The sequence below is a fragment of the Collimonas arenae genome (genome assembly GCF_001584165.1).
In the GTDB taxonomy this organism is placed as follows: Bacteria; Pseudomonadota; Gammaproteobacteria; order Burkholderiales; family Burkholderiaceae_D; genus Collimonas; species Collimonas arenae.
In genome coordinates, this window is record NZ_CP013233.1 from 1721561 (window position 1) to 1777921 (window position 56361).

Annotated in this window: 49 protein-coding genes, 1 tRNA gene and 10 pseudogenes (1 of these 60 running past the window's edge); 42 read left to right on the top strand and 18 right to left on the bottom strand. The window is 57.8% G+C overall.

Annotated features, from left to right (window positions below; translation table 11 throughout):
- The first annotated feature begins 483 nt into the window (after window positions 1–483).
- From CAter10_RS22760 to CAter10_RS08245, 18 genes and pseudogenes are all read left to right on the top strand, one after another.
- Window positions 484–639, top strand: a complete 156-nt coding sequence (locus tag CAter10_RS22760; RefSeq protein ID WP_156477086.1) for a hypothetical protein — start codon at window positions 484–486, stop codon at window positions 637–639.
- Window positions 636–1942, top strand: a pseudogene (locus CAter10_RS08165) (MFS transporter). Before CAter10_RS22760 ends, CAter10_RS08165 begins: the two are co-directional and overlap by 4 nt.
- Window positions 1943–2280: 338 nt before the next feature.
- A complete protein-coding gene (locus CAter10_RS08170; protein WP_061533036.1) occupies window positions 2281–3045 on the top strand; it encodes an SDR family oxidoreductase in 765 nt (254 codons plus the stop codon).
- Window positions 3046–3079: 34 nt separating this feature from the next.
- Window positions 3080–3619, top strand: coding sequence for a cupin domain-containing protein (locus tag CAter10_RS08175; RefSeq protein ID WP_061533037.1), 540 nt, complete (start codon window positions 3080–3082; stop codon window positions 3617–3619).
- 7 nt (window positions 3620–3626) lie between these two features.
- A complete protein-coding gene (locus tag CAter10_RS08180; RefSeq protein WP_335339744.1) occupies window positions 3627–4514 on the top strand; it encodes an alpha/beta fold hydrolase in 888 nt (295 codons plus the stop codon).
- Window positions 4515–4523: 9 nt separating this feature from the next.
- Window positions 4524–5360, top strand: coding sequence for an IclR family transcriptional regulator (locus CAter10_RS08185; protein ID WP_061533039.1), 837 nt, complete (start codon window positions 4524–4526; stop codon window positions 5358–5360).
- A 5-nt stretch (window positions 5361–5365) separates the two neighbouring features.
- Window positions 5366–6175 carry an SDR family oxidoreductase gene (locus CAter10_RS08190; protein WP_061533040.1) on the top strand — a complete coding sequence of 270 codons (810 nt, stop codon included), beginning with the start codon at window positions 5366–5368 and terminating at the stop codon, window positions 6173–6175.
- Entirely contained in the window at window positions 6168–7877 is a 1710-nt protein-coding gene (locus CAter10_RS08195) for a thiamine pyrophosphate-binding protein (RefSeq protein WP_061533041.1), read from the top strand. The genes CAter10_RS08190 and CAter10_RS08195 overlap by 8 nt, the downstream gene beginning before the upstream one ends.
- Window positions 7878–7887: 10 nt before the next feature.
- On the top strand, window positions 7888–8694 hold the full coding sequence (locus CAter10_RS08200) for an aspartate dehydrogenase (RefSeq protein WP_061533042.1): 807 nt from the start codon (window positions 7888–7890) through the stop codon (window positions 8692–8694).
- Window positions 8695–8706: 12 nt separating this feature from the next.
- Window positions 8707–10182: an aldehyde dehydrogenase gene (locus tag CAter10_RS08205; RefSeq protein WP_061535235.1), complete on the top strand. Its 1476-nt coding sequence runs from the start codon at window positions 8707–8709 to the stop codon at window positions 10180–10182.
- Window positions 10183–10241: 59 nt separating this feature from the next.
- On the top strand, window positions 10242–11207 hold the full coding sequence (locus CAter10_RS08210) for a VOC family protein (protein ID WP_061533043.1): 966 nt from the start codon (window positions 10242–10244) through the stop codon (window positions 11205–11207).
- Between the two features lie 14 nt (window positions 11208–11221).
- Window positions 11222–12378 (top strand): annotated as a pseudogene (locus tag CAter10_RS08215) (FAD-dependent monooxygenase).
- A gap of 3 nt (window positions 12379–12381) precedes the next feature.
- Window positions 12382–12708, top strand: a complete 327-nt coding sequence (locus CAter10_RS08220) for a hypothetical protein (protein ID WP_061533044.1) — start codon at window positions 12382–12384, stop codon at window positions 12706–12708.
- Complete coding sequence (locus CAter10_RS08225; RefSeq protein ID WP_061533045.1) at window positions 12708–12941, top strand: recombinase-like helix-turn-helix domain-containing protein; 234 nt, start codon at window positions 12708–12710, stop codon at window positions 12939–12941. The genes CAter10_RS08220 and CAter10_RS08225 overlap by 1 nt, the downstream gene beginning before the upstream one ends.
- A gap of 27 nt (window positions 12942–12968) precedes the next feature.
- Window positions 12969–14005, top strand: a pseudogene (locus CAter10_RS08230) (Rieske 2Fe-2S domain-containing protein).
- A 4-nt stretch (window positions 14006–14009) separates the two neighbouring features.
- Window positions 14010–14420, top strand: a complete 411-nt coding sequence (locus tag CAter10_RS08235) for a RidA family protein (protein ID WP_061533046.1) — start codon at window positions 14010–14012, stop codon at window positions 14418–14420.
- Between the two features lie 12 nt (window positions 14421–14432).
- On the top strand, window positions 14433–15383 hold the full coding sequence (locus CAter10_RS08240) for a PDR/VanB family oxidoreductase (RefSeq protein WP_061533047.1): 951 nt from the start codon (window positions 14433–14435) through the stop codon (window positions 15381–15383).
- Between the two features lie 218 nt (window positions 15384–15601).
- Window positions 15602–16687 carry a porin gene (locus CAter10_RS08245; protein WP_061533048.1) on the top strand — a complete coding sequence of 362 codons (1086 nt, stop codon included), beginning with the start codon at window positions 15602–15604 and terminating at the stop codon, window positions 16685–16687.
- A 65-nt stretch (window positions 16688–16752) separates the two neighbouring features.
- Here CAter10_RS08245 and CAter10_RS08250 read toward each other — a convergent pair whose 3' ends face one another.
- From CAter10_RS08250 to CAter10_RS08265, 5 genes and pseudogenes are all read right to left on the bottom strand, one after another.
- Complete coding sequence (locus CAter10_RS08250; protein ID WP_061533049.1) at window positions 16753–17988, bottom strand: VirK/YbjX family protein; 1236 nt, start codon at window positions 17986–17988, stop codon at window positions 16753–16755.
- Window positions 17989–18137: 149 nt separating this feature from the next.
- Window positions 18138–19454, bottom strand: coding sequence for a TonB-dependent siderophore receptor (locus tag CAter10_RS23445; protein ID WP_236905508.1), 1317 nt, complete (start codon window positions 19452–19454; stop codon window positions 18138–18140).
- Between the two features lie 407 nt (window positions 19455–19861).
- Window positions 19862–20674, bottom strand: a pseudogene (locus CAter10_RS24200) (STN domain-containing protein); the annotation flags it as partial.
- A 66-nt stretch (window positions 20675–20740) separates the two neighbouring features.
- Window positions 20741–21688: a FecR family protein gene (locus tag CAter10_RS08260; RefSeq protein ID WP_061533050.1), complete on the bottom strand. Its 948-nt coding sequence runs from the start codon at window positions 21686–21688 to the stop codon at window positions 20741–20743.
- 9 nt (window positions 21689–21697) lie between these two features.
- Complete coding sequence (locus CAter10_RS08265) at window positions 21698–22219, bottom strand: sigma-70 family RNA polymerase sigma factor (protein ID WP_061533051.1); 522 nt, start codon at window positions 22217–22219, stop codon at window positions 21698–21700.
- 862 nt (window positions 22220–23081) lie between these two features.
- On the opposite strand from CAter10_RS08265, the pseudogene CAter10_RS24505 reads away from it, so the two are divergent.
- From CAter10_RS24505 to CAter10_RS08300, 7 genes and pseudogenes are all read left to right on the top strand, one after another.
- Window positions 23082–25646: pseudogene (locus CAter10_RS24505) on the top strand (TonB-dependent receptor).
- A gap of 107 nt (window positions 25647–25753) precedes the next feature.
- Window positions 25754–26973 (top strand): annotated as a pseudogene (locus CAter10_RS08275) (helix-turn-helix domain-containing protein).
- A gap of 46 nt (window positions 26974–27019) precedes the next feature.
- Window positions 27020–27705 (top strand): annotated as a pseudogene (locus CAter10_RS08280) (Vgb family protein).
- A gap of 63 nt (window positions 27706–27768) precedes the next feature.
- A complete protein-coding gene (locus CAter10_RS08285; protein WP_061533052.1) occupies window positions 27769–28545 on the top strand; it encodes a DUF899 domain-containing protein in 777 nt (258 codons plus the stop codon).
- A 31-nt stretch (window positions 28546–28576) separates the two neighbouring features.
- Window positions 28577–28849: a hypothetical protein gene (locus tag CAter10_RS24225; protein ID WP_335340208.1), complete on the top strand. Its 273-nt coding sequence runs from the start codon at window positions 28577–28579 to the stop codon at window positions 28847–28849.
- A 62-nt stretch (window positions 28850–28911) separates the two neighbouring features.
- Window positions 28912–29127: a hypothetical protein gene (locus CAter10_RS24230; RefSeq protein ID WP_335340209.1), complete on the top strand. Its 216-nt coding sequence runs from the start codon at window positions 28912–28914 to the stop codon at window positions 29125–29127.
- A gap of 301 nt (window positions 29128–29428) precedes the next feature.
- Window positions 29429–30070: a LysE family translocator gene (locus tag CAter10_RS08300; RefSeq protein WP_061533054.1), complete on the top strand. Its 642-nt coding sequence runs from the start codon at window positions 29429–29431 to the stop codon at window positions 30068–30070.
- 115 nt (window positions 30071–30185) lie between these two features.
- Here the strand turns inward: CAter10_RS08300 and CAter10_RS08305 are convergent.
- Window positions 30186–30261: transfer RNA gene (locus CAter10_RS08305), tRNA-Ala, on the bottom strand.
- Window positions 30262–30361: 100 nt separating this feature from the next.
- Window positions 30362–31030: a phosphoribosyltransferase gene (locus tag CAter10_RS08310; RefSeq protein WP_061533055.1), complete on the bottom strand. Its 669-nt coding sequence runs from the start codon at window positions 31028–31030 to the stop codon at window positions 30362–30364.
- Window positions 31031–31179: 149 nt separating this feature from the next.
- Between CAter10_RS08310 and CAter10_RS08315 the strand changes: the two genes are divergently transcribed.
- Window positions 31180–31515 (top strand): DUF5335 family protein, encoded by a 336-nt coding sequence (locus tag CAter10_RS08315; protein ID WP_061533056.1) that lies wholly within the window; start codon window positions 31180–31182, stop codon window positions 31513–31515.
- Window positions 31516–31559: 44 nt separating this feature from the next.
- Here the strand turns inward: CAter10_RS08315 and CAter10_RS08320 are convergent, their stop codons facing one another.
- Entirely contained in the window at window positions 31560–31997 is a 438-nt protein-coding gene (locus CAter10_RS08320) for a universal stress protein (RefSeq protein ID WP_061533057.1), read from the bottom strand.
- A gap of 217 nt (window positions 31998–32214) precedes the next feature.
- Between CAter10_RS08320 and CAter10_RS08325 the strand changes: the two genes are divergently transcribed.
- The 10 genes and pseudogenes from CAter10_RS08325 (at window position 32215) to rarD (ending at window position 41231) form a co-directional block, all read left to right on the top strand.
- Window positions 32215–32871, top strand: coding sequence for a GntR family transcriptional regulator (locus CAter10_RS08325; RefSeq protein WP_061533058.1), 657 nt, complete (start codon window positions 32215–32217; stop codon window positions 32869–32871).
- Between the two features lie 11 nt (window positions 32872–32882).
- Window positions 32883–33359 (top strand): OsmC family protein, encoded by a 477-nt coding sequence (locus tag CAter10_RS08330; protein ID WP_061533059.1) that lies wholly within the window; start codon window positions 32883–32885, stop codon window positions 33357–33359.
- Window positions 33360–33454: 95 nt separating this feature from the next.
- The gene (locus CAter10_RS08335; protein ID WP_061537104.1) at window positions 33455–33754 is read left to right on the top strand and encodes a Dabb family protein; all 300 of its coding nucleotides are present in this window, start codon (window positions 33455–33457) and stop codon (window positions 33752–33754) included.
- A 138-nt stretch (window positions 33755–33892) separates the two neighbouring features.
- Window positions 33893–34285: a nuclear transport factor 2 family protein gene (locus CAter10_RS08340; protein WP_061533061.1), complete on the top strand. Its 393-nt coding sequence runs from the start codon at window positions 33893–33895 to the stop codon at window positions 34283–34285.
- Between the two features lie 279 nt (window positions 34286–34564).
- Window positions 34565–34873, top strand: a complete 309-nt coding sequence (locus CAter10_RS21870; protein WP_082797839.1) for a DUF1272 domain-containing protein — start codon at window positions 34565–34567, stop codon at window positions 34871–34873.
- A 327-nt stretch (window positions 34874–35200) separates the two neighbouring features.
- On the top strand, window positions 35201–35974 hold the full coding sequence (locus tag CAter10_RS08345) for an SDR family oxidoreductase (RefSeq protein ID WP_061533062.1): 774 nt from the start codon (window positions 35201–35203) through the stop codon (window positions 35972–35974).
- A 182-nt stretch (window positions 35975–36156) separates the two neighbouring features.
- Window positions 36157–37533: pseudogene (locus CAter10_RS23110) on the top strand (aldehyde dehydrogenase family protein).
- Window positions 37534–37722: 189 nt separating this feature from the next.
- Window positions 37723–38627 (top strand): annotated as a pseudogene (locus CAter10_RS08355) (LysR family transcriptional regulator).
- A gap of 278 nt (window positions 38628–38905) precedes the next feature.
- Window positions 38906–39876: pseudogene (locus CAter10_RS08360) on the top strand (bifunctional helix-turn-helix transcriptional regulator/GNAT family N-acetyltransferase); the annotation flags it as partial.
- A 422-nt stretch (window positions 39877–40298) separates the two neighbouring features.
- On the top strand, window positions 40299–41231 hold the full coding sequence (gene rarD, locus CAter10_RS08370; protein WP_061533063.1) for an EamA family transporter RarD: 933 nt from the start codon (window positions 40299–40301) through the stop codon (window positions 41229–41231).
- Window positions 41232–41246: 15 nt separating this feature from the next.
- Here rarD and CAter10_RS08375 read toward each other — a convergent pair whose 3' ends face one another.
- Entirely contained in the window at window positions 41247–41705 is a 459-nt protein-coding gene (locus tag CAter10_RS08375) for an ACT domain-containing protein (protein WP_231879236.1), read from the bottom strand.
- A 622-nt stretch (window positions 41706–42327) separates the two neighbouring features.
- Here CAter10_RS08375 and CAter10_RS24235 point away from each other — a divergent pair.
- The 3 genes from CAter10_RS24235 to CAter10_RS08390 all read left to right on the top strand — a co-directional run bounded on the left by CAter10_RS24235 (window position 42328) and on the right by CAter10_RS08390 (window position 44715).
- Window positions 42328–42513 carry an HAD family hydrolase gene (locus tag CAter10_RS24235; RefSeq protein ID WP_335340216.1) on the top strand — a complete coding sequence of 62 codons (186 nt, stop codon included), beginning with the start codon at window positions 42328–42330 and terminating at the stop codon, window positions 42511–42513.
- A 65-nt stretch (window positions 42514–42578) separates the two neighbouring features.
- The gene (locus CAter10_RS21875) at window positions 42579–43304 is read left to right on the top strand and encodes a glutathione S-transferase family protein (RefSeq protein WP_205630298.1); all 726 of its coding nucleotides are present in this window, start codon (window positions 42579–42581) and stop codon (window positions 43302–43304) included.
- Window positions 43264–44715, top strand: a complete 1452-nt coding sequence (locus CAter10_RS08390; RefSeq protein ID WP_061533066.1) for an MFS transporter — start codon at window positions 43264–43266, stop codon at window positions 44713–44715. Before CAter10_RS21875 ends, CAter10_RS08390 begins: the two co-directional genes overlap by 41 nt.
- Here CAter10_RS08390 and CAter10_RS08395 read toward each other — a convergent pair.
- Genes CAter10_RS08395 through imuA form a run of 3 tightly spaced genes read right to left on the bottom strand, consistent with a single transcriptional unit; the run spans window position 44712 to window position 50102 of the window.
- Window positions 44712–47885, bottom strand: coding sequence for an error-prone DNA polymerase (locus tag CAter10_RS08395; protein WP_061533067.1), 3174 nt, complete (start codon window positions 47883–47885; stop codon window positions 44712–44714). The genes CAter10_RS08390 and CAter10_RS08395 overlap by 4 nt on opposite strands.
- A gap of 17 nt (window positions 47886–47902) precedes the next feature.
- Window positions 47903–49378 (bottom strand): Y-family DNA polymerase, encoded by a 1476-nt coding sequence (locus tag CAter10_RS08400; RefSeq protein WP_061533068.1) that lies wholly within the window; start codon window positions 49376–49378, stop codon window positions 47903–47905.
- A complete protein-coding gene (gene imuA / locus CAter10_RS08405) occupies window positions 49311–50102 on the bottom strand; it encodes a translesion DNA synthesis-associated protein ImuA (protein WP_061533069.1) in 792 nt (263 codons plus the stop codon). The genes CAter10_RS08400 and imuA overlap by 68 nt, the downstream gene beginning before the upstream one ends.
- 195 nt (window positions 50103–50297) lie before the next feature.
- Here imuA and CAter10_RS08410 point away from each other — a divergent pair, with 195 nt between their 5' ends.
- Window positions 50298–50639: a hypothetical protein gene (locus CAter10_RS08410; protein WP_061533070.1), complete on the top strand. Its 342-nt coding sequence runs from the start codon at window positions 50298–50300 to the stop codon at window positions 50637–50639.
- 11 nt (window positions 50640–50650) lie between these two features.
- On the opposite strand, the gene CAter10_RS08415 is transcribed toward CAter10_RS08410, so the two are convergent.
- The 3 genes from CAter10_RS08415 to CAter10_RS08425 all read right to left on the bottom strand — a co-directional run bounded on the left by CAter10_RS08415 (window position 50651) and on the right by CAter10_RS08425 (window position 53023).
- The gene (locus CAter10_RS08415) at window positions 50651–51358 is read right to left on the bottom strand and encodes an amino acid ABC transporter permease (RefSeq protein ID WP_061535237.1); all 708 of its coding nucleotides are present in this window, start codon (window positions 51356–51358) and stop codon (window positions 50651–50653) included.
- Window positions 51359–51360: 2 nt separating this feature from the next.
- Window positions 51361–52113: an amino acid ABC transporter permease gene (locus tag CAter10_RS08420; RefSeq protein ID WP_061535238.1), complete on the bottom strand. Its 753-nt coding sequence runs from the start codon at window positions 52111–52113 to the stop codon at window positions 51361–51363.
- A gap of 94 nt (window positions 52114–52207) precedes the next feature.
- A complete protein-coding gene (locus CAter10_RS08425) occupies window positions 52208–53023 on the bottom strand; it encodes an ABC transporter substrate-binding protein (RefSeq protein WP_061533071.1) in 816 nt (271 codons plus the stop codon).
- A gap of 219 nt (window positions 53024–53242) precedes the next feature.
- Here CAter10_RS08425 and CAter10_RS08430 point away from each other — a divergent pair, with 219 nt between their 5' ends.
- Window positions 53243–54001: an SDR family oxidoreductase gene (locus CAter10_RS08430; protein ID WP_061533072.1), complete on the top strand. Its 759-nt coding sequence runs from the start codon at window positions 53243–53245 to the stop codon at window positions 53999–54001.
- Between the two features lie 36 nt (window positions 54002–54037).
- On the opposite strand, the gene CAter10_RS08435 is transcribed toward CAter10_RS08430, so the two are convergent.
- Entirely contained in the window at window positions 54038–54607 is a 570-nt protein-coding gene (locus CAter10_RS08435; protein WP_061535239.1) for a flavin reductase family protein, read from the bottom strand.
- On the opposite strand from CAter10_RS08435, the gene CAter10_RS24025 reads away from it, so the two are divergent.
- Window positions 54606–54731: a hypothetical protein gene (locus CAter10_RS24025; RefSeq protein ID WP_257722350.1), complete on the top strand. Its 126-nt coding sequence runs from the start codon at window positions 54606–54608 to the stop codon at window positions 54729–54731. The genes CAter10_RS08435 and CAter10_RS24025 overlap by 2 nt on opposite strands.
- A 369-nt stretch (window positions 54732–55100) precedes the next feature.
- Here CAter10_RS24025 and CAter10_RS08440 read toward each other — a convergent pair whose 3' ends face one another.
- Window positions 55101–56111 carry an SIS domain-containing protein gene (locus CAter10_RS08440; RefSeq protein WP_197467238.1) on the bottom strand — a complete coding sequence of 337 codons (1011 nt, stop codon included), beginning with the start codon at window positions 56109–56111 and terminating at the stop codon, window positions 55101–55103.
- Window positions 56104–56361, bottom strand: the 3' end of a protein-coding gene (gene nagA / locus CAter10_RS08445) for an N-acetylglucosamine-6-phosphate deacetylase (protein WP_061533073.1). 858 nt of this gene lie beyond the right edge of the window; only the last 258 of its 1116 coding nucleotides appear in the window; its start codon lies off the right edge, out of view; the stop codon is at window positions 56104–56106. Before nagA ends, CAter10_RS08440 begins: the two co-directional genes overlap by 8 nt.

The window sequence follows — 56361 nt, forward strand, 5'->3', positions numbered from 1 at the left end:
CATGGACTGGGACAAGTCCGTTAGCGCTTTTTGATTCAAGTCGGTCGTCTTTTATCCGCACGAGTGTCCCAGTTGTGTAGCGCAACGCAACGAACTTTCCTTCGCATCCCCTTCAATTTGCTCAATACCTACTGCAGTGCTGCTGCGCTTGCGACGGTGCAAGCTGCCTCCTAGAGGTGCGTGAACGAGTCTCTTTGGTGATACAGCGATCAAAATATGAGACAAAGCTGCCATTTCTTGTGGCATGAAATTCGCTTAAGTTAAATTTATCTCTTATATAAACCTGTAAACCATATATGAAACAAAAAGACGCTTTCTTTTTGTGGAATATCTGATATATTTAATTCGCGTTGACCATATTTGGTTCAATGTTTTATATATGAGACAAACGGTGGCTGTTCTGCATTGCCGAGCCGGCGATGCGTTCAAGGGCAGTCGCTGCGATGGGTACGGAGCTACCTACACCAACTAGCCAGAGGCATCATGAACGAAACCGCATTTCGTAATGTCGGCAATAGCCTTGCCGATCCGCAGGCGTCCCGAGCGGGCGTCGCTGTTATTCATTGGGCTGGCACGCCAGGCCGCCGTCAACCGGACGTTATTGAAGGAAATCGTTCAATCAGCTGGAGGATTTCATGAAGTCCAATAACGGCCGCTGGTATGGCGTCATTACCCTGTTCGTGATTGTTGCCATCTCATATATAGACCGCATCAATATCTCGGTGCTGATCACCGATCCCGCATTCCTGGAGCACATCGGCATTGCCAAGGCAGATCGTGCCAGTCAGGGTTTCCTGGCCACTGCGTTCATGCTCGGCTACGGTATCTCTGCATTTATCTTTACGCCGTTTTGCGCTGCGCTGTTCGGTGTGCGCCGGAGCCTGATCTATGGGTTGGTCATGTGGGGTCTGGTGACATTTCTGACGCCGCATTTTCATGGCTACGGCGTTCTGGTGGCTTCGCGCATCTTGCTTGGTGTTGCGGAGGGGCCGCTGTTTTCCCTGGCGTCGTCTTATATCAAGGCGCATTTCGAAAGCCATGAGAATGGCAAGCCCAACTCCTTTGTCAACATGGGGACAGGTCTGGGCTTGGCGCTCGGCTATCCGCTCATCGGTTACATGCTGGTCAGCTTTCATTGGGAAATATCGTTCTACCTGCTGGCACTGCTGAATGTCGCGTTGGGCATTCCACTGGTAGTGGCTTTCGTGCGCATGCCAAAAGTGGCGGCCTACATGAACCGGCCGGCCTCGGTTGGTGATGCAGTGACACGTGCCGGCGACATCATTCGAGGTGCCCTGAAAACCCGCAATCTGCTGTTGATCACTGTGCTGACCTCTGCTGCGCTGGCTTACCTGTGGGGCAGCAGCAACTGGTTGCCGGCGTATCTGAAAGATGCGCGCGGCTTCTCGATCAGGGAAATGGGCTGGCTGGCGTCCTTGCCGCAATATGCGCTGGTGCTGGCGGTACTACTTGGCGGAATCATTATCGACAGGGTTGAGCGGAAGCGGGTTCCATTCATCTTCATGGCGGCCAGTGTCGGCGTAGCTTTATCGGTACTGCTGGCAATCAATGTGGAAAATCCCTACATGGCCGCCTACAGCTTGATCGCGGCAAATTTCTTCTGGGGTTTGCTGAGCCCGGCGATTCCTAGCACGGTGCAATATTATTCGCGCCCCGAACATACGGCCAGCGCCTTCGGTGTCGTGAACGGTACGGGCAGTCTGGTCGCGGGCTTCATGCCGGCTGCGATGGGCTGGGTAATCAGTGCGGTGGCTGTTGGTTCGGGTGCTGGGGCAGGGCGGGCTCGGGATTCTTCGCTGGATTCACTTTATTGATCGGGACGCAAGTGGTGGTTTTCGTCTGCGGATTGATCCTTTGGCTGCGCGAGCGGGCCGGTACCCAGCAGACTCTGCCCGAATCGTCTCGCGTCACGGCGCAATGACAGATGCGGTTGGTGTTGGAGCGGCAAGCGTGATCCGGCACTGGCCGCCGTCAGCAGCAAATGCGTTGCCCTCCCAGGGCCGTGTGAGGCGACACAACTGGACTGTGCGCGGCAGTTTATTTTCTGCAAGTTTCATATATAAATCATCGACTTACATGAAAAGCAGAAAACAACAAAAAGCGGTAAAAAGCCCTATCTTTTTGCGAAATATCTGATATATTTCAACCCATAGGTTTCATATATAGATCATTGGTTTATATATGAAACAAATAAATTTCTTACCCGGTACAGCGTTTCCTTCGGCGAATGACAGAGCGCTGTGACAACAAGAGAGAGACATGACGCAAAGCACACAATTACTGGCGGGACGACGGATCTTGATTACTGGCGCCGCGCGCGGCCTGGGGCTTGCATTTGTCACTGCCGTCGCTGACGCGGGCGCTACTGTGGCAATGGCTGACATCCTGGAAGATAGTTTGCAGCAGGCAGTGGCCGATCTCCAGCGACGCGGTCTGAAAGTTGCGGGTTTTGCGCTCGACCTGGCCGATCCGAAATCGATCGAACAATGTGCGGCGCAGGCTATCGGCTGGCTCGGCGGGTTGGACGGGTTGGTTAACAACGCCGCCGTCACCAATTCCGGCGGCCGGACTTCAGAGCAACTGGAAATCGACATGTGGGACAAGGTGATGAACGTCAACGTGCGCGGCACCTGGCTGATGACCAATGCTTGCCTGGCGGCGTTGCGTCAATCCGGCCGCGGCAGCATCGTCAACCTCTCGTCCGACACCCCGCTGTGGGGCGCGCCCAATCTGTTGGCGTATGTCGCCAGCAAAAGCGCGGTGATTGGCATGACGCGCTCATTGGCGCGCGAACTGGGTGGCGACAACATCACTGTCAACGCGATAGCGCCTGGCTTGACGTTGGTTGAAGCGACCGAATACGTGCCGCAGACACGTCATCAGGTGTATCACGACCGGCGTGCGATCCAGCGCGACCAGTTGCCGGAAGACGTGTGTGGCGCTGTCATTTTTGCCTTATCCGACCTGTCCCGCTTTTTTACCGGACAAGTCATGGCCGTCAACGGCGGCTTTGTCATGAACTAACCCCCCATTTCTGGACGATAGCAAGGAGAGAACGATGACCGATTTATCCGAACAACAGAATATCAAGCGCAGCTGGGATCAGGCCGACGGCAGTAGTTTCAGTCAGTGGATGGAAACCCGCGTCGCGCGCTTTTCGACACGTAAATACGATTGGAATGCGCTGAAGTTCCAGGCCGACCACGATCCCAAGTATCGCCGCGCGCAAATGCGCTACATCGGCACCGGTGGCACCGGCGTAGCGGCTGACAGCAGCGTGATCCCATCCGAGCACTTCACTTTCTCAACGATGATCATCCCGGCCGGTCACGAAGGTCCGCCGCATCTGCATGTCGATGTCGAAGAGGTGTTCTTCGTGTTGCGCGGCAAGCTCAAGCTGGTGCTGGAAAAGGACGGCGAACGTTATGAAACGATCCTCACCGAGCGCGATGTGGTGTCGATCCCACCCGGCGTGTACCGCGAGGAAATCAATATCGGTGATGAAGACGCGTTGATGTGCGTGATGCTGGGCGCGAAAACGCCGATCACGCCAACCTATCCGGCCGATCATCCGCTGGCAAAAATCAAGCGCGGCTGAGATGAACATGACAGCGCCCGTGGCTGCCGTTACTACAGAACTGCAGGAAGCGCTCGAATTGCTCGACCGGCGCTTCGAGGAGCGCAGTGCCGACGTCGACGGCGCGACGGTGTCCTATCGCAGTTGCGGCAACGCTGCCGATAGCGGTCGCTGCGTGGTGCTGTTACACGGCATTGGTTCGGGCGCGGCATCGTGGCTGCAGTGCGCATTGGCGTTGCAACAGGACGCGCAAGTGATTGCCTGGAATGCACCGGGCTACGGTGGTTCGACACCGTTGCCGATGACGCATCCGGCTGCGGCGGACTACGCATTGCGCCTGCAGCAGTTGTTGCAGGCGCTGGATGTCAGTGATTGTCTGCTGGTCGGACATTCGCTTGGCGCCATGATGGCGACGTCTTACGTGGCTGCTGGTTACGGGCATGTCAAGCAGCTGTTGCTGTTTAGTCCGGCGCAGGGCTACGGCAGCGACGACAAGCGCCAGCGCGGACTTGAGATGACGCGGCAACGCCTGGACGCGTTGGCGACATTGGGCGTGACAGGCATGGCGCAGAAGAGCCCCGAGCGGATGCTGTCGGCGCAAGCCGACACGGCGGACCGCGCCTGGGTAAGCTGGAATACGCAACAGTTGAATCTGGCCGGTTATGCGCAAGCGGTGCAGATGCTGTGTGGTGGCGATATCCATCGGGATCTGCCGGCAGCGATATCGTCAGAGGTATCGGTTGCGGTATATTGCGGCGACGTCGATATCGTCACGACGCCGCAGGACAGCAGGGCGTTGGCTGACAGTTTTCAGCTTCCGTTCCAGCTGATCGATGATGCAGGCCATGCCTGTTATGTCGAGCAACCGGAAGCAGTCGCGGCAGTGATACGTCGTCACCTTTATCAACTTTCTTGAGACAAGATCATGAATAAACCAGAGTTGCCAGAAGAAGAGACGCAAGAAAAATACCTCGTGCCGGGACTGGAGCGCGGGTTGCGCCTGCTATGCGAATTCAGCCGGCAGGACAAGAGTCTGTCGGCGCCGGAGCTGGCGCGTCGCCTGAGCGTGCCGCGCTCGACGGTGTTCCGCCTATTGACTACGCTGGAACGAATGGGGTTTGTGGAGCGCAACGAAGGTGGGCGCGATTATCGCCTTGGCATGGCAGTGCTGCGCCTGGGTTTCGAATACCTGGCATCACTGGAGCTGACAGAAATCGGGCGGCCGTTGCTGGATCGCCTGCGCGACCAGATTTCCTATCCTTGCAACCTGGTGGTGCGCGATGGTCGTTCGATCGTGTATGTCGCCAAGTCGGTGACGCCGACCGCATTTGTCAGTTCGGTCAATGTCGGTACCCGGTTGCCAGCACACGCCACTGTGCTCGGCCGCGTGCTGCTGGAGGATTTGTCGCTGGCGGAGTTGCGCGAACTGTATCCGGAAGAACATCTGGAGAGCTTCTCCAGTAACACGCCGAAGACTGTGGTCGAGCTGTTCGACATGGTGCAGCACGATCGCGAACGCGGTTATGTGTTACAGGAAGGCTTTTTTGAGACCGGCATTTCGACCATTGCGGCGCCAGTCCGTGACCATTCCGGCAAGGTAGTGGCGGCGATGGGAGCGACCATTCCTTTACCGCACATCGATCCTGACCAGTTGGGCGACATCGTGCGCTGCGTGCGTGATACCGCAGGTGAATTGTCCGGTTTGCTTGACCATGCTCCCGAGAAGTCGAGCAGCAAGGTCGTCAACATGTGGCGGGAGTGAGTAGCATGAGCATGATTCGACTTGACGGCAAGGTTGCCGTCGTTACCGGCGGTTCTTCCGGCATCGGCTTGGCCACCGTAGAACTGCTGTTGGAAGCGGGCGCGGCAGTGGCGCTGTGCGGCCGTAGCCAGGAACGCCTGACGCAGGTCGAAGCCATGTTGCGCTTGCGTTTTCCGCAAGCCAAATTGTATTGCGCGATATGCGATGTGTTGTCGCAGGAGCAGGTGCTGCAATTCGCCGCCGCGGTTGAGCAACAACTCGGCCCGGTGTCGATGCTGGTCAACAATGCAGGGCAGGGCCGGGTATCGACATTCGCCGATACCGAGGACGACGCCTGGATGGAAGAGCTGCGCCTCAAATTTTTCTCGGTGATCTACCCGACCCGGGCTTTCCAGCCGCAATTGCAGCGCATGAGCAACGCCGATGGCCATGCCGCCATTGTATGCGTCAATTCTCTGCTGGCAATCCAGCCGGAACCGCACATGGTGGCGACTTCCGCCGCCCGCGCCGGCGTGCACAACCTGGTGCGTTCGCTGGCCACAGAATTCAGCCCGCTGGGCATCCGCGTCAACGGCATCCTGATCGGCCTGGTGGAATCCGGTCAATGGCGCCGTCGCTATGAAGCGCGCGCGGAGCGCGAATTGTCCTGGGAACAATGGACCCAGGCGTTGGCGCAAAAAAAGAATATTCAACTCGGCCGTTTAGGCCATCCACAGGAAGCCGCACGCGCCATCGTATTTCTGGCGACGCCGCTTTCTTCGTACACAACAGGCAGTCATATCGACGTTTCAGGAGGACTTTCACGCCATGCCTAATAAATCCCAAGCTATTAACCAGGTTACTGTCGGCTGCGCCATCGCAGCCTTTCTCGAACAGTGCAATGTCAAGGCCGCATTTGGCGTGATTTCGATTCACAACATGCCGATCCTCGACGCCTTCGGCGAGCGTGGCAAGATCCGTTTCGTGATGTCGCGCGGCGAAGCCGGCGGCGCCAACATGGCCGATGCTTATGCGCGCACTACCGGCGGCCTCGGCGTTTGCCTGACTAGCACCGGTACTGCCGCCGGCAATGCCGCCGGCGCCATGGTCGAAGCACTGACCGCCGGCACACCGCTGCTGCACCTGACCGGCCAGATCGAGACACCTTACCTGGACCAGAGTCTGTCCTACATCCACGAAGCGCCGGACCAGCTGACCATGCTCAAGGCGATTTCGAAGGCTGCATTCCGCGTGCGTAGCGTCGATACTGCAATCAGTACCATCAAACTGGCAGTGCAAACTGCACTGACGCCGCCGATGGGTCCGGTCAGTGTCGAAATCCCGATCGATATTCAGGCGGCGCTGATCCCGATGCCGTCTGACCTGCGGCCGCTGCCGATTCCTGCCAATACGCCATCGGCGCATGCTTTGGATGAACTCGCTGCGCGCCTGGTCAAGGCCAAGCGTCCGATGCTGTGGGTTGGCGGTGGCGCACGCCATGCCAGCAAACAGGTCAAGCGCCTGCTCGATCTCGGCTTCGGTTTGGTGACCACCACGCAAGGTCGCGGCATTGTGCCGGAAGACGACCCGCGTTCACTGGGCGCTTTCAACCTGCACAAGCCAGTTGAGAATTTCTACCAGACCTGCGACGCAGTGGTTGTAGTCGGTTCACGGTTGCGCGGCAACGAGACCTTGAAGTATGAACTGAAGCTGCCGCAAGCGCGCTATCGCATTGATGCCGATCCGGCTGCCGAGGGCCGTTGCTATAACAGCGACTATTTTGTCTGTGGCGACGCCGCACTGGCACTCGATGGCCTGGCCGATCGACTGCAAGCGCTGAAATCGCTGCAAGTCGACCCGGCGTTCATCGGTGATCTGCAAAAGGCGCGCGAAAGCGCAGTACACGGCCTGGTCGACGGACTCGGTCCTTATAGCGCGCTGGTCGAACAATTGCAAAAAGCTGCCGGACGCAATTTCAACTGGGTGCGTGACGTGACCGTCTCCAACAGCACCTGGGGCAATCGCTATCTGCGCATTTTCGATCCATTGGCCGGTGTGCACGCACTCGGCGGCGGCATTGGACAAGGCTTGGCGATGGGCATCGGCGCGGCAGTCGGCGCAGCGGTGACGGCGTCCGGGAAAAAGACTTTCTGTCTGGCCGGTGACGGCGGTTTCATCCTGAACCTGGGCGAACTGGCAACGGCCGTGCAGGAGCGTGCCGATATGGTCATCGTTCTGATGAACGACCAGAGCTACGGCGTCATCAAGAACATCCAGGACGCGCAATACGGCGGCCGTCGTCATTACGTCGAGTTGCATACGCCGGACTATGCGCAACTGTCGCAGTCGCTGAAGCTGCGTCACACCCGCATCAGCAACCTGGCCGATGTTGAGAATGGCTTGCGCATGGCGTTGGCCGAGCCGGGACCGTTCATGCTGGAAATCGACATGCTGTCGATCGGCAAGTTCAAGACCGCCTTCGCCGGCCCTCCGGTGAACGAAGAAAAAGCCGAAACATCCATCGCTACAGTCGCTTGAGGAGATTGACATGCTGCATGTTTCAATGATCGGTTGTGGTGCCATCGGTATCGGCGTGATGGAGTTGCTGAAAAGCGATCCGGAAGTCACGTTCGATGTCGTCATCGTGCCGGAGGCGCATATGGAAGCGGCACGCCCGGTCGTGTTCTCCCTGGCGCCGCATGCGCGGGTTGCGAATCGTCTGGAGGAGTTGGGACAGCGTCCCGATCTGCTGATTGAATGCGCCGGCCACAAGGCTATCGAGGAACACATCATTCCTGCATTGAAACGCGGTATTCCGTGCATGGTGGTCTCCATTGGTGCGCTGTCTGAGCGGGGTTTGGTGGAGCGGCTGGAAGAGGCAGCCCGCGAAGGTAAAACTCAGGTGCAGCTGCTGTCCGGCGCAATCGGTGCGATTGACGCACTGTCGGCGGCGCGCATCGGCGGACTCGACTCGGTCGTCTATACCGGCCGCAAACCTCCTGCCGCATGGAAAGATACACCGGCCGACGGCTTGTTCGATCTCGATAACCTGAAAACCGCCACTGTGATTTTTGAAGGTACGGCACGTGAGGCAGCGCGCCTGTATCCGAAGAACGCCAATGTGGCCGCCACGCTGTCGTTGGCTGGTCTGGGGCTGGATCACACGCAGGTGCGCCTGCTGGCCGATCCAGCTGTCACAGAAAATGTACATCACGTCGAAGCCAAGGGTGAGTTCGGCGGGTTTGAATTGACGATGCGCGGCAAGCCGCTCGCGGCTAATCCAAAAACTTCTGCCCTGACCGTATTCAGTGTCGTGCGTGCCCTTGGCAATCGCGCCCACGCCCTATCCATTTGAGTGAAGATTGATATGAATCCAAACGAGACACTGCCGATCTGCGTCGCCGGAAATTGGCGCCTGGGACAGGGCGATCGCTATGCCAGCCTGTATCCCGCGACCGGCGAAGCGGTTGCCTGGTTGAACGCTGCCAGCATCGCTGACGTGGAGGAAGCCATTGCCGGCGCCGATCACGCATTCCGCACCAGCGGCTGGGCCCAGCGCAAGCCGCACGAACGGGCTGCCGTGTTGTACCGCGTGGCGCAGCTGATCCGTGAGCGTTCGGAGTACCTGGCGCAGCGTCAACGCCTGGACAACGGCAAGCCGATCACGGAAACCCGTGCACTGGTGGCGAGCGCCGCCGGTACCTTCCAGTTCTTTGCGGCAGCCTGCGAAACGATGGAAGACACGATCACGCCGATGCGTGGCGACAACCTGACCATGAGCGTGTACGAACCGATGGGCGTGGTTGCAGCCATCACGCCGTGGAATTCGCCTATCGCCAGCGAAGCACAGAAGATGGCGCCTGCGCTCGCCGCCGGCAACGCCGTAGTTGTCAAGCCGGCTGAAGTGACGCCGCTGATGGCGCTGGAGCTGGCCAGGATTTGCGAAGAGGCTGGCGTTCCCAAGGGATTGATCAGCGTATTGCCGGGCAAGGGTTCGGTGATCGGCGACGCCATCACCCTACATCCGCTGGTGCGCCGCGTATCGTTTACCGGCGGCACCACCACCGGTAAGCATATTGCACACATTGCCGCTGACAAGATGATGCCGGTGTCGCTGGAACTGGGCGGAAAATCGCCGACCATGGTGTTCGAAGACGCCGACCTGGACCATGCCGTAGCTGGCGTGCTGTACGGTATTTTCAGTTCATCGGGCGAATCCTGTATCGCCGGCTCGCGCCTGTTTGTCGCGCATGGCATTTACGAGGCCTTCATCGAACGTCTGGCTGCAGGCGCTGCGGCGTTGCGCGTCGGCGATCCGGCCGATGAACGCACTCAACTGGGGCCACTGATCACTCCGCGCCATCGCGATTCGATTGAGTCTTATGTGGCTATGGGGGTGGCCGACGGCGGCCAGATTCGTACCGGTGGTACACGCCCTACGGGAGCGTTGTTCGAACGCGGAAACTACTATCTGCCGACCATCATCGAAGGATTGACCAACGAACAACGTATCTGCCAGGAAGAAATTTTCGGGCCGGTGCTGGTGGCGATGCCTTTCGAGAACGAAGAAGACTTGATCGCCCAAGCTAACGACAGCGTCTACGCGCTGGCGGCCGGAATCTGGACCCGCGACTACAAGAAAGCCTGGCGCTTCGGGCGCGCGGTGCAGGCCGGCAATGTCTGGATCAACACCTACAAGCAATTGTCGATTTCGACACCTTTCGGCGGCTGGCGCGATAGCGGTCTCGGACGGGAAAAGGGGCGCCTGGGGATTTTGCAGTACATGGAACAAAAGAGCATGTACTGGGGCTTGAATGAGCAGCCGTTGCCGTGGGCAGGCTGAAAACAAGGTAGCTGAGAAGTAACTCAGAAGTCACTGAGGGTAATGCGAGGAGACGCAGAATGGATGTATTGGGCATAGATGAAATTACCTACGGCGCGGACGATTTGCCGTTGTGTAAACGTTTCTTTTCCGATTGGGGCATGACCCTGGCGGAAGAGAGCGAGCAAGCCTTGGTATTTGAAACGCAAAACGGTTGCCGTGTAGTGGTCAAGCGCAGCGATGCCGCCGATTTGCCGCCAGCGATCGAAGCCGGCCCGACCTTGCGCGAAGTGGTCTGGGGCGTCTCTGCGCCCGAGGTGCTGGAACGCTTTGCCGCGCGCATTGCCGGCATGCCTGGCTACATCAACCACGGAACGCGCATCGGTTGCACAGATCCGAATGGCTTGGCGGTGCGCTTCCAGGTGACGAAAAAGCGCGAGATCGAAGTCGAATGCGCGGAAATGAATACCTGGTCGCACAAGCATCGCATCAACCAGCGCAGCCCGGCATACGAGCGCGCGGCGCCGATCGAAGTCGGCCACGTGGTGTTTTTCGTCAAAGACGTGCAAGCCTGCGAAAGCTTTTATTGCGATAACTTCGGCTTCGTGCCGTCAGATCATTATCCGGGCCGTGGCGCTTTCTTGCGTTGCGCCGCCGATGGCGGGCATCACGACATCTTTCTGCTGCAACCGCCTGAGGCCCGCGCCGGTTTGAACCACGTAGCATTTACAGTACGCGATATCCATGAAGTGTTCGGCGGCGGCATGCATATGTCGCGCCAGGGTTGGGATACACAACTCGGACCCGGCCGGCATCCGATTTCATCAGCCTATTTCTGGTATTTCCGCAATCCGGCTGGTGGCCTGATCGAATACTACGCCGATGAGGATCAGCTCAATGAAGCTTGGGAGCCGCGCGATTTCGAACCCGGTCCGACCATGTTTGCCGAATGGGCGATCGACGGCGGCATCGACGGCAACACCCGTCGCCAAAAAAATGCCGAAGGGCCAAGCGGGAAGTTCCTGACCGATCGCACCAAATCCTGATACGAGGTAATTCCATGTCTTCATTGAAAATTGGCATTCTCGGCGCCGGCATCGGCGGCCTGACTGCAGCAATCGCATTGCATCGCGCCGGTCATGAGGTTGTCGTGTACGAACAATCCAAGCAGTTCCTGCGTGTCGGCGCGGATATTAATCTGACGCCCAATGCTGTACGCGCGCTGGACGGCTTGGGCATAGGCGAGGCGGTGCGCAGCACAGCGGCGCGGCCGACACATAGAATCAGCCGCAGCTGGGATAGCGGCGAAGAGACTTCTCGACTGGAAATGGGGGACACCGCCGAAAAGAAATACGGTGCACCGCAACTGACGATTCATCGTGCCGATCTGCTGGCAGCACTGGCTGAAGTCTTCCCGACTGAAAGAGTCAGGTTTGCCAAACGTGCCGAGGCGATTACGCAAGACGGACAAGGCATCACGCTCAAGTTTACCGACGGCAGCAATGACCGGGTCGACGTGCTGATCGGCGGTGACGGCATTCACTCGGCAGTACGGACCGCGATGTTCGGCGCCGAAAGCCCGCGCTTTACCGGCGTCGTCGCGTTCCGTGCCGTGGTTCCGGCTACCAGCGTTGCCGCTGTGCCGAATCTGCAGGCGTTCACCAAATGGTGGGGCCTAACCCGGAAAGCCAGATCGTCACTTTCCCGTTGAACCGCGGTAAGGACATTTTCATATTCGCGACAACTGCACAGGAAAGCTGGCATCTGGAATCCTGGACCACACCAGGTAGTGTGCAGGAGTTGCGCGATAGTTACGCCGATTTTCACGGCGATGCACGCGCGCTGCTCGACGCCTGCGATGAAGTATTGAAGACTGCGTTGTACGAGCGCGATCCGTTGCCGCACTGGTCCAAAGGCAATATGACGCTGTTGGGCGACGCCTGCCACCCGATGATGCCGTTCATGGCGCAGGGCGCCGGTATGGCAATCGAGGATGCCGTGGTTCTGGCACGTTGCCTGGAACAGGTCGAAACATTGGACGCTGTCGCCGATGCACTGCAGTGCTATGAGCAGTTGCGTCTGGAGCGGACCAGCAAGATTCAACTCGGGTCGCGTGGCAATAATTGGTTACGAGATGGCGGTAACGCTGATTGGGTCTACGGCTACGATGCCTGGGTAGTGCCGCTGGATGCTAAGCAAGAAACGGCGGCGGCATAGATCATGGCCGCTAAAACAGAAACCATGTTGCTGACCGTGCTGCTCAAGCACGATCAGTCGAAGAACCTGGAACAAATCCAGGCGCATATGAAAGAGGTCGATTGGTGGGAACGTTTTCCGGTCGAAGGTTCGCGCGTGGTGTCGTGGACGGTGGCGATGGGGCTGGGGCAGATCGTTACCCTGGAACTGCCGCCGGCGCTGCTGCCGCTGGTCAATGTCGAACTCGAGCGCAGCGCCTGGGGCGTGTTTCGTACCGAATGTTATCCCACTTACGATTTTGTACCTGTGCGTGAGCGTATCCGCGAACGCGTAAAAAATGGAGGCCAGTAATGAGTGAATCAAAGCAAGACGTCTATCTCAACCCGCACCAGGCGCGGCGGCGCCCGCCAACCCAGTATGAGGATTTGCTCGGCGACGCCATCGAGCGTGCGTTTGCAGCAGGTGTCCATGATCTGGCAGGGCTGGTGGCGCACCTGAACCGGACCGGACCGGGCTGCCCCTCCAACGACGGCGTCTGGACCGAAGCCTTGTATCAAGAAGAAATCGCAAGACTGGCTGCGTAAGCAGGCCAGGCATTCAGGAGAACAGTGATGAGAACAATAGCCAATGATCCGGTAGAAGCGGTACTCGCCGTTGGATTGAAAGATTTGTGGTATCCGATTTGCCCATCCGAATTCGTCGCCGAGCGTCCGGTCTCGCTGCGCCGTCTGGGACGAAAATTCGTCATCTGGCGCGAAGCTTCCGGTAAATTGCATGCGCTGGAAGACCATTGCCCGCATCGCGGCGCGCCGTTGTCGATGGAATCGCCCTGGGTGATCGTATCGCTTGCGGCTACCACGGCGTGCAGGTGCGCTTCGACGGTGTGGTCACCAGCGTGCCCGGCAGTCCCGGCTGCAAGCTGGAAGGCGCGAAAGCGACGCGTTCCTTTCATGTGCAGGAAGCCTGCGGGGCGATCTTCCTCTACAACTCCAGCGTTGATGTCGACCAGCCGCCGCCATTGCAGCTGCCGGAAGAATTGACTAGCGACGAGTACTCTAACTTCCTGTGCTACACCGAATGGAAGGGCGGCTACCGCTACGTGACCGACAACGTCATGGATCCGATGCACGGTACTTTCCTGCATAAACAATCGCACTCGATGGCCGAAGGCGATAACACGGCGACGTTCCGCGTACGTGAAACCGATATTGGTTTCGTGTTTGAAAAGGAAGGCCAGCGCGGCGTCAATTTCGACTGGACCGAATGGGCCGACACGGGTCTGCAATGGATGCGTCTGGCGATTCCCTATCCGAAAACCGGCGGCCCTGGCGGCAATTTCTTCATCATCGGCAGCTATACCCCGATCAGCGATAACGTCGCTGCGGTGTTCCACTGGCGTTGCCGCAAGCTGAGCGGCTGGCAGCGCGATACCTGGCGTTTCCTGTATCGCAATCGCCTGGAGGCCCGCCATTGGGCCGTGCTGGAGCAGGATCGGGTGGTGCTGGAAATGATGGAACCGGACGCTAACCAGCGCGAGATGTTGTATCAGCACGATATGGGCATCGTCCGTTGGCGCCGTCACATGCGCAACCTGGCCAAGGAACAGCTGGCCAGGGAAGAGGCGGCGACGCCAGTGAAGGCGGGGTAAACCCATGCCCGCCGTGCGTCATGTGCAAACCGACAAGGTGGCCGAATCGGCCGCCGCTACCTGGTCCAATTGCCTGGTGATCGGCAATGAAGTCGCGATGTCCGGCATGACCGCGCATCCGGCTTCGCGCCAGGCCTCGCTCGATACTTATGCGCAGACGCTGGTGGTGCTGGGCAAGATACGTGATCTGGTGGAAGCCGCAGGCGGCACGCTGGGCAGCATCTACAAGCTGGTGATTTATGTGAAGGATATCGACGACAAGGATGAAGTCGGGCGAGCACGCCGTGCCTTCTTCAAGGCGCCGTATCCATGTTCGACATTGGTGGAAGTAAGTGGCTTGGTGTTTCCTGAATTGACGGTCGAGATCGACGCTTTCGCGCGGCTCGACATCGATCTGCAACAGGCCGTCGTCTAGTTTGAGGTTTCTATGAGCAATTCTCTGATTTCGGTTCGCGTCCAAGCCATGCGCTATGAGGCAAAAGGTATTGTCAGCGTGGAGATGGTGGCGCCTGACGCTGCCGAACTGCCACCGTTCGAGGCTGGCGCGCACATCGATCTGCATCTGGGCAACGGCATCGTGCGTAGCTATTCATTGTTGAATGCGCCGACCGAACGTCATCGCTACGTGGTCGGTGTGCTGAACGATCGCAACAGCCGCGGCGGTTCGCGCTATGTGCATGAGCAGTTGCGGGTCGGTTCGGAGATGACGATTTCTGCGCCGCGCAATAACTTCCAGCTCGACGAAGCGGCCAGTCATTCGGTGCTGATCGCCGGCGGCATCGGCATCACGCCGATCTCCTGCATGCTGAATCACTTGCGCAGCCAGGGAAAATCGGCGGAATTGCTGTATTGCGCCAGGTCGCGTGCCGAGGCTGCGTTCAGTGCCGCGTTGCTGCAGCAAAGTGGGGTAGCCGGACATTTCGACGACGAACAAGGAGCGCCGCCCGACCTGCGCGCCTATTTGGCAAGCAAGCCGAAGGACGCGCATTTCTATTGCTGTGGTCCGACGCCCATGCTCAATGCATTCGAGACCCTATGCGCCGAACTGGATTTACCGAACGTGCATATCGAGCGTTTTGCCGCTACCGAAAACGTCGAAGCAGTGCAGAGCGACGAATACGTGGCGGAACTTGCGCGCAGCAAAAAAACCATTTCAGTGCCGGCCGGGAAGTCACTACTGGATGCGCTGCTGGATGCCGGTTTGGATGTAGAGCACAGTTGTCGTGAAGGTGTCTGCGGCGCGTGCGAGACCAGAGTGCTGGAAGGCGAACCGGAACATCGCGATGGCGTACTCAGCAAGAGCGAGCGCGCCTCGAACAAGATGATGATGGTTTGCGTCTCGGGCTGCAAAGGCAAGCGCTTGGTACTAGACCTGTAGTACGCAAAAAAATGAAGACCCGTGATTACTCCGGGTATTTTTTTGGCGCAATGAATTTTATGGAACGTTGATTCGTATATAAAACAAATCAGACTCAATCAACGAGCCACAGGCGGCAGCTTGATGTCGCCATATCAGACACATCTCGTAAGCGCGGGGCATATGAGGACGGTGGACACGGTCAAGGCCGTGGTTATTCGAAGGAGGGGAGAAAAGTCATGAAGAAAATAGTGATTGCGATGGCAGTAAGCGGATTGTGCGCAGGTGCGTTTGCTCAAAGCAACGTAACGATTTACGGTAGCCTGGATGCCGGTGTTGCTTATGTTAACAACTTGGGCGGTAATTCCGTGGTGCGGCTGGATCAGGGCACGATGCAACCAGACCGCATCGGTTTTCGCGGTAGTGAAGACCTGGGTGGCAATATGAAGGCTAACTTCCAGCTGGAAAGCGGTTTCTACACGGATACCGGTGCGCAGCCGTCAGCCGGCAAGTTGTTCAATCGCATGAGCACGGTCGGACTGTCAGGCGATTTCGGCGCGGTGTCCATGGGACACATGCCGGACATCGTGTTCGATTACGCCGGAAAATTCAGCAACGGCTATCAACTGACCAACTGGTACCTGTTCCATCCCGGGAACCTGGACAGCCTGGCCAATACCTTCCAGTTCGACAACGCGGTGCGTTACACCACGCCGACTTTCTCTGGCCTGCAATTGAGCGGCATGTATGGTTTCGGTGAAGTGGCAGGCAACAATAGCAAGGGTCGCAACTTGAGCGCTGGCGCCAACTACTCGAACGGCCCGCTGCGTGCGGTGCTGGCGTATTCGAAATTGAACGACAGGCCGGCAGGTTATGCCGGCGCTTTCCTGGGCAGCGTGGGTCTGGGCAGCGCCGCCACCGTGTTCAATAGCCTGACCACAATCGCTGCAGGGGTTGGCTACACAATTGGCGACGTGCGTCTGAATACTCTGTACACGCAGACCAAGATCGCGTTGCCGACCGCGATGTCGCCGAAACAGAAGAATGTCGATCTGGGGGCAGCTTGGCATTATGCAGTAGCGGATACGCTGAATCTTGGCTATAGCCTGTCCAAGCTAGAGGGCGCGCGCTGGAATACGGTCAGTTTGAGTAATGTGCATGCATTGTCGAAACGCACAGAACTGTATGTGCAGGCCGCTTATCAGCGCGCCGGCGGCGATGCGAAATACGCAGTGATGAATGGTACCGGCGCGGGAGGCAGCACCGGTGTCTCCGGCGGTTCCAGCCAGCTGGTGACTACGGTCGGAATGCATCACTCATTCTAACGACAGCCGGTTCGCATGCGATGGGGCATGCGAACCGAACATCAGGGTGATTTCGCCGATAAAAATCAAACTCGACCGCCGGAAAAGCCATTCATTGCGGCTCGAATGGCACACTCCGTCAGTTCAATCCGTCTTCTGGCTTCCGAGCGCTTATGCGAAGCAATACTGGCAAGGTCAGGGGGCGGAATTTTGTCGCAGCAGATCTGGTAATCGCCATCAGGACGGACGGTGGCGCCGATTTCCTGCCAAAAATCGTCATAGTTGGCGAGAACCTTTCCCGTGCGGACTTGATGGAACAGAACTCGATTTTGATTCCCCACCAGAATCAGGTTTTTACATCCATAGGCATGCCCGATTTCCCTTACCAGGCGCACCATCAGGCTTTTCGGTCGCAAGCCGAACATGTCGCGCGTGGCGCTGCGCACCCGTTCCTGTTTATCGACACCGCGCGGTCCTTGCAGGCAGCCGATTCCGATACTTGGCGTCAAATTGTCCTGGTGGAAAGTAAACGCGATCGAGAACAGATGCTGCCGATCGCCGCAGAGCATTAGGGTCAGCTCACCCTCTCGGTCAAGCGTGGCAACTGATGCGAGCTGAATATCGTAGACAGTTCCGGATTTCCCAATGAAGCTGCCGAGCGATACTGGCGCGGTGCTTGCGCACAGGACCAGCGCGTCGAGACCTTGTTGAAAAATGAAATCGTAATGATTCACCAGCAAATTCAGCCGGTCTTGACGATCTGACAGCCGTAGCGATTGGTACGGGCGATATATTTTTTGCAACAGTCGAGGAGTGGCTTTGGCCAGTTGGATGCGCGCTGGCGTTGCGCTCCAATAGCCTAGCCAACTCTGGGTGACCTGGCGTTGCGTCATGCCCCGGAAGGTGAGTTTGATGCGCTTTGCCAATCGTGAGAGGCCCGGGCGCGAATGGGCTAGGCAGGTGTATAACGTCACGCGCGTTGAATTGCCCGCTTGTGCACCCGCATGCGAAGCCCATGGCAGTGCGAGGAAATATCGCAGTTTGAGAAAGACTTTCAGACTTTGCGCGTGCAGGTAGGAGAGCGCGGTTTCTCTATGGCCGCTGCCAACGCTCGTGGATGAAGCATTGTGTGGCTTCGACGCAGAGGCGGCGAGCGTCGGCATCCACATCTGGATACGAGTCGGGATATTGGAGAGCGCGGATAGAATCAGGAAAAAAGTCGGGACTGCACAGCCCAACCACACGGATTCCACGTCCGCAAACAGCAAAGGGAACAGCGCAATCGAGGGCAGCGCCCGCCTGTAATCAGATTTGAAATTCATAGCCATATCAGAGCAAAGAGATATTTATCGGACCTATCTGCTCTGTATGTGCAACGGCAAAGAGAAAATGACGCTCTGTTACAAATTATTTTTTCATTCGGTGCCGGCAGTCATGGAATTTGCAGGCCGCCAGGAGATATCGACGTCGGTCAGAACTCGAAAGTATTGGTCAGCAGCAGGGTGCGGGTTGGTTCTACGCCGACCGTAGATGTGGCGAAGTCGCTGTAGAGGCGGCGATTGAAGAGGTTCTTGATGCCAAGCGTAGTCGACCAGTGTCTTGATTTGTAATAGATACTGGCATCGGTGCGCGTTTGTCCGGCGATGTGACCAAGCACGCCGGTGTCCGGCACTGCCGTATATCCGCTACGCGCCGTGAGTCCCAGACCCAGCCCCCAGCCGCGCCAGGCCTCCGACTGAAAATCATAGGTGGTCCACAAATTGGCGCGATGCCGCGGAAACTGCGAGATTTCCGGGTCCTGGCCTGGTGGTTTGGCGTATTGAAAGGCGATGTAGCTGTAACTTGCCGTCAAATTCCAGCCGGGCATCAACCGTCCCGCTATGTTCAGCTCGAGGCCGCGGCTGATCGTTGACGGCAGCAGTACGTAATCGATATAGGTTGACGCAGTAGTTTGTGTCCCCACGGCTTGCAGGACGTTGGTGTGGGTTGCCCGGAAAACTGCGGCGGAGAATGTCATGCGCTTGTTGAGCAGATCAAGTTTGATGCCTATTTCAGCCGATCTACCGGTCGTCGGAGGAGCCACAATCACGCCTGGCGGACCGCCATTCAGGGTTGCATCCAGGACGGTATTGCCCGGCGTGAAGCTACGGAAGGTGTTTGCATACAACGCAGTATTCTCGTTCAGCCGATAGGCAACGCCAAGGTTATAGACCGGAGCGTTCTTGGGCGGAGAGGTGTCATGTTCTACGCCGTTACTGTCGGTATCGGTAGAGAAGTTATTTCGTTCCTGCTCATAACCGACGTTGGCCAGCACATGCCAGCGACCCCAGGTAACCTGGTCTTGCAGGAAAAAATTGGTGTAGTAGAACGTGTCGTCGGTGGTGATCAGGTTTTGCGGGCCGGCTACTGGCGGCAGCTGCAAGTCGGATGGCGGCCAGGGGACAATGACGCTGCCTGACGCACTCACATCGTTATATGATCCCAGCCGTGTCTGGCCATAACTCATGCCGGCCAACAGCGTGTGGTGCAACGGCCCGGTTTGAAATGTGCCGCGCACGCTGTTTTCGATGTTGCGGGTGTAGCTTGTGATATTGGCGAGATCAACAGAGCAAATGCCGCTGGTTGCGCCAATATCAAACTGGAAGCAACTGTCATATCCCGCCGCGTCATAGCGCAGCTTGGTATATTGTGCCTTGCTGAGGAACGTCCAGTTTGGCGACAGGCGTTGTTCAAGATCGTAAAAAAGCTCCGTTTTTGCGGCAAAGCTGTGGTCGTCAGGCCGCCCCAAGGCGAGGTGTGCTGATCCGCTCCGGCGCCTTGTGCCGTCAGTTCAGTACTCTGGTAGCCGCCAAACGGCAGACGGCTGATCTGGTGACTGAAGCCGGTAACGATGCTGGTTCCGTCATGCTTGTAACCTATCGACGGCGCCAGGTAGAGTTCGCGCGCACCATCGTAGCCATCGAATGTACGCTTGTCGTCGGTGGCGGAGACAACGGTACGGTAGGTCCAGCGTCGATCTGCCGATAGGCTCCCGGCCAGATCGAACGATGCGCGCCGATGGCCGTCGTTGCCGACATCCAGCGTCGCCTCCCGGATCGCGTTTGCCTGCGGCCGCTTGGTGAGGATGTTGACGGCGCCGCCTGGCTCCATCGGCCCACCGGCAATGATGGAGTCGGCGCCACCAAGCACTTCCACGCGCTCAACCGCCGCGATTGGCACATCTAATGAGGTGATTGACCATGAGCCTGATGCCCGGCCATTGGTCACATTGGCGAGTGAAACCAGGTCGGCCACGCCGTTCTTCATGATCGGCGCGACAAAACCTCTGACGTAGAGGGTGCTGGCCTGGTCAACGCCGTTGCCGCGCGCGAACGAGACCGCGCTGACATTGCGCAAGGAGTCGACAACCGATTGCGTCTGTTGGCTCTCCATCAGATCCGTTGTCACCCCTTGGATTGATTGGGGAATGTCGGCCAACGGCGTATTGGTGCGCGTGGCGGATCGGGTGTCGCGAATGATGAAGCCGGTGTCATGGTAGCCGTGGTAGGTCTCCGTAGAATTGGTGACGACGACGGGTGGCAGTACTGACGGCTCTGGTTCAGGCTCAGGTAAGACGCTTGGCGCCGACAAAATTTCTGGCGCCGTTGGCAATGTCGTTTTGACTGCGGCGCGGCGTACGCCAAATGAGCCGTCGGGATTGGCAATGGCCTCCAGGCCGGTTCCCTGCATGGCCTCGCGCAGTGCATCTTGCACAGTGAAGCTGCCGTTGACCCCGGCAGACTTCAACGATCCTACCAAGGTCGGATCGAACAGGATGATGCCTCTGACGGATTTGGCAATCGCCACGAGTACCTGCTCCAGCTGACCAGCAGGGATATTGAAGCTGCTTTTGGCCGGCTGGGCCGCTGCGGCGAATGCGGGAATCGACCAAACAGACGTAGCAGCAACTACCAGCACAGAGGCGGCAAGGGGAGACATCATGACACTGGCGGTACAGCGATATCGCATGGTGATCGGGAAGGAAAACTGGGTTGGGCAATCTGCCGACTGTCGCGGTCAACGGCGCCGGAGTGGCTATGCCTGCGCGGAAATCGTGACCCAGTAAGGTGTAAAGCGGGCCACCGCAACGGGCAGGGTGGCAGCCAGCGCATTGAGCGCATGATCGCTATCGTCTAACGGAAACGCACCGCTGACCCTGAGTTGCGCTACCGCCGGGTCCACTCGGATCACGCCGCGTCGATAGGGGCGCAAGGCGCCAACCACATCGATCAACGGTTCGTTAAATGCCGTGTAATAGCCGTCGACCCATGAATTTTCGCTGCCACGATTGCTCTGCACGGAGGCAATTGCATTGCGGCTGAACCAGGTATGCTGGCCCGGCTGCAGCTGTCCGCTCTGGCCATTCTGCGTCGCCAAGTTGGCCAGCGACTGCAGGGAAACGACCTCTGTGCGTTCTGCCAGTGAACGGACCAATAACGTGCCGCTCAAGGTACTTGCACTGCCAAACGCCGTTTCTATTACGAACGGACGTTGTGCCAAAGAGGCCACCCGGACTTGCAATTCGCCTTCCGTCAACCTCAACAAGCGGCGGCTCTGGTCTATCCATCGATCGGCAGAACTGCGCGCATTCAATGTCACGACACTGCCGTCTTCCAGGGTGAAAATCTGGCGCTCGCCGGTGCCTGTGCGCAAGTCGGCATTCATGCCCAGGATCGGCGTCACCTGATTCACAAGGACTGCCGCGCCGACGCTCAAGCCAGCGAGGGCTGCAATCCGTTGCAAGGCCTTGCGACGATCTTTGCGCTGCTGCAATGTGAGGCGCAATACTTCGGTTGTCGCTCCCAATTGGCGTGGCACATCAAATTGATGCACCGACTTTGTCAAATTGGTAAAGGCTATTTCGTGGCGTGCATCTGCCGCACGCCAATGCTCAAAGGCCGCGCGATCGGCGCTGGTGAAATCCGGGAGCTCCAGCCGGAGCATCCAATCAATTGCTTGCTCGACGATTTTTTCTTCGTTCATGGTCAAGGCTCAGGCAAGAGGCGCAAAAGAGCCGGCCTTGTAGCATTGCAGGAGTCCCTTCGCCACGTATCTTCTGGCGACACTCGCCGATATGTCCAACTGCAGTGCGATTTCCGGATAGGTCAGGCCATCGAGCTTATATAGCAGAAACGCGGCGCATTCTCGGCGAGACAGCCCGGCCAATGCGCGGTCCATGGCACGCAAGGCTTCCAGCAACTGCATTTGATCCTCGGGTGAGCTTGCATATTGCTCGTTGCTGAGGTGTTCGAGAGCTTGCAGGCAGGCTTGTTCAAGATCGCGCCGGCGCCATATTTCGTAGACGATGCGCTGCGAGATGGTTGTCAACAACGCTTTAGGTTCACGGATGTGTTGCGCAATCGGCGCCGCCAGCAATTGCGCGAAGGTTTCGGCCGCCACGTCATCGGCAGCAAACGTGTCGCCGACGCTACGGCGCAGGCGAGCCCGCAGCCAGTTGTGATGGGCAACGAAGATGGCCTCGATATTATTCGCGTCAATTGATGAACTGGTCACAATGGCATTCCTGTCATATCTGAACTAGCAGCCCATTACTTCATGGGATAAAACCTGCAAAAAACAGCGGCCACGCAATGTATCAACGCCAATGCCCATCCAAGCGTAGTAAAAGCCTCACGCGCCTGCACAACCCATGTTGAGGCGATCGATCATGTGAATGTTATTTATTGTACGTAGTTGCTTATTTGGCAATTGTCGTGCTTCCCGCAAAGCGACATAGCAACCGCGCCATATTCTATCCCTATATTTCTGGTGGTGTCGCCTAATGTAACTTATTGTACAAATAAAAACAGATCAAAATATTAACTATCCCGATGTGAAAATTTCCATTTTTTTCGCTCGGATATCTCGCGCACGACACTAAGGCAGGTTGCATAAAACGAGGATGTTGTTTTGTCGGGGGGCTTCAGAGTCGTAGGGCGGCCCGATTTCTGTCCACGCTGAATTCACTCATCGAGCGTTCGACGTTCCGCTTGGGCACAGCTGCCCATCCCACCAGTTCTCGCAAATAAATTTGCGCTTCAGGAATTTGTCAGGGTTTTCTCAGGATGCCTTCAGGATTGGCGCATATGCTCGGCACCGATGTTCATTGGTGCCAGTTGCTGATCTCGTGATTCCCATGATTCGCCAAATCCCGGTTCCGTGCTGCCTGCACCACCGGTTGTTGCCGACGCGATGAGACATCACCGTTCAGGCTCATAACAGACCCCATAAACATCCAATAGAACTCACTCACGTTTTTATATCCCGTATCAGCAAATAATTTGAAAAGAAAAACATGACTCGCATCAAAAAAATCTCCTGTAAAGCAGCGGCACCGCTCACCAACGCTGTATCCGATATCACCAAATCGGCCAATATGGCCATGGCTTTAAAAGGAATCGCCTGGACCGAGTTGGCAGTGTTGGCAGCGTTTTCAACTCCTGCATTCGCGCAGAGTCAGCCTGCCGGACCCGTGGACTCGGCATACGTCAGCGCTGACGCGGAGTCGTCGGGTAGCGATGCGGTTCCAACAAACCGGGTCGAAGTGACGGGCTCTATGATCCGCAGCGCAGACAAGACCGCATACAACCAGGTCCAGGTGGTGAAGGCGAGTGAGATTCAGGATAGCGGCGTTGCGACAGTGGCCGATTACCTGCGTCAGATGAGCGTCAATTCAGGAAGTAGTTACAACGAGAGCACCGTCCTCAATCAGTCGCCCGGGGCAACGGGCATTGCGCTGCGCGGGCTGAGCGTGAAATACACGTTGATGCTGGTGGATGGCCAGCGCGTTGCGCCTTACGCCTTTCCATCAGGTGGCACCGACACCTTCTCCGATCTCAATACTTTGCCGCTGAACATGATCGACCGCATCGAGATCGTCAAGACCGGCGCGGTGTCGCAGTATGGTTCGGATGCCATCGCCGGCGTCGTCAATGTCATCACCAAGAAGCGTTACGAGGGCCTGCAGATTGATGGGAACCTCGGCGGCGCGCAGCGGGGCGGCCAGGGAACGACCAACTTCAGCGTGCTGGGTGGCTTCGGCGATCTGCATGAGGATCGATTCAATGTCACAAGCGCGCTGAGCTACCTTCGCGAAAGTGGTGTGTCGTTGGCGCAGCGAGACATCACAAAAAACCAAAATTACCTTGGCTTGAGCGGCGGCTTCTTCGCGCAACCAAGTTCTTCTGAATGACGCCGGATGGTCCGCAGGCGCTGGCTACCTGCGGACCCGGAGCGCAGCTTACGTCGGCAGAAAACAATCTGCAGACCAAATCCCCCGGCACGGTCTGCTCGCAGAATGGCGCCAGTGCACAGTCACTCGCGGCGCAGGTCGAGCGCACCAGTTTAAAAGTGCACGCCGATTTCCGAATCAGCGCTGACACGCAGGCTTTTGCAGACGTATGGGGGAGTCACAATACCACCAGGCTTGCTTCGGGGCAGGCTGGCTTTGGTCCCAATGCGCTGGTGCCGTCGCTTTACTCTTCCCCGGGAACAGGCTTCGCTCCGTTCGCACCGACTGTCGGTGGAAATGCATTGTCCTATTATTTCCCGACCGCCCAGGCCGTGGATACGACTTCCAATTTTTATCGTATTTCGGGCGGACTAAAAGGCTCGTTTGACAGCGCGTATCTCGGCGATTGGGATTGGCGGCTTCCTACGGGCACTCCCAAAGCGACGTGACCAATGCCTATACCAATCAGATCAACGCCTCGGTGGTCCAGAATTATCTCAATGGCGTGACGATGAACACGTTTAGTCCTACGACATTCAATGCCTTGCCGGGCCTGTTTGGCACATCCAGCCCCACCGCCAAGTCAGCGCTCGATACGCTGGACGCAACGGTGTCGACAGCGAACCTGTTTAAGATGCCCGCCGGGGACGTGGGGTTTGGACTGGGGCGCAATTCCAGCATCAGAGCGAATACGTCGGTTCCGGTTCCACCGATTTTGTGAATCCGATTACCCTGGCGGTCAATGGCCAGCGCAATATCGCCGCGGCGTACTACCAGCTTGACATTCCACTGTTGCACAGCCTGTCGTTTAGCCAGTCGGGCCGGTATGACCATTACAACGACTTCGGCAGCGTATTCTCCCCGCGCTTTGCGCTGCGCTTTCAGCCAACACGGTCACTGACCATGTACGCTTCGTATGACCGTGGTTTCCGCGCACCGACGCTGCTTGAACTCGACGCCAAAGGAAGCGTGACCTACCAGGTCGTCAACAACCAGAACGTCAATGAGTATTTTGTCGGCAATCCAAACCTGCAACCCGAGCGTACCAAGAATTACAACCTCGGGTTCCAGTGGTCGCCGAGCCATAATACGGACTTCGGTCTTGACTGGTACCGGATCGACGTCAACAACGTGATCAGCCAGGTAGACATTCAGTCGCTGGTTAACGCCAACCCGGGACAGCCGGTCTATTCGCTACCCTATGCGAACATCTCATCCCTGAATACCGAAGGGTTTGAAGCGACCTTCAGGCAGGCGCTGCCGACCCGGATCGGAACGGTTGCGTTGTCGGGCGATTGGGCCTACGTGTGGCACTTCAGAATACCCGGCATCGCTCCGTCCGATTTTGCCGGCAACAACGGTGCCAACAACACGGTGTTTGGCGGCGCACTTCCACGCTGGAAGGGGAATACCAATCTGAGCTGGGCAAATAATCAATGGACCACAACGCTGATCTGGCAATACACCGGCCCCTATCAGCAAGTGATTAACGTTCCGGGCGCCAGCGCATCGTCATACAGTCAGTTCAATCTGTCCGCCAGCTATGCCAGATCCAAGCATTGGAAACTTTATGCAAGCATCAACAACCTTTTCAACCGTGTGCCGCCGTATGACCCGGTATGGACCTCCACTTACCGTGGGTATTATGATCCATCGCTGTACACATACATCGGCCGTTACGCGCAAATCGGCGCGACGTATACGTTCTGACGATTGATCCGATTGGCTAGGGTGCCACGGCGGAACCACTTCCCCGACCGCATAGATCGAATCCGATCACATGGCCGGACATCAGTTCGGCGGTGTATCCTGTCGCCATGGATTCCCTGATCGCAGCCTCCGCGCGTGCGCTCGCCGCCGGCGACGTGCTCGGCGCCCTCAAACGGGTTGCCCTGCGCGACGACCCGCCGGCGCTGGCCTTGCGCGGCATCGCCATGGCCCAGCTCGGCGAGCATACGCGCGCCCGCGAACTCCTGCGGCGCGCCGCCCGTGGCTTCGGCGCCCATGAGGAACTGGCACGCGCGCGTTGCGTTGTCGCCGAGGCCGAGGTGGCACTAGCGGTACGCGATCTCAGCGGTTCGCCGCGTTCGCTGACGGCGGCCTTGAGCACGCTGGAGGCGCACGCCGATCACGCCAATGCGCTGCAAGCGCAGCTCATCGCAGCGCGTAGATTATTGCTGCTTGGTCGTCTCGACGAAACCGAAGAAGTATTGTCCCGGCTTGATGCGCGCGGCCTGCCGCCATCACTGACGGCAGTCGCCGAGTTGACTGCGGCGGAGCTGGCGCTACGCTCGTTGCGCGTCGATGCCGTACGGGCGGCGCTCGCCCATGCCCACGATGCGGCCATGCGTTCAGGCGTGCCTGCGCTCCTGGCTGAGGTGGCGGAGGCGCGTACCGCGCTCGATCGTCCCGCGGCTCGGCACATTTTTGCCGGTGGTGAGCGGGCGCTGCGCCTTGATGAAGTCGCGGAGCTACTAGCTTCGGGCGCGCTGGTTGTCGATGCCTGTCGTCGCGCGATGGGTAGCGGTTCTGTGTGGCGCTCGCTGGCACGGCGGCCGGTACTTTTCGCGTTGGCGCGTGCGCTCGCCGAGGCGTGGCCTGGCGATGTTGACCGGGAGGCGTTGATCGCCTGCGCATTCCATACGCATTATCCCAATGAATCACATCGAGCCCGCTTGCGAGTGGAGATTGGCCGTCTGCGTGCACTCGTCACGACGCTGGCTGGCATCAAGGCTAGCGCGCGCGGTTTCGTTCTCAAACCATTCGATGGCGGTAGCGTGGTGTTGCTGGCGCCGCCGATTGACGGCGACCAGGCAGCGCTGGAGGCACTGCTTGCCGACGGTGCGGCCTGGTCGACCTCGGCCCTGGCACAGGCACTGGGGCCAGCCAGCGCACTGTCCAACGGGCGCTGGCAGAACTTGAATCCGCCGGACGGGTGCGCTCAATCGGGCAGGCCCGGGCGCGTCGCTGGCTGGCGCCGCCGCTGGCAGGATTCACGACAATCTTGTTACTCCCTACCGCGTTGCAGATGGAATAAAGTTGTCTTGCAGCGCCGATACGAGGCGCATCACAAGGAGCCAGCGATGACCAGAAATCTCAGCAAGATCGGCAAAGACACCTCCACAGCAACGGCGCAAGCGGCCGAGATCGTGCGCGAATATGGGCCTTTCGTCGGCGCCGATAGCGTGCACGGCGTGACCTACGACGGCAAGCGTGTCTGGGCTGCCACCGGGGCGAGGCTGATCGCCTTCGATCCCGAAAGCGGCGCGCCCGCGCGCACGCTAGATCGTCCTTGCGATGCCGGTACCGCCTTTGATGGTACCTATCTCTATCAGATCGCCGAGGAGCGCATCGACAAGATCGATCCCGCTAACGGCAACGTTTTGGCGTCGATCCCGGCGCCTGGCCACGGCTTCGATTCGGGCTGACCTGGGCTGAGGGAAGTTTGTGGGTGGGGCAGTACCGTGATCGCAAGATACACCAGATCGACCCAACGACCGGCGCCATCATCCGCACCATCGAATCCAATCGCTTCGTCACCGGCGTGACCTGGGTCGATGGCGAACTATGGCACGGGACGTGGGAAGGCGAGGAGAGCGACATCCGGCGCATCGACCCGGGCAGCGGTGCTGTACTTGAACGGCTGGAGATGCCGCGCGGCGCCGGCGTCAGCGGGCTTGAGTCCGACGGAGCAGGGCTCTTTTACTGCGGCGGTGGCGGCAGCGGCAAAGTACGCGCAGTGCGTCGTCCGAAAAGGGCGAACTCGTGAGGGTATGTCGTCGATCCATTCATTGAATAACCTCGAACGGCTGTATAAGCCAAGGAGTACATCATGAACACCACTATTGCAGAAACACATGCCCGGAATCATCCCATCGTCTCCAGCGATCACTGGCTGAGCGAACGCAAGACGCTGCTGGCGCGCGAAAAGGAACTGATGCGCCTGCACGACCAGATTGCCCGCGAACGCCGCGCGCTGCCCTGGGAGCATGTCGAGAAGAATTACATCTTTGACACAGCCGAGGGGCAACGCACGCTGTCCGAGTTGTTTGGCGGCCACCGTCAGTTGCTGGTGCAGCATTTCATGTTCGGTCCTGGGTGGGAGCAAGGCTGTCCGAGCTGCTCTTTCATGGCGGACCATGCCGACGGCATGAACGTGCACTTGGCGCAGCGCGATATCGCGTTGGTCGCCGTCTCGCGCGCATCGCTGGCCGAGATCGAACGCTTTCGCGAGCGCATGGGCTGGCAGTTCAGGTGGGTGTCGTCGCATGACAGTGATTTCAACTACGACTTCGGTGTCAGCTTCAGGGCGCAAGAACTGGCCAAAAGCGAGGTCTATTACAACTACGTCGTGCAAAGTTTCCCGGCCGAGGAAGCGCCCGGTATCAGTGTCTTCTATAAGGATGATGCGGGGCGGATTTTTCATACCTACTCAACTTACGGCCGTGGCGTCGAGGTCATGATGGGCGCCTACAACCTGATCGATCTTACACCCAAGGGACGCAACGAGAACGACGTGCCGAATAAAATGGAGTGGGTGCGCCACCATGATCGCTACTTGCCGGAGCAGGGCAGCGCGACCGCTTCATGTTGTCACGTGCACCCCTGAAGTGTGAGCGGCGCGGGCGCGTGAGTACATCATGTCGAGTCTTTGGCCTTGGTTGGCGGTAGCGGGGCTGGGTGCCTTTCACGGACTCAATCCTGCTTCTGGCTGGCTGTTTGCCGCCGCCTGGGGCGTGCGGTCGCGTGATCGGCAGAAGGCGCTGCGGGCCTTGATTCCTATCGCGGTTGGGCATTCGGCATCAGTTGGGTTGCTGGCCGCTGCGGTGGCGCTCGGGCTGGTGGAGGGCGGGGCGTGCTGCAAGTTCTGGCGGGGCCGTTGCTTGTCATTGTCTTGCTGCATTATCTATTGAGCCGCCAAGCCAGGCGAGTTTCGACGGCAGGTCACGTCGGCTTGGCGCTCTGGTCGTTCATGATGTCCACCGCACACGGGGCCGGATTGATGCTGGTGCCGGTGCTCATCCCGCTTTGCATGGCAGATACGCCGGCTCGCGAGATCACTGCATCCGGCTCACTATTCCTGGCGCTGGTCGCCGTGGGTGTGCATACCGTAGCGATGCTGGCGGTCACCGGCGTGATCGCCTCGCTGGTTTGCCGCGGGTTCGATGTCCGCGGCCGTTTGTTTCATTGACACGTTACGCAGTGGAATGCTGTCCAGGCAATTTTTCCGGCATGGCTCCATGTCGGTCAGGAGTTGATGTTGAAAATGCATCGGACTTGTGTCTGTGCCAGGCTTGCCAAGGCCTGAGCGAAAATACAGCCAGTACGAAACAGGCGGCTGTCCGAGAGAATCCTTGCCGTTACGCTATAATCCAAGCGCCATGCGACCTGCTTTTTTGCATCGATCTCGGCTGCGGCCGAATAATCGTTTCTTGCGAGGTCGATGCTTACAAATTTCAACTTGCCCCGTCGTTTGTGACAATTTTCTATCCATGAATCCTCATACCTGGTTTACCTTTTTTGCCGCCTGCTGGCTGATTGCCATTTCTCCAGGGTCCGGCGCAGTGTTGTCCATGTCGCATGGTCTGTCATATGGCGTAAAGAAAACGTCGGCTACCATCGCTGGCCTGCAAATAGGATTGTTGCTGATCTTGTTTGTTGCCGGTGCCGGAGTCGGCTCCATTTTGTTGGCGTCGGAAACCATGTTCACCGTGGTCAAGACGGTTGGTGCCCTGTACCTGATCTATCTGGGATTGAGCCAGTGGCGTGCAAAGGTTGACACGTGTGCTTTGCAGCGTCCGGAGCCAACGGTGCGCGCAACGCCGCCCAGCGTGCGCAAGCGCATGCTGTTGGGATTCATGACCAATGCAACCAACCCGAAAGGGATCATCTTCATGGTGGCGGTGCTGCCGCAGTTCATCAGCGCCGATGGCCCCTTGCTGCCGCAGTTAATGATACTGGCGATGACCATGTGCACGGTGGATCTGATGGTGATGCACGGCTACGCCTTTGCCGCGTCGACGATGCAAGGCTATTTTCGCGATGCGCGCGCAGTGAAGAAGCAGAATCGGTTTTTCGGCGGCGTATTGATGGCGGTCGGCACTGCATTGTTTTTTGTTAAGCGTGGCGCGTAGGTCTGGCATTGCATTATTGGTGAAAATATATTCCTTTGTGGAAATGGCGGCTCCGATATCGTCGTCAGCGGGAAGTGGCCGGGAGTCTAATTCCTGAGATGGAGATAGGAGTGAATGGTGGAGCGGATGAGGATCGAACTCACGACCTCTGCATTGCGAACGCAGCGCTCTCCCAGCTGAGCTACCGCCCCGAACGTTCATCATAGTCCGGAGTGCCGGACCATGCTGGCAGACCTTCAAGCCTTGCTTTCGTCTACGGTCGCTGCCGTCGATGCGATTGATCTGTAGGATTCATGCCTGCGTCCCCGCGTTCCCGCCGTTGTGGCGACGGGAAAATATCCTGATCACTTCCTCATCTTCGACCTGTCTGAAGTCCCGATAGAATTGCCCAACTGCGAAAAAGCCGCTGGGAGCGTACAGGCACAGCACTTTGTCAGCCAGTGGCTTTACCTGTTTCAAGCTTTCCGGCGCTGCGACTGGCACCGCACAGACCAACTCGGCCGGTCGCCTGGCGCGGACAGTATGCAATGCGGCGATCATGGTGGCGCCGGTTGCCAGTCCATCGTCGACAATGATGGCGATCCGGCCGCCGGGGGCGATGGTGTGCTTGTGCGGCGTATACAGTTTGCGGCGTTGCCTCAGTACGTTGAGTTGCCGCGACTTTTCTTGTTCCAGGAAGGCGTCTGTTCCGGCGAGTTCGTCCGAAAAGGGATCAAGATAAACCCAGCCCGTCTCGTCGATGGCGCCGATCGCGCATTCAGGATTGAAAGGCGCACTAAGCTTGCGCACCAGCACGATATCCAGCTCACCGTCGAGCAGCTCGGCGATCACTTTTCCCATGGGCACGCCACCTCTGGGGATGGCCAATATGAGCGGATTGCGGCCTTTGTATTCAAGCAAATGAAAAGCCAGTATTTCAGCGGCTTCTATGCGATTTGCGAAAGTGCGTAATGTATCCACGATCTAGCGGATAGGAAAGGTCGATGCCATTGGATTGATACAGAATCTCTGATAAAGCGGATACTCATCTATGTTCTGACTATCGTTTCGAGGCATCATCAACTTACTTCACGTTAGCAGATAACTGGATAAATTGAAGGAGAGCGGCCATGGTTTTCACCCATCTTGAGAAAACGGCCTGGCATGACTATTTTCACAACATGTCGGCAGTGCTGGAAGGAAAAAGCGCCGAAATCGAAGTCGGCTTGCTGTCCATCGGCAACCAGGTCGAGGTGGAGTGGTTGCCCTTGCTCGGTATTGTTTATGACGGCGCGAACGACACGATTGAAATCATGCTGGAAGGAATCGGCCATCTGATCCACAAGCCGAAGGAGGTGCTGGTTGAGCAGCATTTGGATCGGCTGGTCCGGCTGGAGGTGATCGACAGTGACGATTTTCATCATCTGGTTAATTTGCGGGATCCGCTCATGCTGCCGGCGGCTTGAGACTGATGTTTAAGCTGTCCGGTGTCAGGGCAGTTGCATGCCGTTTAACGAAATATCAGGACCGGTTTCTTGCTATGGGTCAGCACCTTCTGTGTTTCCCCGGCGGCAAAGATGCCTCTTACCCCTTTCCTGCCATGTGAAGCCATGGTGATCATGTCACAATCGTTTTCCTCCGCCACCTGGATGATCGCTTCGTATGGATGATTGCTGACGACATACCGGGTGTCACATTCGACGCCTGCCGCTTGCGCCGCCGTTTTGATCTCGTCGAGGAGTTTGACGGCCTGCGCGACCCCTTGCTGGTCGAACTGTTCCTTGGTCTCCGCCAAGGTGAGTAGTTGACGGCTGAATACATGATATTCCGGAATGACATGCACGCCAGTGATCCTGGCGCTGGTTGCCTTGGCAAACTGGATGCTTTGCCGAATCGCCGATTCGGAGGCTGCGGAACCATCTGTCGGCAGTAGAAGATGCTTGAACATTTTCTTCTCCTCGAATTGTGTTTTCAATGCGACAAGATTGTCTTGCGAAGGCTTTGTTGTCTTTTGCGAAAAGAGTTGGTTCTGTCTAAAGCATATGAGGTATATGGGAAAAAGCCAGTGAGTGAATTTCACGCTCGTGGTCTGTTGCTGGTGACTTGCTGGTTAAGCGGCGAAGAGTTATTTGACACTGCTATTATAGATTGGATACAATTATCCAATGTCAAATATTACAGCTTCAGCCTCTACCTCTGCTGGCATCATCGCGGCTCGCCTGCGCGACGATATCAATGACGGCCGCTGGCCGGATGGCGCCGCGCTGCGCCAGGACGAGTTGGCGACGCTGTATGGCGTCAGCCGTATTCCGGTGCGCGAAGCCCTCAACCTGTTGCGTGACGATGGCTTGGTGGTGATCGAGCCGAATCGTGGCGCTTACGTCACCAGGTTGCGCGTCGCTGATGTTGAGGAGATATTCGATTTGCGTATCCTGCTGGAGGCCGATGCGCTGGTCCGCGCGATTCCCGCCCATAGCCGCAAGACGCTGGTGCTGATCGAGGCCATACAGGCGCAGCTTGAGCTGGAAGACGCCAAGGCGGCCTGGATCCAGAGCGACCGCGCCTTTCACGAAGCACTGTACGCGCCGTCCGGCCGTCCTCAAACACTGGCATTGATCAGCAAGTTGCGTACAAGGGTGGAGCGCTACGGCTTGTCCAAGCTGCGTCCAGGCTCGCGGCGCGAAGGATGGGCGAGTGAGCATCGACAATTGCTTGCCGCGGTGACTGCTGGCGATGCCGAGGAAGCGGTCAAGGTACTGACCATGCATTTGCAGGAAACTTGTAGTGCCGTGTGTGCGGCGCTAACGCTAACGCAAACCTGAGGGAGGAGAGCATGTCCAGTCATATCGCCACTGTCGAGTGGCAGCGGTCGGGGGCAGTATTCATCGATAATCGCTACAGTCGCGCTCATCAATGGCAATTCGATGGCGGTGCGGTAGTGCCGGCGTCGAGTTCGCCGCACGTGGTCAAGGTGCCATTCTCCGAGCCTGCCAATGTCGATCCCGAGGAGGCTTTCGTGGCCTCGTTGTCGAGCTGCCATATGTTGTGGTTCCTGGGGCTGGCGGCGAATGCCGGTTATGTGGTCGACAGCTATGTCGACCAGGCGCGCGGACACATGCAGCGCGCGGCAGATGGCAAGAGCTGGATCGCGCTGGTCGAATTGCTGCCGCAGGTGGTGTTTTCCGGCGCCAAGATACCGGACGATGCGGCAGTGGCAAGCTTGCACCATAAGGCGCACGAGGAATGCTTCCTGGCGCGTTCCGTCAAAAGCGAAATCCGGACTGAGGGCAACTGGCGCTATCAGGCCTGATGCATCGAAGACAATTACGATACTGCTGACGATCTTCGCCAACCGCGGCTTTTGAAGACATATCGGAAAAGATGCTACGCACAGTCACACATCCAATGAAAATACGGCACCTGGTTCTTCTGCGTTTCAAACAAGATACCCCGGCAAGTGAGCAAGCTCACTGCATGCGCGACTTTGCCGGGCTTGCCGATTTGATCGAAGGCATTGTCGGTTTCGAACACGGCGCCAACATAAGCCCGGAAGGATTGGATAAAGGCTATACGCATGCTGTGACCATCACGTTTGCCAGCCAGGCATTCCGGGACGCGTATCTTGATCACGTCGCGCACCTGGCTTTTGTGGCCCGGCTGAAGCCCTGGCTCGATGAGGTTTTGGTGTTCGATTATGGCATTTGATGGATAGCGATGCGCCGATCCTGTCACCCCTCTGCGGGTACGCTGGGTTGTAGCCTTAACAGGATCAGTTCGCAGATCGCCGTTATTAAACGAGTACTGAATCGATAAAGCACGTTATTCAGCGTCAGCGGAAATCATATGGAACCCACTCGAATCACAGAAATGCGGCTGATGACCGTGCAAGACGAGCTGTCGGCCCGAGAACCCATTTTCCATCGGCCTGAGCATGGAACAACGCGTGCCGACTTCGAGAGGATGATGGACGCAGAGTTTTGGGAGGTAGGTGCATCTGGACGCCGTTACAGTCGAGCTCACGTCCTTGCCATCCTCGAAGAGCGATATGCCACGTCAATCGACGAGCATTGGGAAACGCGAGACTTCTTCTGCCAGGAAATCGCGCCTGATACCTATCTGTTGACCTACACACTATTGCAGGAGTCCAGAACCACCCGCCGCGCTACGCTTTGGCGACGCGTCGCTGGAGGATGGCGCATTGTCTACCACCAAGGAACAATCGTTGAGCCGTCGTAGGAATTGGACGCATTGCATTGACAAGAGGCGGTGAAGCCGTCGATGCGTTGAGATGATGAGTATCGTTTTTCTGAGAAACATTGAAAGCAATCGGCTGATAATCCCGTGCCGAAACCTGGCTTGACGAATGGCTCAGTTCTGCCAAGAGGAGGCATCTGAGTGCTGGGTAAAATTGATATTTCTTTGCAAATATTTGTGCGTAACACAATGAATGTTTTTCCATAATCAGGCTATACGACTATTGTTTCCCAAGTAAATTAGCTGTCATAAGAGGACACCATGCTTGAACTCAGACCCACCTGTGAACACTGCAACAAATCATTACCTCCCGATTCGCTTGAAGCACGCATTTGCAGCTACGAGTGCACGTTTTGCGTAACGTGTGTCGATAACATTTTGGAAAATGTTTGTCCTAACTGTGGTGGTGGTTTCGTCTCTAGGCCGGTCAGACCATCGAAAAATTTAAAAAACAACAATTTCCTTGGCAGGAATCCTGCGAGCACCCTGCCCACGCATAGACCGGTTGACCTTGAAACTCATGCTCTATTCGCGGCTGAAATCAAAACAATACCGGCCGAAAAGCGATAGCTGGCCAGAATTGATGACGGGCCGTCGGAAGTGCCGCTTCTTCGGTGAATGACCGAACGGAGGTGGATTGTGCCGTCGCTACCTGTTCAAAACGACCGCAAACGGTCAGTCGCGCACCCGATCAATTCGTCGGCAGGTGTGCGAGGAACAGTTCCATCGACCGCCCCTTGAAGAGGTAGATTTCGCGGCCGGCATCAACGCAGTGAGGATTTTAAATCCGCACCATTAGACAGTTTTTTTGGATAGTCCATCCAGGTAGACCGGGCTGATCTTTGCGATGCTGCCGCGTAGACTCGAATCTCCCGTACACTATTCAAGGAGATTTCCATGGCAGATCATTCTATTAAAGGTAAGACGGTTCTCATCGCGGGTGGAGCAAAGAACCTTGGTGGTTTGATTGCCCGTGATCTTGCGCAGCAAGGCGCCAAAGCCGTAATCGTGCATTACAACAGTGAGAGCAGTAAAGCAGAAGCAGAGGCAACCGTTGCCGCAGTCAAGACGGCGGGAGCTCGGGCAGTGGCCATCCAAGCCGACTTGACGACGGCTGCTGCCGTAGAAAAACTATTTAATGATGCCATTGCTGCGGTTGGCAAGCCCGATATTGCTATCAACACCGTCGGCAAGGTGCTCAAGAAGCCGATGGCCGAAATCAGCGAAGCTGAATACGACGAAATGACGGCGGTCAATTCCAAGACGGCTTTCTTCTTCCTCAAGGAAGCCGGCAAGAATCTCAATGACAACGGCAAGATCTGCACGGTGGTGACGTCGCTGCTTGGCGCATTCACACCGTTCTATGCGGCCTATGCCGGCACCAAGGCTCCAGTTGAACACTATACCCGCGCGGCATCCAAGGAGTTCGGTGCACGCGGTATCTCGGTGACAGCAGTTGGCCCGGGGCCTATGGATACACCATTCTTTTACCCCGCCGAAGGCGCCGATGCGGTGGCTTACCATAAGACGGCCGCAGCACTCTCGCCATTCAGCAAGACCGGCCTGACCGACATTCAAGACGTGGTGCCTTTCATTCGTCACTTAGTAAGCGACGGTTGGTGGATCACCGGTCAGACGATCCTGATCAACGGTGGCTACACGACGAAGTAGTTGGGTATCACTAGCTTCATCGATGACGGCATCGTTTTGTCGATCAACTGACGAGTTGAGGGTGTCGGTAACCGAGTTGGAATCCTGTCTCTCTAAAAGGAATGTGCGGCAAGAGGCTAGGGGGATTGAAGATCAACGATCATCGTCCAATGCAGATGACGGTTTCATCACGGAAGAATGGCATGCCTAACAAATTTCAAGTAGTGCTTGATGTGCAGAAGGCACATTTCCTGAGTGACAAAACGAAATGCTATGAATGGCGCATTGACCAGCTCGACCGCATGGAGCAGATGCTGCGCAATCACCAGGAAGAATTCTGCGCCGCGCTCTATCAGGACTTCGGCAAGCCGTCCTTTGAGCAGCTTTTCGAAATCACGGTGCCTCTAGGGAACGTTAAGTACTACCGCGAAAACCTCAGGGAGTTGATGGCGCCGCAGCCAGTAGCGATTCCGAAGGGGCTGGAAGCGACAGGCAACAGCGGCTTGATCTTGAAGGAGCCCTACGGCGCAACGCTGGTGATCGGCCCGTTCAACGCTCCCATCCTGTTGTTGCTGGATCCGGCCATTGCCGCACTGGCGGCGGGCAACACGGTGGTGCTGAAGCCGGCCAATACCACGCCGGCCACGGCGGCACTGTTCCAAAAGTTCGTGCCACAGTAGTTCGAGCCGGAAAACGTGGCCATCGTCACCGGTGGGCGCGAGGAAATCTCGGCGTTGCTGGAGCTGCCTTTTGATTTCATCTTCTTTACCGGTAGCTCTGCTGTTGGCAAGGTGGTGATGCGCGCGGCGGCTGAAAACCTGACACCAGTGATCCTCGAGCTTGGTGGACAGAACCCCACCATCGTGGATGAAACCGCCAACCTCGACATCGCGGCGGACCGCATCGCTTGGGGGCACAATGCCATCTCCGGTCAGTGGTGCATTGCGCCAGGCTACGTCTACGTGCACGAGAGTGTCGCGGACGAGTTCATCGCCAAGCTAAAGGCATCGATCGTCAAAATGTACGGCATTGATCCGATGCAAAGCCCTGACTTTGCCCGCATGATCAGCGAGCACGACGCGCAACGCGTGGCCTCCTACATCTTGCCCGACAAGGTGGTGCATGGCGGTCGCAGTGATATTCTCGGCCGCTACGTGGAGCCGACGGTGCTCTATCCATCGACCTGGGACGACCCGGCATTGCAGCAAGAAGTCTTTGGCCCGGTATTGCCAGTGATGCCTTACACCGACCTGAGGGAGATCGTCGGTATCATGAAGCGTAAGCCAAAGTCGTTAGCCGCCTACATTTTCAGCAAGAACCAGGTTGCCGTTGACTATGTGCTGGGCAGCCTCTCCTTCGGTGGCGGCTGCGTGAACCAGACCAATCTGCACTGCTGGATCGACAGTTTGCCTTTCGGTGGCGTCGGTTATGCCGGCATGGGCAAGTACTACGGCAAGGCCGGCTTCGACGCGCTCAGTAATACCAAGGCGCTATTGATAGGTAATCCGGACCTCGAACTCGATGTCTTTCCACCTTATGCTGGCAAGGACATCGAAAAGAATCTGAGTGTTTTCTCGTGAACGGTTCAGGAACGTCCGGGCAATTTTCAAATTGCTCTTCTCGATAGAGAAAGAAGACCCATTGCTGATCGGAATGCTCTTTTAGGACATGTTATCTCGCTTGTGAAGCAAAATTTCCTCGATCAAGGCGGATTTACAGGCTGAAGGCATTAACTCGTTGGAGTGATTCATGATTTATAAAACGATCTTATGGACAAACTAGATCAGTATCGTGTCTTTATTCAAGTTGCCGAAATGGGCAGTTTCATCAAGGCTGCCTATGCATTGCAACTGCCGCGTGCTTCAGTCTCGGCCGCCATTCAACAGCTCGAATCGGATATGGGAGCGCGGTTGCTACATCGTACAACGCGACAAGTGCGTCTGACTGTCGATGGCGTTCAGTTACTGGAAAGGGTGCGCCAGCTCCTTGCCGACGCAGAGGATATCGACAAATTATTTCATACCAGTCAACGTAAAGTCTCGGGTCGACTCAACGTGGATGTGCCAAGTCGCATTGCTCGCCGTCTCATTGCCCCCGCACTGCCTAGCCTATTGCGCCGTCATCCCCATCTGCAATTGTCGTTGGGCTCGACTGATCGCGCCATCGATCTAGTGCAAGAGGGGATAGATTGTGCGGTGCGAGTCGGCACATTGCTCAATAGCACGCTAGTAGTTCGCCCCTTAGGCCAGATCGCAATGATTAACTGCGCCAGCCCCGGCTATTTGCAAGATCATGGGGTACCCATGGGGCCAGAGGATCTGACCAAAGGCCATTGGTCTGTGGGGTATACCTTAGCCTCTACGGGAAGAGAACTACCTTGGGAATATCTTGTATCGGACAGCAAACATACGGTGGATGTGCCTAGCCGCGTAGTTGTCAACAATGCTGAGAACTACATTGCTTGCTGTTCTTCGGGCATGGACTGATCCAGATTCCACGTTTCGATGTACAGCATTTGCTCGATAGAGGATTGCTGGTGGAGGTGATGCCCGAATTTCGTGCGGCCCCAATGCAAGTGTCGCTCATCTATCCGCATCGCCGCCAGCGCTCGCACCGACTCAATGCGTTTAGCGAGTGGTTCGAAGTCTTGATGCGACCTTATCTTGAGCCGTAGGGCGCTAGACCTGATAGAGGTAAGGGAATTCAGTAATTTGCAAAAATATGCCCGATAAATTCTACAGTCGCATGCGCGCCAAGATATGGCGTCACGCCAGTGCCGAACAAGTTTTAATACAGGAATTGCGTACTGACCTGCAATGGCCGCGGCCTTGTGCGCATGTGAGTTGGACGAGCAGTAGCGGCCGCAGCACAACATTCCAATAAAGCCTGACTTGCATAAGTTGCGTTATGCAACTATATTGGTTGCGATACGCAACTTGTGTGAGCCCATTCATGGACCTTGCCGATCTTCAAGCCCAACCCGGAGAAACGACGATTCTGGAACTCCGGGACTTTTCCCGAAAGCTGGTTCGCGAACTCGGTTTCATGCGAACGACCTTGGCCGATAGCGATCTTGCGCCGTCGGCTGTCCACGCGATCATCGAAATCGGGGCGGCGCCGGGGATAAGTGCAAAGGACCTGGGCAACATCCTGCGATTAGACAAATCGAACACGAGCAGACAGCTCGCCCGGATGGAGACCAGCGGCCTTGTGAGGCGCACGGTCGCACAGGCAGACGCCCGCACGTCTGAACTGTATTTGACAGACATTGGGCAGAAACTCCGGAAAAAAATTGACCGATTCGCGACGGATCAGGTCTCCAACGCGCTTCGGCGCATGGTCCCGGCTGATCAGCAAGCCCTGGTTCGTTCTCTCGCACTGTACGCTGATGCGCTCGCGCAAGACAGTTCACTCAATGCAGCTTCCCAAGGTGGCGCAACCGGCGGAATTATGGAGGGATATCAATCGGGTTGTATTGGTGACGTTGCGAGCTTGCACGCCCGGTTTTACTCGGAGCATTGGGTTTCGATGCGTTCTTCGAGAAGAAGGTGGCAACTGAGCTTGCCGAGTTTGCCAGCGCGCTGCCAGCCGATGGCAAGGCGCTATGGCTTTACGCCGAAAATGGTCGCTCTCTCGCCTCTCTGGCAATTGACGGCAATGATGAAACGGGTACCGCCCATTTACGCTGGTTCATTGTGGACGATACATTGCGTGGTTCTGGTGTCGGGCGGCAATTGATGTCGCATGCGATGGACTTTGTCGATAGGCGCTTCAGAGAGACCTACCTCTGGACCTTCAAGGGGCTGGATGCGGCGCGCAATCTGTACGAAAAATTCGGCTTTCAATTGACGGATGAATCGGAGGGCGCGCAGTGGGGAACCCGGGTCATCGAGCAACGCTTCAGTCGCCGCTCTGCCGCCCGTGGGCCAAGTAGGCGCGATTCCGGTTTGTCACGTGATGGGCCAAAGATGGGTTTGCTCTGCCTGCTGCAGCGCTGCGATGCCAGCCGATTTCCAGCGATGGGCAAGTGCGCGAGCAACCCTGCAGGCCGGCTTCCTGATAAGCTTCGTGACGGCCGTATCGGCAATACATGTAAAACAGGAAATAAAATGGCAAAGAAGAAAAATGATGATCTGGATCCGGAAACCCTGGCCCTGATCAACTGGTGCATCGAAGTCGAGGGCTTCCTGGTGGCTGGCGGCGCAACGCTGGAGCAGGCGCAGGAACACATTGAGGAGCAGGTCGAATGGTTTACCGACCAGTTTTACGATGGCTTGACGCCCGAGCAAGCCGCCAAAGCTGCGCTCAGCGATTGAGGTTGGCGGCATCTATGAATTCCAATTGAATGAACCAGCATGAGATAGGGCGCGGCATCAGTTTGTCGGTCGGCGCTTCGATGGTGTTCGCTTTGCTGTCCGGCTATACCAAGTGGCTGGCGCCGCTCGACGGGCTGGATATCTTTGCCTGGCGCGTGGTGTGGACGTTGCCGGGAGCACTCGCGTTGGTGGTTCTGCGCCAGCGCATGCCGCAAGCGCGTGAGCTGCTGCGGCGCCTGCGGCGCGAACCGATGACTTGCGCCATGCTGTTGCTCGTGGCGGCTTTGCTTGGGGTGCAGCTCTGGATATTTCTGTGGGCACCGCTGCATGGCCGCGCACTGGAAGTGTCGCTGGGCTATTTCCTGTTGCCATTGACGATGGTGCTGGTCGGCCGTTTTCATTATCACGAACGGCTGGATGTGTTTCAGTGGCTGGCGGTGGCGTTTGCGCTGGTCGGCGTGCTGCATGAGTTATGGATGACGCGCAGCTTTGCCTGGCCGACGCTGGTGGTGGCGCTCGGCTATCCGCCGTATTTCATCCTGCGTCGCAAGATCAATGCTGATCCAGCGGTGGCGTTCGCTGTCGAAATGGCTTTGCTGTTGCCGTTTGCGGTGGCGATGCTTTACGCACGGGATTCGTGGGCGCTGGTTGCGCATCGGCCTGCCATGCTGTTCGTGTTGTTGCCGGGGCTGGGCCTGCTGAGCACCATCGCGCTGGCTTCTTATCTTGGCGCCAGCCGCTTGCTGCCGATGGCGCTGTTCGGCATCCTTGGCTATGTCGAACCGGTGTTGCTGGTAGGTGTTGCGCTGGTTTTTCTGGGCGAAGCGCTGGCGCCGGGACAGCTGGCGACCTACATTCCGATCTGGTGTGCGGTTGGCCTGACGGCGGTACATAGTGTGCGCCTGCTGCGCAGGGAAAGAGCAATGCGTCGCGATGGCGCGGCCAATCGCTTGCCGCGCTGAAAATTACCGGTCCGCTTACGAGGGCTGTGCCTTGCTGGCATGGCGCAGCGCAAGTTTGGTCAATACCGCCAGCGCTTCGCCGGCGCGCGCGGCCGGTACAAATACATGATCGTGAAAATAGGCTGCGACCACATTGGCGCTGATACCGGATTGCGCCAGCTCGGTTGCCACGCATGCGGTCAGTCCGACCGCTGCCAGGCTGGAATGCACGCTGAGGGTAATCATGGAGAACAGACCGTCGTATTTCAGGCCGGCGTTGTCGGCTGCCTGCCGTTCCAGGATCAGCGTCAATCCTTCCGCTTCCTGGAAGGAGGCGATTGGCGCCAGGGCCGCAAAGCTGCCGTAGGCTTGTCCGGGGATCGTGCAGAACACAAACAATTCCTTGCGCGCTATCGGGTGCATCGAAGCGAGCAGGGTGTCAAGATCGGTGATGGCGCTCATCGTCGTATAGGAAGAGTGTTGGTTAATCGTCATGCATGTGCATGATACACCGTGGCGGCTGCGTCGAAGTCATCGTCCTGTCATGAGACTGCTATATGTTCCGATCAACGGTTGCGGACAACCATTGCCGGCAGCACCTGTTTCCTGATGGATGACTCATGTACAAAAACAACAAGCGATTAATCATTCTCGATGCCGACGGCACCACCATCGACGCCTACAGCGCGATCGACAAGACATTTTCCCGTCACGGCATGGAGATCGGCGACGAAGAGAGGTTTCAGAAGCGCCGCCGCCTGTTCAAATATCTTGGCGGCTTGAAGGAGTTTCCATCCAACCTGAAGAAGCAGATCGGCAAGCAGAACCGCAAGCTGCTGATTGCCACTCTGACCGAGGTCTACCGTGAAGAGGCGTTGCTGTATCCAGGCATTGCCGGCCTGGTGCAAAGCCTGATCGCCGCACCCGATGTGGTTGTTGGCCTGGTCACGCGGAATGTCACCAACCAGCCGGAAGAAACTCTCAGGCAACTGTTCCGACGTCACGACATCGATCTGAACGCGCTCGATTTTTTCGCGCATATTCCGACCCACCAGGAAAAGTCCAGGAATTCCGCGCAATCCGCGAACGCTTCGACATCAATCCGGCACGCGCCTATATCTGCGGCGACGAACACAAGGATTATCTGTCGGCGATCGGTAGCGGCATGCATCCTTTCATGGTGTCTTACGGCTTTGAAAGTCACAAGCGACTGATCAAGAAATTCCTGGTGCCGGAAGAAATCATTTCACGTTCGCCGGCCGAGCTATGCCAGCGTGTGCGGCACGCGCTGGAATTGATTTAGCCGAGACGGGCCACTCCTGCTAGAATTTATCTCTTAGGGCGAAGAGATAGGGCGAGGCAGGAGACATGTACACACTCTACGGTTTCAAGGGTTCCGGTTCGGCAGCAGTCGAAGCGGCGCTTGAAATGGCCGGACTGCCGTATCGCAGGGTCGAAGCGGCATCCTGGGCGCCGGCATCTGCCATTGATGAATTACAGCGGGTCAATCCGCTCATGCAAATTCCGACGCTGCAATTGCCGGATGGCGCCATATTGACTGAGAGTGCGGCGATCCTCCTGCATCTTGGCCTGCACCATCCATCTTCCCATTTGCTACCGATCGACCCCGGGCAACGTGCGCAGGCTATCCGAGGCTTGGTGTTCATCGCCGCCAACTGCTATGCGGCGATCGGTGTCATCGATTTTCCAGAGCGCTGGTGCGTGGATGCCGACACTGCCGTGCAGGAGCAGATTCGGCTTGGCGCCACCGAGCGGCTGCATCGCAACTGGGAGATTTTCGCCGACACCTTTCCGCAACATCCTTTTCTCAGCGGTTCCAGGCCGGCGCACTGGACCTACTGGCCGCAGTGGTCTCCAAATGGTCGGGCGCACGCGCCCACTTGGCGCAGGTGCGCCCGAATTTTGCCGCAGCCATCGCACTGGTGGAACGTTACCCGGGCATCGCGCCGGTGTGGGAGCGGCATTGGAAGAATTGATTTTATATGGCGTGGTATTGAGGCCTTCGGCATAGCCGGCGGATTGATTAAAAAAAATGGGGAGACCAGTTGTGGCGTCACAAAGCGAGTTGTCTGAAGAACAGTTGATGAAGAAGGTAGCGTGGCGCTTGATGCCGTTGCTGATCGTGATGTTCCTGGTGTCGTTCATCGATCGGCAGAATGTCGGGTTCGCCAAGCTGGAGATGGTGCATGCATTGCACATGAGCGAGGCCGCGTATGGATTGGGCGCTTCGCTGTTTTTCATCGGCTACCTGCTGTTTGAAATTCCCAGTACGCTGGCATTGCACAAATACGGTGCACGGGTATGGCTGGCACGCATCATGTTCACCTGGGGCGCGGTGACGATATTGCTCGGCTTCACCAGTTCGCTGCCAATGTTCTACGTGCTGCGTTTCATGCTTGGTATCGCCGAAGCGGGTTTTTATCCCGGCGTGATTTACTACCTGACATTGTGGTTTCCACAGGCATATCGCACCCGGGTGCTCGGTGTGTTCACTCTGGGTAGCGCGTTGGCGAACATGTTGGGCGCGTTGGTGGGCGGCTTGTTGCTGAATCTGAACGGTACGCTCGGGCTGGCCGGCTGGCAATGGGTCTTTATTGCGACCGGTGCGCCAGCGGTGTTGCTAACCCTGATCGTGATGTTGTACCTGCCGGGTTCGATCGATGAAGCGAAGTTCCTGTCGGCCGGCCAGAAAGCCCGACTGAACGACATGATGCGCCGCGACGCGCCGCCCAACGCAACGCATGGCAATCCGCTGGCGGCGCTGTGGGATCTGCGGGTGTTGCTGTTTGCTGCCACCTACATGCTGATGTCAACTTCGCTGTACGGCGTTACCTATTGGCTACCGACGTTGGTCAAGGGGTTCGGCGTCAGCTCCACCATCAACGGTTTGTTGAACATGATTCCGTGGGGGCTGGCGGTGTTGTTGCTGTTGTGGTTGCCGGGCAAGTTACGCGGCGACCGCGTGGTATATAGAGCGATTGCCGTCATCGGCCTGCTGGGTTTGTTGTGCTTTACCTCCAGCGCGTTGCTGGATTCGAATATCCTGCGCTTTGGCGCGCTGGTGATCGGTGGCGCCTGCATCACCTTGCTGTATCCGTGTTTCTGGTCGCTGCCGCCGAAATTCTTCCAAGGCGCACGTGCCGCCGCCAGTATTGCTGCGATCAATTCGATCGGTAATCTGGGCGGGTTTTTCGGGCAGAATCTGATGCCTTATGTGGGCAAGGTCACGCATAGCAATGTGACGCCGATGCTGGTGCCGGCGGCTTGCCTGGCGGTGCTGGGGGTGGGTGGATTGGTGGCTGTCGGCTGGCAGCGCAAACGCGATTTGCTGGCGGTCGCCGATGCCGAGACTGCATTGCAGCGTCAAGTGGCGATTCAGGAGGACGGCAGCGAAGATCCGGGTTCCAGTATTGATCAGTTGCTCGACTTGCATCCAGATCACCTGGAAATGCCGCACCAGCAGCCAGGGCCGACAGCACGTTAATGAAAATCGCGGCTGCTGGTATTGAGTTTTCCCAGTAGCGGCGACAGATCCAGCAAGTGTTTGGCAACCAGGTGGCGCACGCCATCCTGGCATTGCCAGATGCCATAAACCCCCATCAATGCCGAGCCGGTCAGTTCCTTGCGCTGGCGTTCGACCAGGTCCGGCCAGACGATGACATTGACCGTGCCGGTTTCATCTTCGAGGGTGACAAACACCACACCTTTGGCCGTGCCAGGGCGCTGCCGCATCGTGACGATGCCGCAGCCGCGCGCCAGCTGGCCGTTGGCAAAGGTGTTCAGCACATCGGCCGGCAGGAAGCGTTTGGCCGCCAGTCGCGGGCGCAGCAGGGCCAGCGGATGGCGGCCCAGCGTCAGGCCTAGCGAGCGATAATCGTTGAGCAGGCTTTCTGCCTCGCCGGGTTCCGCCAGCAGCAACTCTTCCTCATTGACCTGAGCCTGCTTGAGCAAGTCTTTGTCGGGTGCACTGACCAGTGCTTGCCACAGCGCCTGGCGCCGGTTGCCGGATAGCGGCGCCAGCGTGTTAGCCGCGGCCAACGCTTGTAGCTGATCGCGCTTGAGGCCGGTGCGCAAGGCCATGTCCTTGAGATCGCTGAAGCGGCGCACCGCGCGCGCCGCTTCAATCTGCGATGCGCCGTCGGGATTGAGGCCTTGCACCAGGTTGAAGCCGAGCCGCACTGCTGGCCGGGCCGATTGCGGTATCGCTTCGAGCGCGGCATCCCAGTTGCTCAGGTTGATGTCGACCGGCAGCACTTCGACGCCGTGCCGGCGCGCATCCTGCACCAGTTGCGAGGCGGAATAGAAACCCATCGGTTGGCTGTTCAGCAACGCCGCCAGGAAGGCTTCCGGCTCGTGGCATTTGAGCCAGGCACTGGCATAGGCCAGCAGCGCGAAACTGGCGGCGTGGCTTTCCGGAAACCCGTATTCGCCGAAGCCCTGAATCTGGCTATAGATGGCTTCGGCAAAGCTTTTTTCGTAACCATTGTGGGTCATGCCGTCGATCAGTTGACGCTCGTATTTGTCAAGGCCGCCTTTACGCTTCCATGCTGCCATCGAGCGCCGCAATCCATCGGCTTCGCCCTGAGTGAAACCGGCCGCGATGACGGCGATCTGCATCACCTGTTCCTGGAAAATCGGCACACCCAGTGTGCGTTCCAGCGCTTCCCGCAATTCATCCTTGGGATAGACGATCAGTTCCGGGGCGATCTTCCTGTTTTGCAGATAAGGATGCACCATGCCACCCTGGATTGGCCCCGGCCGCACGATCGCAACCTGGATCACCAGATCGTAGAATTTATTCGGCTTCAGGCGCGGCAGCATGCTCATCTGGGCCCGGCTTTCGATCTGGAACACGCCGATGGTGTCGGCCTGGCAAATCATCTTGTATGTTGCCGGATCTTCGCGCGGGATGTCCTGCATTTCAAACGCCTCGCCGCGCTGCTCACCGACCATCGTCAGCGCCCGCTGCAGCATCGACAGCATGCCCAGCGCCAGCACATCGACTTTGAGTAGGCCGAGCGCATCCAGATCGTCCTTGTCCCACTGCACCACACTGCGGTCCTTCATTGCGGCATTCTCGATCGGCACCAGCCGCGACAGCTTGCCGCGTGAAATCACGAAACCGCCCGGATGTTGCGACAGATGGCGCGGGAAACCCATCAGCGTATGCGACAGATCGGCCCAGAGGGTGGCAATCGGCGTTTCCGGATCCATGCCGAATTCAACGAAGCGTTGCTGCAATTGCTGCTTGTCGTCCCACCAGCGCTGCGATTTGGCGATCTGGTCGACCACGCCGGGATCAATGCCGAGCGCCTTGCCAACATCGCGCAATACGCTACGCGGCCTGTAACTGATCACCACCGCGGTCAGGGCGGCGCGCAGCCGGCCGTATTTGTTGTAGATGTACTGGATGACGTCTTCGCGGCGCTGGTGTTCGAAATCGACATCGATATCGGGCGGTTCGTTGCGTTCACGGCTGATGAAGCGGCCGAACAACAGGGTACCGCGGCTCGGGTCGACTTCAGTAATGCCGAGGCAATAACAGACCGCCGAATTGGCCGCCGAGCCACGCCCCTGGCATAGTATTTTCTGGCTGCGGGCGAACTGGACGATGTCGTACACCGTCAGGAAATACGATTCGTAGGACAGCTCCTGGATGATGCCGAGTTCTTCCTCCAGTTGCTTTTGCACTGCCGCTGGAATGTGGTCATGGAAACGTTCGCGTGCGCCGATATAGGTTTGCTGGCGTAGATAACTGGTGGCGGTATGGCCGTCTGGGACTACTTCATCGGGATATTCGTAGTGCAGCTGATCCAGCGAAAAATCGCAGGATTCCGCAATCCTGATGGTTTCAGCCAGCGCTGCCGGCGGGTACAAATTGCCCAGCCGCAGTCTGGCGCGCAAATGCTGCTCGGCATTCGGCGCCAGCGCGTAGCCGCAGGCAGAGACCGGTGTGCCCAGGCGGATTGCGGTCAGCGTATCCTGCAATGGCTTGCGCGAGCGCCGATGCATGCAGACGGCGCCGGTGGCCACTACTGGCATCGCCATCTCCTGCGCCACTTGGGCAGTGATTGCGCGCTGCCGTTCATCGCCGGCCTGTTGCAGCATGGTTAGGCCGATCCAGCCGCGTTCGGCAAAGGTGTCGCGTAGCCACTCAGCCTGATGTGCCAGTGTGTCGGCATCGATGCCATGCTCCGGCAACAGGATCGCCAGGCAACCGGGCAGTTGACGCAGATGCGCGTGCTCGGCGTCGGGCGCTGCCAGGTCTTGTGGCCGCAGCAGATAGCTACCCTTGTCGGCACGGCTGCGCGCCAGCGTGATCAGTTCCGACAGGTTGCCGTAGCCTTCCAGGTTCCGTGCCAGCACGACGATGGAAAATGCCGGGCTGCCATCGCTTTCATGCAACTGGAACTGGCTGCCGATCAGCAGCGGAAAATTTTGTTTCTTGGCTTCGACATGGGCGCGCACCACGCCGGCCAGTGAACATTCGTCAGTAATCGCCAGGGCGCTATAGCCCAACTGGGCCGCGCGTTCCACCAACTCTTCCGGGTGGGAGGCGCCGTGCAGGAAAGTGAAGTTGGATATGCATTGCAGCTCGGCATAGGCCGGCAGCGCGGCAGGTGCAACCGATGATTGCGGAGAGGAGACGTCCATCTTGTGTGATCCTCGAATCAGGCAAACAAACCATGCAGGAACCATTGGACGTCATCGCCGCTGCGTTCCCGATAGATCCAGTAGCAGGCGGCTTCCGCACCTTCGGCGACGAAATAGTCGCGCACCGCGGCGGCGCCGTCCCACCAACCGCACTCGATCCGTTCCGGCCCCGACAACAGGCGCAGCGGCGAACTATAGAATGGCCGGTTTTCGCGCAGTATCAGGGGCAGCGGCGTTTGCAGCAGCCAGAACGGCCGTTGCAGTGGGCTGTTCTCTGTCGGCGGCTGGCGTCGCTTGTTGTCGGCGGCGGGGCGCCATGCATTAGCCAGTTCCGGCCGATGATCGGCCACTGCCGCCGGGCTCAGCACGTTCTCGCTGCCGAGCCGGGCGCTGAGCAGTTCCAGTAGGCGCGGGTAGGCGCCGGGCGTACCACCTGGTTCGGGAAACAAGGCGGCGCTGGGCGGTAGCATCGGCGTCACCTCGCTGGCTTGCAGGCGTAAAGCGATCACCGCAGCGTCGAGCTGCAGCCGGCCTAGTCGTTCCTTCAGCAGGCGTAGCAAATGTTCTTCGTGCCAGGCCGGTTCTGCCAGCGCGATCACCAATGGTGTGGGAGCAATTGCCTGGCGGCCGCGCTCGTGCTCCAGCGACAGTTCGAAGCGCGTCACCGCCAGTTGTTGCGCTACCAGCCAGCCGATCATCTGCAGGATCAGGCGGCGCGCCGCAAACAGCACAGCTTGTGCATGTTCGATCCGGTCCGGCAATTCTAGCCAGACGGAAAAGGCGGGCGGCGCCTGCACCCATTCGAATACTTCCGAGACGTCGCCGTAGGCGCGATCCAGGGTTTCCAGCACTTGCTTGTCGCTGCGTCGCTGCAGGCCGGCGCGCGGTAGTTTGCGCAAATCGGCCAGGGTTTGGCAGCCGATGCCGGCCAGCCATTCCTGGTAAGGGCGGGCCGCCGGCAGGGTCATGAAAGGCAATGCGTCCAGCCGCCGTTGCAGGCTTGCCAGGCGCAGGCTGCGGCGTTGCCTGGCGAGTTGCCGCTGAGGCTGGTTGTACGCCAGCAGCCAGGCGCCCTGTGCGGTGGGCGCCATGCTCAGTTGCGGAGTGAAACCAAGCGCCTGGATGCTATCGCGGATGCGCCGGCACAGCGCCAGACGCCCGCCGAACGCGCTCAGGCTGGCGCTGATGTCGAGCAGCAGTGTGTTTTCTTCGGCATGCGCGACTTCCGGCGTGTACTGCAACAGGGTCAGCGCGATCTCGTCGCGCGCGCTTTGTTCGCGCGGCAGATCGCGTTCGCACAACTGTGCCTGCGGCGCCAACGCAACAACGCCGCCGCGGCGCATGCCTGGGCGAATGCCGCTGGCCGCTGCACTGGGCGTCATCAGCAGCACCTGGTCGTGCTGCAGTACCACCAGCATGCAGGACTCAGACCAGCGTGGGCGCAATGTTTCCAACGCCAGCAACGGCAGGTGTATGCCGATCCACAGTGGCATGATCGAGTAATGAAAAAAGGGTTGAGGAGGAGGGGGTGGGCACTGCGTTGGGCATTTCAGCCGCCGCCATGGGGGCGGTCAGTTGCAGGTACAACGGCTGCTCGTGCTGCGGTCCCTTGCGTTTGATCAGTTGGATGTCGATGCCGTTGGGCGCCGGCCGCAAACTCAGGCGCAATGGCGCCGGCGAGGATTCATGCGCAGCGGCCAGCGGCCGAATCATCCACAGTACGGTATCGCTGGCCTGCGCTGCCAGGTGCAGCCGTCGCAACGCATCGCCGCGAATATGCGATTGCCACAGCAGCAGCGCGCCGCAACTGCCGTTACGTAGCACCTGTTCCGCCGACCACAGCGCATCGACGCTACGTCCGGCCTTGATCCAAAGCAGCTGTTCGGTGTCTAACCCGGCCGCGCTCCAAGCGGCAATCTGCGGCAGGTGTGGCGGTTGCAGCAGCACAATGCGGCGCTGTCGCGCGATCTGCACCAGCGCCGGCTGCAACAGGCGTATCTCGCCGTAGCCGGGATGTTGCAACAACAGTTCGATCAGAGCCGAGTGCGGCCAGCCGCCATTGGGTAGCTCGCGATCCAGCGCCGCATGGCCGGAAGCGCAGACGGCGCCCTGGTAAGAGCCCATCTGGTCGGCGCGCCACAACGCATGCGGCAAGGCCGAGACGACTGACTGGACGGCAGCGGAGTGGCTGAGTGACGCGCTGGCAAGCATGGACATGGGGTATCGAAAGAGTCCTTGGGGAGGATATTATACTGTATGTATGTACAGTACAAATTCAATCCACATTTAATCAATCTCACCCATTTCGATTTGTTTCCTTTTTGTTTCTCTATGTAAATATCTGTTGACGGCCCACCATGTTGCGCGGTGATAATGATGTCGTCTTACTTTTTAAATCAATGAAGGATCACGATGAAGAAAATAGTCCGTTCGCTTGTTGCAATCTGCTTGTTAGGTTTTGCATCTTTCACGCAGGCGCAGGCGCCGTCAATGGCCGACATTCGCGCAAGCATGGTCCAGAGTAATGTGCAAAGCTGCATGCAGGTGACACCGGCGACCGAGCCGAGCGTGCCGAAAGACCAACAGCATTTGCAGGCTTTTTGCAAATGCACTTCGGAGGGTTACGTCAACGGAATTTCCGACGCTGAACTGGGCGCCATGATCGCCGGCGCCGGCAGCGCCAAGGGGGCAAAAACGCCGACACAGCGCCTGCATGAGTCGATCGCTCAGTGCAAGAAAAAATTCGGCTACTGAGCATGACGGTCCTAGTGCGCTTGGCGCAACTGCCCATCGTACCTGGTGTTGAAGCAGGCGCCAATACGATCCGCGCACCAGGCCAGTCCTGTGCATAGCGCAAAGTAAATCAAGCCGATGAACATGAATATCTCGGCCGGATAAATCATGACCCGGCTGTTGACCTGCGCTGCCACAAAGGACAATTCGCCGACCCCGACAATGTAGGCCAGTGAACTGTCCTTGATCAACGTGACCCATTGATTGACGAATGACGGCAGCATCATCTGCAACGCTTGCGGCAGCACAATGTGGCGCAGCACGGCGAAGTGCGTCATGCCAAGCGACATGCCGGCAGCCCATTGGCCGGCGGGAATGCCGCTGATTCCGGCATGCACCGAATGCGCCAGGTAGGCGCCGCCGATCAGGGAGAGCGCGCACATCACTGAAAATACGCCAGGTACGTTGATGTGAAAAACGATCGGTAGCAGGAAGTAGGTCCAGAAAATCAACATCAGCACCGGGATCGCCCGGAAAAATCCAATGCCGGCAGTCAGCAACAGATTCGGCAGTCCGCGCGTGAGCGATAAACCGATGCCAAGCGCCAGCCCCAACACGGCCGAGGCCAGCGCCGATCCCAGACTCAGCAATACGGTCAAGGCTGCGCCGCCCAACTCACCCTCAGGGTAGGCTCCCCACAGCAGATATGGCAGATTGTCGGTCAATACGCTCAGTTGCATGCTCATCGATGTGCTCCATCGGTGAGACGTTGCCGGCGCCGCAGCAATTGGCCGCCGCTCTCAATCAGCGCGATGCTGCCGATATAGAACAATGTCGCTATTCCGAATGCCTGGAAAGTTTTGAAGGTTTGCGCCTCTACCTGGCGCGAGGTGTAGGACAGCTCAGCCAGGCCGATGGCCATCGTCAACGAGGTGTTCTTGATGATGTTCATGTACTGGCCGAGCAGCGGCGGCAGTGCGATTCGTGCTGCTTGCGGCAGGATCACGTAGCGCAGCACCTGCCAGCGCGTCAGGCCCAGTGCGGCGCCAGCCAGTCGTTGGGCTTCCGCCACGCCGCGCATGCCGGAGCGGATTTCCTCGCTGACGTAGGTGGCGGAATAAAGGCTCAGGCCGACGATGGCGCACAGCAGTTCGAACGATGGCCATGTCAGCGCCAGGTAGCTGCCAAACGTCACGCTGTGAACGCTGTTGAGCCATACCACAGTATTCTCGGGCAGCAGGCTGGAGATGCCGAAATACCAGAAGAACAGTTGCACCAGCAACGGCGTATTGCGGAATACCGCGATGAATATCGCTGCCGGGCGCGATAGCCAGCGTTGATGACTGGAATGGGCGGCAGCGATCACGATACCCAACAATGTCGATAGCACGGCGACCACTGCCGACAGTAACAATGTCATGTACAGGCCATCGAGCAGCCAGCCGATGTATTTAGGCGCCAGCATCTGGCCCAGTATTGCGTGAAACTCAATCATCAAGCGCGTCACCAGCGAATTTACTAACGTTAAATAAAAAAGCACCGGCAAACCGCAAGGCTTGCCAGTGCAAGACAGAGTCGATGCAATCGGTTTAGTTTTGACTCAACTTGGTATCGCCGATCTTGAACAGACGTGGCAGTGGCGATTTGCTGTTGGGGCCGAACCATTTGTCGTAGATTCGCAGCGCGGTGCCGTCTTTTTCGAATTCGCGCAAGGTGTCATTGAGCGCATTCACCAATCGTGTTTCACCCTTGGGGACGCCGACACCTTCATATTCTTCTGAAATGGCAAAGGCCGGGATTTCATATTTTTCCTTGTCCGGGATATTCGCCAGCAGCGCGATCAGCTTCGAACCATCCTGGGTAATCGCCTGGACATTGCCGTTGCGCAGTGCGGCCAGCGCGAATGGGGTGTCGTCATACAGCACCACCTTGGCAGCCGGATATTTCTCGCGCAGGGTGGTTTCCATCGTGGTGCCTTTGTCGGTGCCGATGCGCAGATCAGTGATTTGCGCAGCGTTCTTCAGCACGCCTTTTTTCGCCAGGAACTGCTGACCGGAGGCGAAGTAGGGAATGCTGAAATCGATCACTTGGGCGCGTTCGGCGTTGATGGTGAAGTTGGCGAACACCAGGTCGACTTTGCCGGATGTTAGAAGTGGAATCCGATTGGCCGGATTGGTCGGCACCAGCTCAACCTTGACGCCTAGTTTCTTGGCGACTTCGTTGGCGTAGTCGACATCCAGGCCGATGATCTTGTTGGTTTTCTGGTCGACAAAGCCGAACGGCGGATTGCCGTCAAAGGTGGCGACGCGCAGCACGCCGGCTTTCTTGATGTCATCGAGCTTGTCAGCGTGGGCGAGGCCGGACAGCAGCGTCAGGCAAGCGAAAAATATGGCATGTGATTTCATTGTTGTGTTGGTCCCTGGTTGGCGTTGAGGTCATTTGGCGGATCGTCATTGCGATCACCATGCCGGCCAGATTAACAAAACAATATCCCGGAGTGAACGATCAAAGTTGCATTTGAATATTACAAGTTTGCGAGCGCCGCTTGGGCGTTGAGGCCTCAAACTGAAACATCGTTAGAATAAGGAGATAAAACAGAGAAATACCAAACCAAGGAGCAGAGCATGACAGCAGTGAAGAAAGTAGCATTGGTTACCGGCGCCGGTTCTGGCATTGGCAAGCACATCGCCCTGGCGCTACTGCGCCATGATTACAGCGTGGTGCTGGCCGGTCGTCGCGCCGCGGCGTTGGAAGAGACGATTGCTGCGGGCGGTGCATACGGAGCGCAGGCATTGGCGGTGCCAACGGATGTCAGCGATCAAGCTTCGGTCAAGGCGTTGTTTGAAACAATCAAGGCGCGTTTTGGCCGGCTCGATCTGCTGTTCAACAATGCCGGCATCTTTACCAAATCGGCGTCGCTGGAAGAGGTCGATTTTGCGCAATGGCAGGCCTCGGTTGCGGTCAACCTGACCGGCGCTTTCCTGTGCACGCAGGAGGCATTCAAGATCATGAAAGCGCAAACGCCGGGCGGTGGACGCATCATCAATAATGGTTCGATTGCGGCCCATGCGCCGCGGCCCAATTCGGTCGCTTATACCGCGACCAAACATGCGATCACCGGCCTGACCAAGTCAACTTCGCTGGATGGTCGCAAGTACAACATCGCCTGTGGTCAGATCGACATCGGCAATGCCGCCACCGACATGACAGAGCGCATGCAGCAGGGGATCCTGCAAGCCAACGGCCAGATTGCGGTAGAGCCGACCATGTCGGTCGAGCATGTCGCCAAGGCAGTCCTGTACATGGCGGATTTGCCGCTTGATGCGAACGTTCAATTCATGACGGTGATGGCTACCAATATGCCATTTATTGGTCGCGGCTGAGGATTTTCCTGGATACGATGCTAGGCCGAATCCTCGTTACGACTTTAGCTCAACGTTGAATGCTTCGCCAGTGGCAAAGAATGCGCCGCCGGCCAGGTAATGAAGTGAGCGCTGGTCGTCGGCCGGGAAGTGCCAGCGTCCGGCCGAGAACGCCGCAGCATCGGCCCAGGCGGCGACCACTTCGGCGATGAACAGGTCGTAGCGCTGCTGGTTGTGTGGCTCCGGAATTACCTTGCATTCGAGCCATGCCAGGCAACCGCCGATCAGGGGCGCAGCAATCTTCTGCGACGGAAAAGTCGTGATATCCAGCGCCGAGAACTTGTCGCCATCGCGCCCCGAACTTGAACCGACTGCCAGTGTTGTTTCCGCCAGCGCCCGGGTCGGGATGTTCAACGCAAATTCACCGGATGCTTCCACCAGTTCACGCGTCAGGGTCTTGCTGTCGATAACCAGCAAAACCTTCGGCGGATCGAAATCGAGCGGCATGGCCCATGCCGCTGCCATCACATTGGTGACGCCGCCATGCGCGCTGGTGACGATGGTGGTTGGACCGTGGTTGAGCAGGCGATAGGCTTTGGCGAGTTCTACTGGCTGGATATGTTGCATGATCGTTTCCATCGTGGTTCGTTGCTATGGCAATCTTGCATTTTATCCGCATTCGGATGGTGTGAATGGCGTCATCGGCAGTTCGTTTGCGCCGTCCAGCAGCAGCGCCCAGGGGTTGCAATGACCGGGAATGCGCCACATATTTTAAAAATGGAGTTGCTTGAATCCTTTGGGGGCAGAGATTTTTTTCGCGCTCCTTCGCGAAAATTACTCTGACCTCAAAGGACGGATTCGGAGAATGACATGACCCGTTACGTAGTTTTTTAACGAAGCGACGCGTACCCGCAGTTCGTTAATTAGGGTCAGAGTCAAATTTCCGCAAAAAAAAGCGCGCAGAAATTTGACTCTGACCCTAATTGCTTAAATCAGCCCAGCGTAGTTAATTGGGGTCAGAGTTTTTTTTCGCGGTCTTTTTGCGAAAATTACTCTGACCCCATTTAACGGACCACGGAGTGCATGCCTAGGCGCACCACAAAAACAGATTCAACAAGCATTACTGCGTCTTTGTCACTTTACTCAAATGCCGTGGCTGGTCCGGATCCATCCCGCGCGCGACGGCCAGTTGCGCTGCCATGACGTAGAACGCCTGGATCGCGACGATCGGGTCGAGATCCGGGGTAGCCGCCACCGGCAGCGTTAGGTCGCGTGTGGCGATATCGTCCGGCGCTGCCAGCAAGACCTTGGCGCCGCGTCCGCGCATTTCTTCTGCCAGTTTGAGCAGGCTGGCCTGGGTTGGGCCGCGGGTGGCGAAAATCAGCAAGGGGTAGCCGTCGTCGATCAGCGCCATCGGGCCGTGCTTGATTTCGGCGCCGCTGAAGGCTTCGGCCTGGATCGCCGAGGTTTCCTTGAACTTCAAGGCCGATTCCAGCGCCAGCGGCAAGCTGATGCCGCGCCCCACCACCATGATGCGCGAGGATGGCGCCAGCACATCGATGGCGGGCGTCCAATCGAGTTGGGTTGCCGCCGTCAGTGCTTGCGGCAGCGCATCGATGGCAGCCAGAAATTCGGCGTCGTCCTGCCAGTGTGCTGTCAGTCTCGCCGCCGCCACCAGGCTGGTAATGAAACTTTTGGTAGCGGCGACGCTGAGTTCGGCGCCGGCATGCAAGGGCAACGTCCACTCAGCTGCGGAAGCTAGCGGCGAGGCGGCGTCGTTGACCAAGGCAACCGTGGTGGCGCCGCTGTCGCGAAAATAGCGGATCGGCTCGATGACGTCCGGGCTTTGTCCCGATTGCGAAATCGCGATGGCAAGGGCGTCGCGGGCAATCAGCGGGGCCTTGTTGAGCGTCACCAGCGATAACGGCAGCGATGCTACCACACGGCCGAGGCGGGCCATGATCAGGTAGGCGCAGTAATTGGCGGCATGGTCGGAACTGCCGCGCGCCACGGTCAAGATGGTCGATGGCGGCGCTGCGCGCAGGCGCTGACCCAGCTCGGCATAGCGATCACGATCCTGGCTGAGCTGCAAGGCGACATGTTCTGCCGCCGAGCGGGCTTCTTTAAGCATCAACGAGGTCAATTCTTTCTCCTTCTACATACACGGCTTTGAGCTTGAGCTGGCGGTCCAGCACAAGAATGTCGGCGAAGCAGCCCTCCTTGAGGCGGCCACGTTCTTGAATTCCCAGATAATCTGCGGGGTAGGTCGAAACCCGCAGCGAAGCTTCGGCGATATCCAGTCCCAACGACACCAGGTTGCGCAAGGCCTGGTCCATGGTTAGCGTACTGCCGGCCAGCGTGCCGTTGGCCAGGCGGACGCC

What these genes read in the sequence shown, in the direction of transcription:
- CAter10_RS08260 (WP_061533050.1), bottom strand. Translation starts at nt 21,688, where the DNA reads ATGAACGAAGAAAAAATCGTCGAGCAAGCAATTGATTGGATGCTCCGG.
- rarD (WP_061533063.1), top strand. Translation starts at nt 40,299, where the DNA reads ATGAACCAGCATGAGATAGGGCGCGGCATCAGTTTGTCGGTCGGCGCT.
- CAter10_RS21875 (WP_205630298.1), top strand. Translation starts at nt 42,579, where the DNA reads ATGTACACACTCTACGGTTTCAAGGGTTCCGGTTCGGCAGCAGTCGAA.
- imuA (WP_061533069.1), bottom strand. Translation starts at nt 50,102, where the DNA reads ATGTCCATGCTTGCCAGCGCGTCACTCAGCCACTCCGCTGCCGTCCAG.
- CAter10_RS08410 (WP_061533070.1), top strand. Translation starts at nt 50,298, where the DNA reads ATGAAGAAAATAGTCCGTTCGCTTGTTGCAATCTGCTTGTTAGGTTTT.
- CAter10_RS08325 (WP_061533058.1), top strand. Translation starts at nt 32,215, where the DNA reads ATGTCAAATATTACAGCTTCAGCCTCTACCTCTGCTGGCATCATCGCG.
- CAter10_RS08335 (WP_061537104.1), top strand. Translation starts at nt 33,455, where the DNA reads ATGAAAATACGGCACCTGGTTCTTCTGCGTTTCAAACAAGATACCCCG.
- CAter10_RS08320 (WP_061533057.1), bottom strand. Translation starts at nt 31,997, where the DNA reads ATGTTCAAGCATCTTCTACTGCCGACAGATGGTTCCGCAGCCTCCGAA.
- CAter10_RS08190 (WP_061533040.1), top strand. Translation starts at nt 5,366, where the DNA reads ATGAGCATGATTCGACTTGACGGCAAGGTTGCCGTCGTTACCGGCGGT.
- CAter10_RS08315 (WP_061533056.1), top strand. Translation starts at nt 31,180, where the DNA reads ATGGTTTTCACCCATCTTGAGAAAACGGCCTGGCATGACTATTTTCAC.
- CAter10_RS24025 (WP_257722350.1), top strand. Translation starts at nt 54,606, where the DNA reads ATGATCGTTTCCATCGTGGTTCGTTGCTATGGCAATCTTGCATTTTAT.
- CAter10_RS08415 (WP_061535237.1), bottom strand. Translation starts at nt 51,358, where the DNA reads ATGCAACTGAGCGTATTGACCGACAATCTGCCATATCTGCTGTGGGGA.
- CAter10_RS08300 (WP_061533054.1), top strand. Translation starts at nt 29,429, where the DNA reads ATGAATCCTCATACCTGGTTTACCTTTTTTGCCGCCTGCTGGCTGATT.
- CAter10_RS08205 (WP_061535235.1), top strand. Translation starts at nt 8,707, where the DNA reads ATGAATCCAAACGAGACACTGCCGATCTGCGTCGCCGGAAATTGGCGC.
- CAter10_RS08395 (WP_061533067.1), bottom strand. Translation starts at nt 47,885, where the DNA reads ATGGACGTCTCCTCTCCGCAATCATCGGTTGCACCTGCCGCGCTGCCG.
- CAter10_RS08210 (WP_061533043.1), top strand. Translation starts at nt 10,242, where the DNA reads ATGGATGTATTGGGCATAGATGAAATTACCTACGGCGCGGACGATTTG.
- CAter10_RS08195 (WP_061533041.1), top strand. Translation starts at nt 6,168, where the DNA reads ATGCCTAATAAATCCCAAGCTATTAACCAGGTTACTGTCGGCTGCGCC.
- CAter10_RS08400 (WP_061533068.1), bottom strand. Translation starts at nt 49,378, where the DNA reads ATGCCACTGTGGATCGGCATACACCTGCCGTTGCTGGCGTTGGAAACA.
- CAter10_RS08285 (WP_061533052.1), top strand. Translation starts at nt 27,769, where the DNA reads ATGAACACCACTATTGCAGAAACACATGCCCGGAATCATCCCATCGTC.
- CAter10_RS08235 (WP_061533046.1), top strand. Translation starts at nt 14,010, where the DNA reads ATGCCCGCCGTGCGTCATGTGCAAACCGACAAGGTGGCCGAATCGGCC.
- CAter10_RS08425 (WP_061533071.1), bottom strand. Translation starts at nt 53,023, where the DNA reads ATGAAATCACATGCCATATTTTTCGCTTGCCTGACGCTGCTGTCCGGC.
- CAter10_RS08375 (WP_231879236.1), bottom strand. Translation starts at nt 41,705, where the DNA reads ATGACGATTAACCAACACTCTTCCTATACGACGATGAGCGCCATCACC.
- CAter10_RS08220 (WP_061533044.1), top strand. Translation starts at nt 12,382, where the DNA reads ATGGCCGCTAAAACAGAAACCATGTTGCTGACCGTGCTGCTCAAGCAC.
- CAter10_RS08420 (WP_061535238.1), bottom strand. Translation starts at nt 52,113, where the DNA reads ATGATTGAGTTTCACGCAATACTGGGCCAGATGCTGGCGCCTAAATAC.
- CAter10_RS21870 (WP_082797839.1), top strand. Translation starts at nt 34,565, where the DNA reads ATGCTTGAACTCAGACCCACCTGTGAACACTGCAACAAATCATTACCT.
- CAter10_RS08430 (WP_061533072.1), top strand. Translation starts at nt 53,243, where the DNA reads ATGACAGCAGTGAAGAAAGTAGCATTGGTTACCGGCGCCGGTTCTGGC.
- CAter10_RS08170 (WP_061533036.1), top strand. Translation starts at nt 2,281, where the DNA reads ATGACGCAAAGCACACAATTACTGGCGGGACGACGGATCTTGATTACT.
- CAter10_RS08440 (WP_197467238.1), bottom strand. Translation starts at nt 56,111, where the DNA reads ATGCTTAAAGAAGCCCGCTCGGCGGCAGAACATGTCGCCTTGCAGCTC.
- CAter10_RS08175 (WP_061533037.1), top strand. Translation starts at nt 3,080, where the DNA reads ATGACCGATTTATCCGAACAACAGAATATCAAGCGCAGCTGGGATCAG.
- CAter10_RS08180 (WP_335339744.1), top strand. Translation starts at nt 3,627, where the DNA reads ATGACAGCGCCCGTGGCTGCCGTTACTACAGAACTGCAGGAAGCGCTC.
- CAter10_RS08240 (WP_061533047.1), top strand. Translation starts at nt 14,433, where the DNA reads ATGAGCAATTCTCTGATTTCGGTTCGCGTCCAAGCCATGCGCTATGAG.
- CAter10_RS08330 (WP_061533059.1), top strand. Translation starts at nt 32,883, where the DNA reads ATGTCCAGTCATATCGCCACTGTCGAGTGGCAGCGGTCGGGGGCAGTA.
- CAter10_RS24230 (WP_335340209.1), top strand. Translation starts at nt 28,912, where the DNA reads ATGTCCACCGCACACGGGGCCGGATTGATGCTGGTGCCGGTGCTCATC.
- CAter10_RS08390 (WP_061533066.1), top strand. Translation starts at nt 43,264, where the DNA reads ATGGGGAGACCAGTTGTGGCGTCACAAAGCGAGTTGTCTGAAGAACAG.
- CAter10_RS08245 (WP_061533048.1), top strand. Translation starts at nt 15,602, where the DNA reads ATGAAGAAAATAGTGATTGCGATGGCAGTAAGCGGATTGTGCGCAGGT.
- CAter10_RS08345 (WP_061533062.1), top strand. Translation starts at nt 35,201, where the DNA reads ATGGCAGATCATTCTATTAAAGGTAAGACGGTTCTCATCGCGGGTGGA.
- CAter10_RS08340 (WP_061533061.1), top strand. Translation starts at nt 33,893, where the DNA reads ATGGAACCCACTCGAATCACAGAAATGCGGCTGATGACCGTGCAAGAC.
- CAter10_RS08185 (WP_061533039.1), top strand. Translation starts at nt 4,524, where the DNA reads ATGAATAAACCAGAGTTGCCAGAAGAAGAGACGCAAGAAAAATACCTC.
- CAter10_RS08225 (WP_061533045.1), top strand. Translation starts at nt 12,708, where the DNA reads ATGAGTGAATCAAAGCAAGACGTCTATCTCAACCCGCACCAGGCGCGG.
- CAter10_RS08435 (WP_061535239.1), bottom strand. Translation starts at nt 54,607, where the DNA reads ATGCAACATATCCAGCCAGTAGAACTCGCCAAAGCCTATCGCCTGCTC.
- CAter10_RS24225 (WP_335340208.1), top strand. Translation starts at nt 28,577, where the DNA reads ATGTCGAGTCTTTGGCCTTGGTTGGCGGTAGCGGGGCTGGGTGCCTTT.
- CAter10_RS22760 (WP_156477086.1), top strand. Translation starts at nt 484, where the DNA reads ATGAACGAAACCGCATTTCGTAATGTCGGCAATAGCCTTGCCGATCCG.
- CAter10_RS08250 (WP_061533049.1), bottom strand. Translation starts at nt 17,988, where the DNA reads ATGAATTTCAAATCTGATTACAGGCGGGCGCTGCCCTCGATTGCGCTG.
- CAter10_RS08200 (WP_061533042.1), top strand. Translation starts at nt 7,888, where the DNA reads ATGCTGCATGTTTCAATGATCGGTTGTGGTGCCATCGGTATCGGCGTG.